The organism is Streptomyces millisiae (assembly GCF_031845425.1).
Lineage (GTDB): Bacteria > Actinomycetota > Actinomycetes > Streptomycetales > Streptomycetaceae > Streptomyces > Streptomyces millisiae.
Genome location: NZ_JAVREM010000031.1, coordinates 1 through 55,177, shown reverse-complemented (window position 1 = coordinate 55,177; position 55,177 = coordinate 1). Strand labels below are relative to the sequence as shown.

At 72.1% G+C, this 55,177-nt stretch carries 57 protein-coding genes and 1 tRNA gene (1 of these 58 cut by a window edge); 37 read left to right on the top strand and 21 right to left on the bottom strand.

The genetic code is table 11. From position 1 onward, the window contains the following. From RNC47_RS21660 to RNC47_RS21650, 3 genes are all read left to right on the top strand, one after another. Nucleotides 1-168, top strand: partial view of a hypothetical protein gene (locus RNC47_RS21660; protein WP_311601127.1) — the 3' portion only. The gene continues 51 nt to the left of window position 1, outside the view; the window shows 168 of its 219 coding nt (coding positions 52-219); its start codon lies off the left edge, out of view; the stop codon is at nt 166-168. After that, nucleotides 155-307, top strand: coding sequence for a hypothetical protein (locus RNC47_RS21655; protein WP_311601126.1), 153 nt, complete (start codon nt 155-157; stop codon nt 305-307). The genes RNC47_RS21660 and RNC47_RS21655 overlap by 14 nt, the downstream gene beginning before the upstream one ends. Before the next feature lie 226 nt (nt 308-533). Beyond that, on the top strand, nt 534-1,277 hold the full coding sequence (locus RNC47_RS21650) for an NAD(P)/FAD-dependent oxidoreductase (protein WP_311601150.1): 744 nt from the start codon (nt 534-536) through the stop codon (nt 1,275-1,277). A 2-nt stretch (nt 1,278-1,279) separates the two neighbouring features. On the opposite strand, the gene RNC47_RS21645 is transcribed toward RNC47_RS21650, so the two are convergent. Beyond that, nucleotides 1,280-2,017, bottom strand: a complete 738-nt coding sequence (locus tag RNC47_RS21645; RefSeq protein WP_311601125.1) for a class I SAM-dependent methyltransferase — start codon at nt 2,015-2,017, stop codon at nt 1,280-1,282. A 92-nt stretch (nt 2,018-2,109) separates the two neighbouring features. On the opposite strand from RNC47_RS21645, the gene RNC47_RS21640 reads away from it, so the two are divergent. Next, entirely contained in the window at nt 2,110-2,505 is a 396-nt protein-coding gene (locus RNC47_RS21640) for a nuclear transport factor 2 family protein (protein WP_311601124.1), read from the top strand. A 47-nt stretch (nt 2,506-2,552) separates the two neighbouring features. Here the strand turns inward: RNC47_RS21640 and RNC47_RS21635 are convergent, their stop codons facing one another. From RNC47_RS21635 to RNC47_RS21625, 3 genes are all read right to left on the bottom strand, one after another. Next, nucleotides 2,553-3,095: a hypothetical protein gene (locus RNC47_RS21635; protein WP_311601123.1), complete on the bottom strand. Its 543-nt coding sequence runs from the start codon at nt 3,093-3,095 to the stop codon at nt 2,553-2,555. A 121-nt stretch (nt 3,096-3,216) separates the two neighbouring features. Then, nucleotides 3,217-3,801: a hypothetical protein gene (locus RNC47_RS21630; RefSeq protein WP_311601122.1), complete on the bottom strand. Its 585-nt coding sequence runs from the start codon at nt 3,799-3,801 to the stop codon at nt 3,217-3,219. Further along, complete coding sequence (locus tag RNC47_RS21625; RefSeq protein WP_311601121.1) at nt 3,794-4,348, bottom strand: SigE family RNA polymerase sigma factor; 555 nt, start codon at nt 4,346-4,348, stop codon at nt 3,794-3,796. Before RNC47_RS21625 ends, RNC47_RS21630 begins: the two co-directional genes overlap by 8 nt. 417 nt (nt 4,349-4,765) lie before the next feature. Here RNC47_RS21625 and RNC47_RS21620 point away from each other — a divergent pair, with 417 nt between their 5' ends. Both RNC47_RS21620 and RNC47_RS21615 read left to right on the top strand, forming a co-directional pair. Continuing rightward, complete coding sequence (locus tag RNC47_RS21620; protein WP_311601120.1) at nt 4,766-5,443, top strand: hypothetical protein; 678 nt, start codon at nt 4,766-4,768, stop codon at nt 5,441-5,443. Between the two features lie 8 nt (nt 5,444-5,451). Beyond that, the gene (locus RNC47_RS21615; RefSeq protein WP_311601119.1) at nt 5,452-5,742 is read left to right on the top strand and encodes a hypothetical protein; all 291 of its coding nucleotides are present in this window, start codon (nt 5,452-5,454) and stop codon (nt 5,740-5,742) included. Nucleotides 5,743-5,801: 59 nt separating this feature from the next. On the opposite strand, the gene RNC47_RS21610 is transcribed toward RNC47_RS21615, so the two are convergent. Together RNC47_RS21610 and RNC47_RS21605 are read right to left on the bottom strand one after the other, a co-directional pair. After that, nucleotides 5,802-6,626, bottom strand: coding sequence for a C40 family peptidase (locus RNC47_RS21610; protein WP_311601118.1), 825 nt, complete (start codon nt 6,624-6,626; stop codon nt 5,802-5,804). Nucleotides 6,627-6,925: 299 nt separating this feature from the next. After that, nucleotides 6,926-7,711, bottom strand: a complete 786-nt coding sequence (locus RNC47_RS21605; protein ID WP_311601117.1) for a sulfite exporter TauE/SafE family protein — start codon at nt 7,709-7,711, stop codon at nt 6,926-6,928. Nucleotides 7,712-8,035: 324 nt separating this feature from the next. Between RNC47_RS21605 and RNC47_RS21600 the strand changes: the two genes are divergently transcribed. From RNC47_RS21600 to nuoN, 14 genes are all read left to right on the top strand, one after another. Further along, nucleotides 8,036-8,395 (top strand): NADH-quinone oxidoreductase subunit A, encoded by a 360-nt coding sequence (locus tag RNC47_RS21600; protein WP_311601115.1) that lies wholly within the window; start codon nt 8,036-8,038, stop codon nt 8,393-8,395. Nucleotides 8,396-8,413: 18 nt separating this feature from the next. After that, nucleotides 8,414-8,968, top strand: coding sequence for a NuoB/complex I 20 kDa subunit family protein (locus RNC47_RS21595; RefSeq protein ID WP_132817368.1), 555 nt, complete (start codon nt 8,414-8,416; stop codon nt 8,966-8,968). Between the two features lie 163 nt (nt 8,969-9,131). After that, nucleotides 9,132-9,860, top strand: coding sequence for an NADH-quinone oxidoreductase subunit C (locus RNC47_RS21590; RefSeq protein WP_394814838.1), 729 nt, complete (start codon nt 9,132-9,134; stop codon nt 9,858-9,860). Beyond that, nucleotides 9,860-11,206 carry an NADH-quinone oxidoreductase subunit D gene (locus RNC47_RS21585; protein ID WP_311601114.1) on the top strand — a complete coding sequence of 449 codons (1,347 nt, stop codon included), beginning with the start codon at nt 9,860-9,862 and terminating at the stop codon, nt 11,204-11,206. Before RNC47_RS21590 ends, RNC47_RS21585 begins: the two co-directional genes overlap by 1 nt. After that, nucleotides 11,203-12,060, top strand: a complete 858-nt coding sequence (gene nuoE / locus RNC47_RS21580; protein ID WP_311601113.1) for an NADH-quinone oxidoreductase subunit NuoE — start codon at nt 11,203-11,205, stop codon at nt 12,058-12,060. Before RNC47_RS21585 ends, nuoE begins: the two co-directional genes overlap by 4 nt. Beyond that, nucleotides 12,060-13,424 carry an NADH-quinone oxidoreductase subunit NuoF gene (gene nuoF / locus RNC47_RS21575; RefSeq protein ID WP_311601112.1) on the top strand — a complete coding sequence of 455 codons (1,365 nt, stop codon included), beginning with the start codon at nt 12,060-12,062 and terminating at the stop codon, nt 13,422-13,424. The genes nuoE and nuoF overlap by 1 nt, the downstream gene beginning before the upstream one ends. Further along, nucleotides 13,421-15,934: an NADH-quinone oxidoreductase subunit G gene (locus RNC47_RS21570; RefSeq protein ID WP_311601110.1), complete on the top strand. Its 2,514-nt coding sequence runs from the start codon at nt 13,421-13,423 to the stop codon at nt 15,932-15,934. The genes nuoF and RNC47_RS21570 overlap by 4 nt, the downstream gene beginning before the upstream one ends. Before the next feature lie 29 nt (nt 15,935-15,963). After that, nucleotides 15,964-17,322 (top strand): NADH-quinone oxidoreductase subunit NuoH, encoded by a 1,359-nt coding sequence (nuoH, locus tag RNC47_RS21565; RefSeq protein WP_311601147.1) that lies wholly within the window; start codon nt 15,964-15,966, stop codon nt 17,320-17,322. Then, nucleotides 17,315-17,938, top strand: coding sequence for an NADH-quinone oxidoreductase subunit NuoI (gene nuoI, locus RNC47_RS21560; RefSeq protein WP_311601109.1), 624 nt, complete (start codon nt 17,315-17,317; stop codon nt 17,936-17,938). Before nuoH ends, nuoI begins: the two co-directional genes overlap by 8 nt. Further along, nucleotides 17,935-18,834: an NADH-quinone oxidoreductase subunit J gene (locus RNC47_RS21555; protein ID WP_311601108.1), complete on the top strand. Its 900-nt coding sequence runs from the start codon at nt 17,935-17,937 to the stop codon at nt 18,832-18,834. Before nuoI ends, RNC47_RS21555 begins: the two co-directional genes overlap by 4 nt. Next, the gene (nuoK, locus tag RNC47_RS21550) at nt 18,831-19,130 is read left to right on the top strand and encodes an NADH-quinone oxidoreductase subunit NuoK (protein ID WP_311601107.1); all 300 of its coding nucleotides are present in this window, start codon (nt 18,831-18,833) and stop codon (nt 19,128-19,130) included. Before RNC47_RS21555 ends, nuoK (RNC47_RS21550) begins: the two co-directional genes overlap by 4 nt. 13 nt (nt 19,131-19,143) lie before the next feature. Continuing rightward, on the top strand, nt 19,144-21,039 hold the full coding sequence (gene nuoL, locus RNC47_RS21545) for an NADH-quinone oxidoreductase subunit L (RefSeq protein WP_311601106.1): 1,896 nt from the start codon (nt 19,144-19,146) through the stop codon (nt 21,037-21,039). Nucleotides 21,040-21,042: 3 nt separating this feature from the next. Beyond that, the gene (locus RNC47_RS21540) at nt 21,043-22,662 is read left to right on the top strand and encodes an NADH-quinone oxidoreductase subunit M (RefSeq protein WP_311601105.1); all 1,620 of its coding nucleotides are present in this window, start codon (nt 21,043-21,045) and stop codon (nt 22,660-22,662) included. 24 nt (nt 22,663-22,686) lie between these two features. Beyond that, nucleotides 22,687-24,294 (top strand): NADH-quinone oxidoreductase subunit NuoN, encoded by a 1,608-nt coding sequence (gene nuoN, locus RNC47_RS21535; RefSeq protein ID WP_311601103.1) that lies wholly within the window; start codon nt 22,687-22,689, stop codon nt 24,292-24,294. Nucleotides 24,295-24,373: 79 nt separating this feature from the next. Here the strand turns inward: nuoN and RNC47_RS21530 are convergent, their stop codons facing one another. Together RNC47_RS21530 and RNC47_RS21525 are read right to left on the bottom strand one after the other, a co-directional pair. Beyond that, nucleotides 24,374-24,979, bottom strand: a complete 606-nt coding sequence (locus RNC47_RS21530; protein ID WP_311601102.1) for a hypothetical protein — start codon at nt 24,977-24,979, stop codon at nt 24,374-24,376. A gap of 209 nt (nt 24,980-25,188) precedes the next feature. Next, nucleotides 25,189-25,761 carry a hypothetical protein gene (locus RNC47_RS21525; RefSeq protein ID WP_311601101.1) on the bottom strand — a complete coding sequence of 191 codons (573 nt, stop codon included), beginning with the start codon at nt 25,759-25,761 and terminating at the stop codon, nt 25,189-25,191. 252 nt (nt 25,762-26,013) lie between these two features. On the opposite strand from RNC47_RS21525, the gene RNC47_RS21520 reads away from it, so the two are divergent. From RNC47_RS21520 to RNC47_RS21510, 3 genes are all read left to right on the top strand, one after another. Continuing rightward, nucleotides 26,014-27,024: a polyprenyl synthetase family protein gene (locus RNC47_RS21520; protein WP_311601100.1), complete on the top strand. Its 1,011-nt coding sequence runs from the start codon at nt 26,014-26,016 to the stop codon at nt 27,022-27,024. Nucleotides 27,025-27,215: 191 nt separating this feature from the next. Then, nucleotides 27,216-28,136: a LolA family protein gene (locus RNC47_RS21515; protein WP_311601099.1), complete on the top strand. Its 921-nt coding sequence runs from the start codon at nt 27,216-27,218 to the stop codon at nt 28,134-28,136. 58 nt (nt 28,137-28,194) lie between these two features. Next, nucleotides 28,195-28,806: a Uma2 family endonuclease gene (locus tag RNC47_RS21510; RefSeq protein WP_311601098.1), complete on the top strand. Its 612-nt coding sequence runs from the start codon at nt 28,195-28,197 to the stop codon at nt 28,804-28,806. A gap of 55 nt (nt 28,807-28,861) precedes the next feature. On the opposite strand, the gene RNC47_RS21505 is transcribed toward RNC47_RS21510, so the two are convergent. The 8 genes from RNC47_RS21505 to RNC47_RS21470 form a co-directional block, all read right to left on the bottom strand. Beyond that, entirely contained in the window at nt 28,862-30,316 is a 1,455-nt protein-coding gene (locus RNC47_RS21505) for an ATP-binding protein (RefSeq protein ID WP_311601097.1), read from the bottom strand. 65 nt (nt 30,317-30,381) lie between these two features. Continuing rightward, nucleotides 30,382-31,278: a phosphotransferase family protein gene (locus RNC47_RS21500; protein ID WP_311601096.1), complete on the bottom strand. Its 897-nt coding sequence runs from the start codon at nt 31,276-31,278 to the stop codon at nt 30,382-30,384. After that, nucleotides 31,271-32,227, bottom strand: coding sequence for an EamA family transporter RarD (gene rarD / locus RNC47_RS21495; RefSeq protein ID WP_311601095.1), 957 nt, complete (start codon nt 32,225-32,227; stop codon nt 31,271-31,273). Before rarD ends, RNC47_RS21500 begins: the two co-directional genes overlap by 8 nt. A 108-nt stretch (nt 32,228-32,335) precedes the next feature. Next, complete coding sequence (locus RNC47_RS21490; protein ID WP_311601094.1) at nt 32,336-33,433, bottom strand: 2-oxoacid:ferredoxin oxidoreductase subunit beta; 1,098 nt, start codon at nt 33,431-33,433, stop codon at nt 32,336-32,338. Continuing rightward, nucleotides 33,423-35,318 (bottom strand): 2-oxoacid:acceptor oxidoreductase subunit alpha, encoded by a 1,896-nt coding sequence (locus RNC47_RS21485; RefSeq protein ID WP_311601093.1) that lies wholly within the window; start codon nt 35,316-35,318, stop codon nt 33,423-33,425. Before RNC47_RS21485 ends, RNC47_RS21490 begins: the two co-directional genes overlap by 11 nt. A 199-nt stretch (nt 35,319-35,517) precedes the next feature. Then, nucleotides 35,518-36,177, bottom strand: a complete 660-nt coding sequence (locus RNC47_RS21480) for a response regulator transcription factor (RefSeq protein WP_311601092.1) — start codon at nt 36,175-36,177, stop codon at nt 35,518-35,520. A gap of 113 nt (nt 36,178-36,290) precedes the next feature. Beyond that, nucleotides 36,291-37,598, bottom strand: a complete 1,308-nt coding sequence (locus tag RNC47_RS21475) for a sensor histidine kinase (RefSeq protein ID WP_311601091.1) — start codon at nt 37,596-37,598, stop codon at nt 36,291-36,293. Further along, the gene (locus tag RNC47_RS21470) at nt 37,595-38,842 is read right to left on the bottom strand and encodes a sensor histidine kinase (protein ID WP_311601090.1); all 1,248 of its coding nucleotides are present in this window, start codon (nt 38,840-38,842) and stop codon (nt 37,595-37,597) included. The genes RNC47_RS21475 and RNC47_RS21470 overlap by 4 nt, the downstream gene beginning before the upstream one ends. A 184-nt stretch (nt 38,843-39,026) precedes the next feature. On the opposite strand from RNC47_RS21470, the gene RNC47_RS21465 reads away from it, so the two are divergent. From RNC47_RS21465 to RNC47_RS21405, 13 genes are all read left to right on the top strand, one after another. Further along, nucleotides 39,027-39,398: an NADH-quinone oxidoreductase subunit A gene (locus RNC47_RS21465; protein ID WP_311601089.1), complete on the top strand. Its 372-nt coding sequence runs from the start codon at nt 39,027-39,029 to the stop codon at nt 39,396-39,398. Nucleotides 39,399-39,442: 44 nt separating this feature from the next. Then, the gene (locus RNC47_RS21460) at nt 39,443-39,955 is read left to right on the top strand and encodes an NADH-quinone oxidoreductase subunit B (RefSeq protein ID WP_449657351.1); all 513 of its coding nucleotides are present in this window, start codon (nt 39,443-39,445) and stop codon (nt 39,953-39,955) included. After that, a complete protein-coding gene (locus tag RNC47_RS21455; protein ID WP_311601086.1) occupies nt 39,952-41,247 on the top strand; it encodes an NADH-quinone oxidoreductase subunit C in 1,296 nt (431 codons plus the stop codon). Before RNC47_RS21460 ends, RNC47_RS21455 begins: the two co-directional genes overlap by 4 nt. After that, entirely contained in the window at nt 41,247-42,209 is a 963-nt protein-coding gene (locus RNC47_RS21450) for a complex I subunit 1/NuoH family protein (RefSeq protein WP_311601085.1), read from the top strand. Before RNC47_RS21455 ends, RNC47_RS21450 begins: the two co-directional genes overlap by 1 nt. After that, nucleotides 42,206-42,721, top strand: coding sequence for a NuoI/complex I 23 kDa subunit family protein (locus RNC47_RS21445; protein WP_311601084.1), 516 nt, complete (start codon nt 42,206-42,208; stop codon nt 42,719-42,721). Before RNC47_RS21450 ends, RNC47_RS21445 begins: the two co-directional genes overlap by 4 nt. Beyond that, complete coding sequence (locus RNC47_RS21440) at nt 42,718-43,242, top strand: NADH-quinone oxidoreductase subunit J family protein (protein ID WP_311601083.1); 525 nt, start codon at nt 42,718-42,720, stop codon at nt 43,240-43,242. Before RNC47_RS21445 ends, RNC47_RS21440 begins: the two co-directional genes overlap by 4 nt. Then, nucleotides 43,242-43,598 carry an NADH-quinone oxidoreductase subunit NuoK gene (gene nuoK, locus RNC47_RS21435; protein ID WP_311601082.1) on the top strand — a complete coding sequence of 119 codons (357 nt, stop codon included), beginning with the start codon at nt 43,242-43,244 and terminating at the stop codon, nt 43,596-43,598. The genes RNC47_RS21440 and nuoK (RNC47_RS21435) overlap by 1 nt, the downstream gene beginning before the upstream one ends. Further along, the gene (locus RNC47_RS21430) at nt 43,595-45,505 is read left to right on the top strand and encodes an NADH-quinone oxidoreductase subunit 5 family protein (protein WP_311601081.1); all 1,911 of its coding nucleotides are present in this window, start codon (nt 43,595-43,597) and stop codon (nt 45,503-45,505) included. The genes nuoK (RNC47_RS21435) and RNC47_RS21430 overlap by 4 nt, the downstream gene beginning before the upstream one ends. A 26-nt stretch (nt 45,506-45,531) precedes the next feature. Next, entirely contained in the window at nt 45,532-47,079 is a 1,548-nt protein-coding gene (locus RNC47_RS21425) for a complex I subunit 4 family protein (RefSeq protein ID WP_311601146.1), read from the top strand. Then, on the top strand, nt 47,076-48,593 hold the full coding sequence (locus RNC47_RS21420; RefSeq protein ID WP_311601080.1) for an NADH-quinone oxidoreductase subunit N: 1,518 nt from the start codon (nt 47,076-47,078) through the stop codon (nt 48,591-48,593). Before RNC47_RS21425 ends, RNC47_RS21420 begins: the two co-directional genes overlap by 4 nt. A gap of 172 nt (nt 48,594-48,765) precedes the next feature. Then, nucleotides 48,766-49,629, top strand: a complete 864-nt coding sequence (gene htpX / locus RNC47_RS21415) for a zinc metalloprotease HtpX (protein ID WP_311601079.1) — start codon at nt 48,766-48,768, stop codon at nt 49,627-49,629. A 15-nt stretch (nt 49,630-49,644) separates the two neighbouring features. After that, nucleotides 49,645-50,064, top strand: coding sequence for a YccF domain-containing protein (locus RNC47_RS21410; RefSeq protein WP_311601078.1), 420 nt, complete (start codon nt 49,645-49,647; stop codon nt 50,062-50,064). Nucleotides 50,065-50,204: 140 nt separating this feature from the next. Beyond that, a complete protein-coding gene (locus RNC47_RS21405; protein WP_311601077.1) occupies nt 50,205-51,374 on the top strand; it encodes an alpha/beta hydrolase family protein in 1,170 nt (389 codons plus the stop codon). 13 nt (nt 51,375-51,387) lie between these two features. Here RNC47_RS21405 and RNC47_RS21400 read toward each other — a convergent pair whose 3' ends face one another. From RNC47_RS21400 to RNC47_RS21390, 3 genes are all read right to left on the bottom strand, one after another. Next, nucleotides 51,388-52,002: a DedA family protein gene (locus tag RNC47_RS21400; RefSeq protein WP_311601076.1), complete on the bottom strand. Its 615-nt coding sequence runs from the start codon at nt 52,000-52,002 to the stop codon at nt 51,388-51,390. Nucleotides 52,003-52,099: 97 nt separating this feature from the next. Further along, a complete protein-coding gene (gene corA, locus RNC47_RS21395) occupies nt 52,100-53,200 on the bottom strand; it encodes a magnesium/cobalt transporter CorA (protein ID WP_311601075.1) in 1,101 nt (366 codons plus the stop codon). Next, nucleotides 53,200-53,688: a YajQ family cyclic di-GMP-binding protein gene (locus tag RNC47_RS21390; protein ID WP_311601074.1), complete on the bottom strand. Its 489-nt coding sequence runs from the start codon at nt 53,686-53,688 to the stop codon at nt 53,200-53,202. The genes corA and RNC47_RS21390 overlap by 1 nt, the downstream gene beginning before the upstream one ends. 135 nt (nt 53,689-53,823) lie before the next feature. Here RNC47_RS21390 and RNC47_RS21385 point away from each other — a divergent pair. Next, nucleotides 53,824-53,905: transfer RNA gene (locus tag RNC47_RS21385), tRNA-Tyr, on the top strand. A gap of 180 nt (nt 53,906-54,085) precedes the next feature. Here the strand turns inward: RNC47_RS21385 and RNC47_RS21380 are convergent. Both RNC47_RS21380 and RNC47_RS21375 read right to left on the bottom strand, forming a co-directional pair. Further along, nucleotides 54,086-54,217, bottom strand: a complete 132-nt coding sequence (locus tag RNC47_RS21380) for a hypothetical protein (protein WP_311601073.1) — start codon at nt 54,215-54,217, stop codon at nt 54,086-54,088. Between the two features lie 553 nt (nt 54,218-54,770). After that, nucleotides 54,771-55,177 (bottom strand): integrase core domain-containing protein (locus RNC47_RS21375; RefSeq protein ID WP_311601072.1); only part of this gene is annotated, 407 nt, incomplete at its 5' end.

Below are 55,177 nucleotides of genomic sequence, written 5' to 3'. Positions count from 1 at the left end.
GAGCCCGAGCAGGCGGAGGAACTGCGCCGTCATGCCCTGCGTCTGGTGAAGCCCGCGCCGAGCAGGTTCCGGATACTGCGGAGCTTCGACGGTCCGGCGACCGATCTCGGAGCCCGGGCGAAGGAGATCGCGCGGGCGGAGATTGGCGAGGACGATGCTGATCGTTGACTCCGGCCCGCTCGTTGCCTTCCTTAACCGCAATGACCCCGATCACGAACGCTGCGCCGAACTCCTGGAGTCGTACGACGGTGACCACTTCCGGGCACTGGTGCCCGACCACGCGTCTGCGTTCACGCTGCTTCCCTGAAACCGTTAGGGAAGCACCGGCCGCGCCTCCACCGCCTGCCGACCATGATGCGAAGTGGATGTCGGCGCCTGGCTCCGCCTCACGCCGTGGTCGGCGCCTCCGGCTCCGGGCAGATGGCCCGCAGGACGCCGACGCGTCCGGTGGGCTCGTCCAACACCCGCTGCCCCAGTAGGGGGGTGGGACAGGTGGCCGAGGCCGAGGTCCCGGCCCTGGCACCTGCGCTGGGCTGAGGTCGGACACCGACGCCCACCACAGCGGCTCCCGCCGGTCGACGGGCCGCAGCAGCGCCCGGTTCGGGCGGCAGGCCGTCCACATCCCCAGCGACGCCGGGGTCGACGCGACGGCGCTCACCACCGCGCTCGTGGCCGCGGCCGAGGCCCACGGAGCCACCGTGCGCTACGGAACCGCCGTCACCTCCCTGCACCTGTCCGGTGAGCGCGTCGCGGGAGTGCTGACCGCGACCGGGCCCCACCCCGCCGCGACCGTCGTGCTCACGGCCGGAACCGACGTCCCCGCGCTCTGCGGGCCGCTGCCGGTCGATCTGCCCGTCGCGTCCTCCCCGGCCGCCCTCGCGCGGATCACAGCGCCGCCCGGCCTGGTCAGGACCATCGTGGCCAACCCCGAGTTCGAGGTCCGGGAAGTGCGCGACGGCGACCTCGTGCTGACCCTGCCGCACGTCGACGGCCCACCGGCGCTCCGTGAGCGGGCCGCGCACGACGCACTCGGGCGCCTGCGGACGGCCTTCCGTGGCGGCGACCAGTGTCGCCTGGTGGGCCACGGCACCGGCTGGCGCCCGGTGCCCGCGCACGGGCCTCTCATCGGGTACGCGACCCACGACCGGTCCGTCTACGTGGCGGTGATGCACTCCGGCGTCACCCTGGCACCCACCGTCGGACGGCTCGTCGCGGACGAACTCGTGACCGGCAGGCCGGCTCGCGAGCTACTGCGATGCCGGCCACGCGTCCGCTGACCTCACCGGGGGAGTCGGTAGACGGAGACATGGGAGCGCGACTCGGCCGTGAACTCGGCTCCCTGCCAGTCCGCGTGCCGGGACTCCAGCTCGAACCCGGCCAACTGGGCCATGAGGTCGAGTTCGGCCGGCCAGACGTAGCGGTGCGGGCTGCGGAACAGCCGGGCCTCCCTGCCCTCGTCGAACCGGAAGTGGTGGGAGACGACGTGCTGCCGCAGGACGTCGTAGGTGTCGAGGAGGATGTAGCCGGCCTCGGACTGGCAGACGATCGCCCGCTGTCCTGGCGGGAGCTTCCGCAGCTCCGGCACCCACAGTTCGATGACGAACCGCCCGCCCGGCGCGAGGTGGCGGGCGGCGTTGCGGAAGCACGCCACCTGCTCGGCCTGGGTGAGCAGGTTGGAGATGGTGTTGAAGACGAGGTAGACGAGTTGGAACGGGCCGGGGACGGTGGCGGTCGCCATGTCGCCCACGACCACCGGGATCGTCGCCTCGTCCACCTTCTCCCGCAGTCGGTCGAGCATCGGCCGTGACAACTCGATGCCGCTGACCGGCACTCCGCGCCGCGCGAGCGGAACGGCCACCCGGCCGGTGCCGACGGCGAACTCCAGGGCCCGCCCGCCGGCGGCCAGTTCGGCCAGCCGGTCGACCGTCGGCTCCAGCACCTCGGGCGCGAACATGCCGGCACCGGGAGTGTCGTAGTTCCGGGCGGCCTCGGCGTCCCAGATCTCGTCCTGTCGCATGCCGCCAACGATTCCCAGCGCGGGGAGCGATGTCGACGGATTTTGGGCCCGTGGCCTACTGGAGGCCGCGAGGCGGCTGGTACTACTGGGGCATGCAGGAAGAGATCGCGCGATCCGCCGTCGACACGTTCATTTCCGCTTTCAACGCTTCGGACGACACCTATGTGACGTCGCTGCTGTCGCAGGCCCTGACCTCGGACGTGGTCTTCTGGGGGCCGTTGGGCCGCAGCGAGGGGATCGAGGCGGTCGAGCGGTTCGTGCTCGACCTGCGGCGCCACCCGGCGGGGGCCGGCACGATGGTGCGCTGCTCGGCGGTGGACATGCCGGGCGAGTGGGCCCGGTACCAGTGGGTCTTCACCACGCCCGACGGCGGCCCCCGCCTGGCGGGAACGGATGTCGTCCACCTGCGGCGCAGCCTCATCGACCAGGTCATCGTCTTCGCGGGCGAGATCGAGCCGTCCGGCCGCCCCGCAGAGGACGGCCGGTAGCGGCAGCGAACGGCCGGGTCGCCGTGGGCGACCCGGCGGCCGCGCGTTCAGGACGTGTACAGCGACTCCACCCTGGTCACCTGCCCCTCTCCGTCGAAACTCAGGTCGTACCCGACGAGCGAGCGGTCCGAGGACGACTGGGCCGTCAGTCGGCTGACGAACTCGGCCTGGGTGTACGACGCGGCCTGCGATTCGTCGCCGAGCGGGGCCGACAGCAGCACCTGGGCGTCATCGGCCAGCGGCACCTCGGTGTAGGGCCCCTCGCCCGGGACGACCACCCACGCCTCGGAGTGGTCGGTGACGTGGGCCTCCTTCTGGGCGGGGCGGACCGACAGGTACGTCCGTCCGCCGCTGCTCCAGGCGTCCTCGATCTGCACGAACTGTCTGGACCCCGCCCAGGCGGCCGCGTCGCCGTCCGGCTCGGTGGTCGGCACCGTCTCGTCAGCCGAGGCGGAAGGCGTCGCCGATGACTCGGGTGCGGCATCGGCCGCCTGCCCGTCGCCCGCGCCGCCGCACCCCGTCAGGGCGACGAGGCCGAGGGCGAGAGCGGTGAGGCAGCGCGCGGCGGCCCGGTGACGTGAGAGAAGCATGGTCGAAGTCCCCCAGGGATCAGGTGCGTTACGGATACGTGGGCTCTACGCGCCAGCCCACCCCTCGGGTTGCACCCGGATCCCGATTCCTCGCCGACCGCCGCGGAGTTCCCACGGGGACTCACTCGGAGAGCCAGTACGCCTCCCGCAACGACTGCACCCGCCCCTCGCTGTCGTAGTCGATGACGAACACCCACTCCGGCCCGCCGGCCAACCGGCTCACCACCTGGTCGAGCCGCACGTCCGCGGGGTCTCCGTCGGTCAGCTGTCGGGCCTCGACGAGCGTTCCCCGCCGCAGGGCCAGCGTGTGCACCACACCGGCGGATGTCGCAGTCCCGCCCTCGGCCTGGAGTTGTTCGACGGTGACCTCCACCGTGTCCCCCCTCAGCACCGCGTCGTACACATAGCCCAGCTCGCTGGCGTACTCCTCGCCCGGCGCGGGCGTCGGCGGCACGAACAGCGAGGCGGTCGGCGTCGGGACGACGGCGGGCGGCTCGGGCCCCTGGGCGGCCCGGGTCAGCGACACGCCCCCCAGGACCAGCGTCGCGGCCAACAGCGCGCCGCCGGACGCCAGCGCGGCCCGCCTGCGGCGCCGGCGCCGCTCACCCCGTGCCCGGATCCGCTCCGCGGCCAGCGGTTCCGCGTGCCGCCGACCCGCCTCGGCGAGGTCGGCGAGGTAACCCTCCAGCTCCGTCTCGTCAGCCATGACGCACCTCCGACACGCGGGCAGTCCCTGGATCCAGCTCAGTATCGGCCAGCAGTCGCGCCAGCGCTGCCCGCCCACGGCTCAGCTGCGCCTTGACCGTGCCGACGGGGGAGCCGACCTCGGCAGCCACCTGTTCGACCGTCAGGTCACACAGGTGGTGCAGCACCACGGCCCGTCGTTGGGGCTCGGGGATCTGTCGTAACGCCTGGACCAGCAGCACGTGGTGCGGTTCCGGTGGCGGCACCGCCGCCGGTGGGCCCTGCCGTCGGGCGAAGGCGAGCGCGGTGCGCACCCGCCGCCAGCGGCTGACCGCCAGCCGCCAGGCCACGGTGCGTACCCACGCCTCGGGCGCGGCGTCCAGGTCCAGCTCGTCCCGGCGCTCCCAGGCCCGGACGAAGGCCTCCTGGACCACGTCCTGCGCCTCGGCGAGGTCGCCTGTCATCGCGTACAGCTGACCGATCAGCCGGCCGACACTCGCGGTGTAGAAGGCGTCGAACGCGTGCTCGTCCACACCCCGGCCGCCGTGTGGTTCCTCTGGTGGTCGCATACCTCTCCCCCGTCACGCCGCACGGTGCCACCCGCACTCCTCACGGCACAAGAAGTCGGCGACTCCGTGGGCGGCACTCACCGGTCTTCCGCGCGTTCGTCGTTCAGCGGTTCCGACGGCAGCCGAAATTCAACCAGTCCGGCCCGCCCGGATGCGCCCGAGCCCCGTTCGCGACCTACGGCACAAGCAGCGGCTACAGTCGGCCCAGCGGGCCTCACGGCCGGCACCGGCTGGTGCCGTGCCGGATCGGCCCGGTGGCGAGGGGGGCCACCACGCGGTCGGCGTTCACGCCGACGGGGGGACTGTGCGTGACAGGGATCGCGAGTCCTTTCGCCCCGCCGAGGGGCGGGCCTTCCGACAGCTGTCGGGTGGGCGTCACGGGCGTCACACCTGACCGAACACGAGGGAGCATGTCGGGTGAGCGACGTACTGACCATGAGCGCCCGCCAGCCAGCGAACCCCGGCGGGGCTCCGTTGCCGATCACGGACCTGGTCCACCTCTCCGACGGGTCCGGACCGGCCCGGGTGGTCGCGCACGTGGAGCGCGAGTTGCCGCCGGGCGGCATACCGGCGTACCTCGCGGCCCGCGGCAGCGGCGCTCGCTCCTTCGTCCTGTGGACCGACGAGCATCACCGGGAGCGGGTGGCCACCCTGGTGACCCTGTCCGCCACCGGCGGTGTCGCGACGTTTCAGGCATTCGGCGCGCAGGGCGAGCTCATCGGCACGTTCGTGCGCGAGAAGGCGCTCCGTGGCAGAGGCCTGCGCACCCGTTGGACCGTGACTCAGCCCGGCGGCCCGGAGGCGGTGGGCTACAAGGGCCGGATCTTCTGGTGGTGCGTTTGGTGGCTGACGTTGCCCATGATGGTGGTGTTCCTCGTGATCTCCATCTTCGACAGCACCCCCGGCGAGGGTGGTCTCGCGCGCGGCCCCCGGCGCATCAGGTGGCGTGCGGGAGGGAAGAAGCCGCTGGAGTTCAGGTCCCGCGGCGACAAGCTGCATGTGCACGCGCCGGCGGTGGACTGGCGGCTCGCGGCCACGCTGGTCGTCCTGCTGCGCACCTTCGGCTTCGACTCGTGGGACGCCAGGAAGAAGTGAGCGGTCGTATGTCCGACCAGCAGCCAGCCCCGGGGGTCAGCGCCGGCTACCGGCGATGGGCCGGCGTTCTCGTCCGGACCGCGAGCGTCATCGCGCTCCTCATGGTGGTCGCCTTCGTGGTGAGCCTCGTCCTCCTCGCACTGGCCGACGCGGAGGAGGGGCACGCCGCCTACGGTTACCTCGCCGTCCTTCTCTGGTTCGGCATCGCCGCCGCGGTTCCGGTCCTGCTGGCGGTCGCCATCCCCGGAGCCGTCATGACGCGGCGGGTGCGGCGGGCGGGGACCACACCGGCTCCGTGACCGGTCGGCCGGCCGGCGCCATCGGCGCCGGCCGCCGACCGGTGAGCGGCGGTCGTGCGTCAGAGGACGCGGACCGCGCCCGACGGCATGTCCCAGTCGAGGTCGCGCTGGACCACGCCGGTGGAGGAGTTCTGGGCGCCGATGAACGTGCCGTCGCCCATGTAGACGGCGACGTGGTAGGCGCTGCCGGCGCCGCCCCAGTAGAGGATGTCGCCGGCCTGGAGGGCGTCGAGCGACACCTGGGTGCCGGCGGTCGACTGGTCCTGGGAGACGCGCGGGAGCGAGACGCCGGCCTGGGAGAAGGCGGCCTGCATCAGGCTGGAGCAGTCCCAGGCGTCGGGCCCCGTGGAGCCGAGCGAGTAGGCGTCGCCGACCTGGGCGCGGACGAAGTCGAGGACGGCGGCGACGCCGCCGCTCGACGGGGCGGGGGCGGACGTCGAGGTGGGCGCGGAGACGGTCTCGGCCTCGGCGGCGGCCTCGCGGGCCGCCTCCTCCTCGGCCGCGGCCCGGGCCGCGGCCTCCGCCTCGGCGGCCTCGCGGGCCTGCCGCTCGGCCTCGGCCTCCTGGGCGGCCCGCAGCTCGGCAGCGGCCTCCTGGGCCTGGGAGATGGCCTGCTGCTGGGCGGTGGCCCGCACCTGCTGGAGCTGGGCTTGGCTGACGTACGCCTGGGTGGCCTCGGCGGCACCCGCGGCGCTGCTGGCGAGCACGCCGTCCAGCAGAGGCAGTTCGCCGGTCCGCTCGCTCGGCTGCTCGGCGGCCATGGCGGGGGTCGCCGCGGCGCCGGCGACCGCGACGGTGCCCATCAGGACGCCGCCGCGTATCAGGCTGCTGGTGCGCGACCGGCTTGGCTTGCGGTGCCGGCCTCGGTAACGAATCGGGGACATGGACATCTTGGCTACCAGGCTCGTCCGGTTGACTCAATTAACGTGGCGTCCACCACAATTGACGGGTACGCGGCGAGTTGGCGGGTTAATTGTCCGAAGTGCCGTTTCGCGCGGAAGTTGATCTTTCGTCGCGATGTGCGGCCCTGTCCTGCACGTTGTCCGGATTGTCCGGCGGGTGAACCCGGCCTAGCACGGCAAGGGTTGCCCGATCAATGATGCACGCTCGTTACCGTTTCGCGACGTGGGATACATCACCCCGACATCACGCTGCGTCCATCGGCCTGTCCGTCACGTGTCCTTCACGCGAACCACTGGTCGTAACCGAGCCGGGCGACGAGCGCGGTGACCACCACGAGCAGCACCACCCGCACGAATCCGCTCCCCTTCTTCACGGCCATCCGCGCGCCGAGCCAGCCGCCCGTCATGTTGAACGCGGCCATGAACGGCACCAGTTGCCACAGCACGTTGCCGCCGAGGCCGAAGACGAGCAGCGCGCCCAGGTTCGTGCCGACGTTCACGACCTTGGCCGTGGCGGAGGCGGTCAGCAGGTTGAGGCGCAGCAGGGCCACCAGCGAGAGGACGAGGAACGTGCCGGTGCCGGGGCCGATGAGGCCGTCGTAGAAGCCGATGCCGACGCCGGTGAGCGCCAGCGCGCCCAGCCTGCGGCGGCGGGACAGCTCCTCGGCCGGGGCCGGCGCCATGCCGAACTGGGGCCTGAGCACCACGAACCCGGCCACCAGGAGCAGCACCACCATGATCAGCGGCTGCAGCACGGCCTTGTCGACCGCGGAGGCGAACGCCGCGCCGCCGGCGGCCGAGGCGAGGGCCAGCAGCCCCAGTCTCACCGCGAACCCGCGGTCCACCGGCGCCTTGCGTACATAGGTGACGGCCGCGATCGAGGTGCCGGTGACGGCGACCGCCTTGTTGGTGCCGAGCGCGTCGGCCGGGGGCTGGTCGGCGGGGAGGCCGATGAGCATCGCGGGCAGCAGCACCAGGCCGCCGCCGCCGACCACGGCGTCCACCCAGCCGGCCGCCGCGGCGGCGACGCAGAGCAGGACGGCGGTGGTGAGGGTTATGTCAGACACGTGCCGAAGGCACTACCACCCAATCCGGTCCAGAGCCAATTTGCGCTGGTCGGCGCGGCGGTGGTAAAGGCCGGTGCCCGGGAAGAGCGGGTGATTCCATGCCGTGTCCGCACATCGTGGTCGATCGACCACCTCGGGTGAATACGTCCGCGCCTGTTGGTCGGTGTTCGGCGACGGTCGGGTGTGGTGGGTGGGAGAGATCACAAAGTTGATGGGTGACCCCGTGTCGAAGGTCACAGGGGGCGGGGCATAGGATGCCTCCAGCTTTGTGAACTGACTCACATGCGACCAGCAGTCGCCGTCGACTGGAAGGAGCGAGGTGCGGTGAACGCGTACGTTCCCATCCTCGTGCTAGGGGCCCTGGCAACCGCCTTTGTCGTCTTCTCCGTGGTCGCCGCCGCGGTCATCGGTCCCAAGCGCTACAACCGGGCGAAGCTCTCGGCCTATGAGTGCGGCGTGGAGCCCACGCCGCAGCCGGTCGGAGGCGGGCGCTTCCCCGTCAAGTACTACCTGACGGCGATGCTCTTCATCATCTTCGACATCGAGATCGTCTTCCTCTATCCCTGGGCCGTCCAGTTCGACGCCCTGGGGATGTTCGGGCTCGTGCAGATGTTGGTTTTCGTCGGCCTGATCGGCGTCGCCTACGCCTACGACTGGCGGCGCGGCGGCCTGGAGTGGGACTGAGGGAAGGGCGGACCTGAGATGGGTCTCGAAGACAAGATCCCCGGCGGCTTCCTGCTGGACACGGTGGAGAACCTGGCGGGCCTGGCCCGGAAGTCCTCGGTCTTCCCCGCCACGTTCGGCCTGGCCTGCTGCGCGATCGAGATGATGACCACCGGCGCCGGCCGCTACGACCTGGCCCGCTTCGGCATGGAGGTCTTCCGCGGCTCCCCGCGCCAGGCCGACCTGATGATCGTCGCCGGCCGGGTCAGCCAGAAGATGGCGCCGGTGCTGCGGCAGGTCTACGACCAGATGCCGAACCCCAAGTGGGTCATCTCCATGGGCGTCTGCGCGTCCTCGGGCGGGATGTTCAACAACTACTCGATCGTCCAGGGCGTCGACCACGTCGTCCCCGTCGACATCTACCTGCCCGGCTGCCCGCCGCGGCCCGAGATGCTGATGGACGCGATCCTCAAGCTGCACGCCAAGATCCGCGAGGAGAAGCTCGGCATCAACCGGGAGCAGGCGGCCCGCGAGGCGGAGGAAGCGGCGCTGAAGGCCCTGCCGACGATCGAGATGAAGGGGCTGCTCCGGTGACAAGCGCTCGGCGCGCGCACCCGCGTCACGACCTGGCGGATGCGGACCTGCGCGCCGCGCCCGCGGCCGGGCCTGCTGGCCCGGAAGGAGTTGGCGGCTCGACGGCGGCCGCGCCGGTCGGCGCCGTAACGGGCGCGAAGCGCGTGATGGTGGGAGAGGGACAGTGAGCGATCCGCACGTGAATGGGAACACGAACACAAGCGGCGGGGTGCCGGCCGCCCGGGGCACGGCCGGCGAGCCCATCGCGCGGCGGCGCGGCATGTTCGGACCGCGGAACGGCGGGGACACCTCCGGCTACGGCGGCCTGGTGCGGACCGTCCGCATGCCGGCGGGGAGTTCGCGCCCCTACGGCGGCTACTTCGACGAGGTGGCCGACGAACTGGAAGGGGCGCTGGAGGAGCAGGGCCTCGACCCGGCCGTCGTGATCGAGCGCACCGTGGTGGACCGCGGTGAGCTCACCTTCCACATCGCCCGCGAGCACCTGAAGGCCGTGGCGCGCACGCTGCGGGACGACCCGGCGCTGCGGTTCGAGCTGTGCACCGGCGTCAGCGGGGTGCACAACCCGGAGGACCACGGGCGCGAGCTGCACGCCGTCTACCACCTGCGGTCGTTGACCCACGGCCGGTTGATCAGGCTGGAGGTCAGCGTGCCCGACGCCGACCCGCACCTCCCGTCGGTCGTCGAGGTGTACCCCACCAACGACTGGCACGAGCGGGAGGCCTACGACTTCTTCGGCCTGATCTTCGACGGCCACCCGGCGCTCACCCGGATCATGATGCCCGACGACTGGCAGGGCTTCCCGCAGCGCAAGGACTACCCGCTCGGCGGCATCCCCGTCGAGTACAAGGGCGCCCAGATCCCGGCACCCGACCAGCGGAGGTCGTACAGCTGATGTCTGCCACACACGCCACCCACGCGACCCGGGCCGCCGAGGCCAGGGAGACCACGGAAGGCACGGTCTACACCGTCACCGGCGGCGACTGGGACGAGATCACCCAGGCCGCGGCCGACCGCGCCGACGACGAGAAGATCATCGTCAACATGGGTCCCCAGCACCCGTCCACCCACGGGGTGCTGCGGCTGATCCTGGAGATCGACGGCGAGACGGTCACCGAGGCGCGCGCCGGCATCGGCTACCTGCACACCGGCATCGAGAAGAACCTCGAGTACCGGACGTGGACCCAGGGCACCACGTTCGTGACGCGGATGGACTACCTGACGCCGTTCTTCAACGAGACGGCGTACTGCCTCGGCGTCGAGAAGCTGCTCGGCATCACCGACGACATCCCGGACCGGGCCAGCGTCATCCGGGTGCTGCTGATGGAGCTCAACCGGCTCTCCTCGCACTTCGTGGCCATCGCCACCGGCGGCATGGAACTCGGCGCCACCACGGTGATGATCTACGGCTTCCGGGACCGCGAGCACTGCCTCGACGTCTTCGAGCTGATCACCGGCCTGCGGATGAACCACGCGTACGTCCGCCCCGGCGGCCTCGCGCAGGACCTGCCGCCCGGTGCCATCGACGCGCTCCGCGAGTTCGTCAAGAAGATGCGGAAGAACCTGCCGGAGTACGACAAGCTCTGCACCCACAACCCGGTCTTCCGCGGCCGCCTCAAGGACGTCGGCTACCTCGACCTCGCCGGCTGCCTCGCGCTCGGCGCCACCGGGCCGATCCTGCGCTCCGCGGGGCTCCCGCACGACCTGCGCAAGACCGACCCCTACTGCGGCTACGAGACCTACGACTTCGAGGTCCCGACCACCGACACCTGCGACTCCTTCGGCCGCTTCCTGCTGCGGCTCGAGGAGATGCGGCAGTCGCTGCGGATCATCGAGCAGTGCATCGAGCGCCTGGAGCCGGGCCCGGTCATGGTCGCCGACAAGAAGATCGCCTGGCCCGCGCAGCTCGCCCTCGGCCCCGACGGCCTCGGCAACTCGCTGGACCACATCAAGAACATCATGGGCACCTCGATGGAGGCCCTGATCCACCACTTCAAGCTGGTCACCGAGGGCTTCCGGGTCCCGGCCGGCCAGGTCTACACCGCCGTCGAGTCCCCCAAGGGCGAGCTCGGCGTGCACATGGTCAGCGACGGCGGCACCCGGCCCTTCCGGGTCCACTTCCGCGACCCCTCGTTCACCAACCTGCAGAGCATGGCCGCGATGTGCGAGGGCGGCATGGTGGCCGACGTGATCGTCGCCGTCGCGTCCATCGACCCCGTGATGGGAGGCGTCGACCGATGACGGACGTGAACCTCGGGATGCCCGAGCTGCCCGCGCCCGCCTACCCGGCGGACGTCCAGGAGCGGCTCGCGGCCGACGCGGCGCAGGTCGTCGCGCGCTACCCCGACAGCCGCTCCGCGCTGCTGCCGCTGCTGCACCTGGTGCAGTCCGAGGAGGGCTACGTCACCCGCACCGGCATGCAGTTCTGCGCCGACCAACTCGGGCTCACCACCGCCGAGGTGACCGCCGTCGCCACCTTCTACTCCATGTACCGGCGCAAGCCGTCCGGCGAGTACCAGGTGGGCGTCTGCACCAACACCCTGTGCGCGGTGCTCGGCGGCGACGCCATCTTCGCCGCCCTCCAGGAGCACCTGGGCGTGGGCAACGGCGAGACCACCGAGGACGGCAAGGTCACCCTCGAACACATCGAGTGCAACGCCGCCTGCGACTTCGCGCCGGTGCTCATGGTCAACTGGGAGTTCTTCGACAACCAGACCATCGAGTCCGCCAAGCGCCTCGTCGACGAGCTGCGCGCCGGCGCCGAGGTCACCCCGACCCGCGGCGCCCCGCTGTGCGACTTCAAGCAGACGGCCCGGGTGCTGGCCGGCTTCCCCGACGAGCGCCCGGGCGCCGTCGCCGCCGGCGGCAGCGCGGGCCCCGCCTCCCTCGCCGGGCTCCGGCTCGCCCGCGGCGAGACGAGCGCCGGCACCGTCGTGCCGCCGCGCGACGGCGGCCAGCCGGCCGCCGCCACCTCGGAGCCGGCCGAGCCAGGACGGCCGCCGGCCACCCACCCCAGCTCACACGACGCTCCCCAGCCGAGTTCGGCCTCCGACCCCAAGCACCCCGCCGGGCCGGTGACCGAGGAGGACGAGTGATGACCGTGACCGCCGAAGAGCTCAACGAGGCAGGGCCCGAGAAGATCCTCGCGCCGGTGCTCTCCGCCACCTGGGACACGCCCGACTCCTGGACCCTGGACGTCTACCGCGCGCACGGCGGCTACCGGGCCCTGGGCAAGGCGCTGGCCATGGCGCCCGACGACGTCATCGCCTACGTCAAGGAGTCCGGGCTGCGCGGCCGCGGCGGCGCCGGCTTCCCCACCGGGATGAAGTGGCAGTTCATCCCGCAGGGCGACGGCAAGCCGCACTACCTGGTGGTCAACGCCGACGAGTCGGAGCCGGGCACCTGCAAGGACATCCCGCTCCTCTTCGCCAACCCGCACGCCCTGATCGAGGGCATCGTCATCGCCTGCCACGCCATCCGCTCCAACCACGCCTTCATCTACCTGCGCGGCGAGGTCGTCCCCGTGCTGCGGCGGCTGCAGTCCGCCGTGGCCGAGGCGTACGCCGCCGGCTACCTCGGCAAGGGCGCGCTGGGCGCGGGCGGCGACCTGGAGATCACCGTGCACGCCGGCGCCGGCGCCTACATCTGCGGCGAGGAGACCGCGCTGCTCGACTCGCTCGAAGGCCGCCGCGGCCAGCCCAGGCTCCGGCCCCCCTTCCCGGCGATCGCCGGCCTCTACGCCTGCCCCACCGTGGTGAACAACGTCGAGTCGATCGCGTCGGTTCCCGCGATCATCGACCGGGGCAAGGAGTGGTTCCGCTCCATGGGCAGCGAGAAGTCGCCCGGCTTCACCCTCTACTCGCTCTCCGGGCACGTCGCCCGCCCCGGGCAGTACGAGGCGCCGCTCGGCGTCACGCTCCGCGAACTCCTCGACCTCAGCGGCGGGATGCGCCCGGGACACCAGCTGAAGTTCTGGACCCCCGGCGGCTCCTCGACCCCGCTCCTCACCGAGGAGCACCTGGACGTGCCGCTGGACTACGAGGGCGTCGGCGCCGCCGGCTCCATGCTCGGCACCAAGGCCCTGCAGTGCTTCGACGAGACCACCTGCGTGGTGCGGGCCGTCACCCGCTGGACCGAGTTCTACGCGCACGAGTCCTGCGGCAAGTGCACCCCCTGCCGCGAGGGCACCTACTGGCTCGTCCAGCTGATGCGCGACATCGAGGCCGGCAAGGGCCTCCTCAGCGACATCGACAAGATCGCGGACATCGCCGACAACATCAACGGCAAGTCCTTCTGCGCGCTCGGCGACGGCGCGGCGAGCCCGATCTTCTCCTCGCTGAAGTACTTCCGCGACGAGTACGAGCAGCACATCACGGGCCGCGGCTGCCCCTTCGACCCGGCGAAGTCCACCGCCTGGGCGGACGACGACACTTCGGCTCACCTGGAGGTGAACGCATGACGGCCACCGCCGACGAGCTGACCGCCAAGGCCAAGGCCGAGGACCTGGTCACCCTCACCATCGACGGCATCGAGATCTCGGTGCCCAAGGGCACCCTCGTGATCAGGGCCGCCGAGCAGCTGGGCATCGAGATCCCCCGGTTCTGCGACCACCCGCTGCTCGACCCCGCCGGCGCCTGCCGGCAGTGCATCGTGGAGGTCGAGGGCCAGCGCAAGCCGATGGCCTCCTGCACCATCACCTGCACCGAGGGCATGGTGGTGCGGACCCAGCTCACCTCGCCGGTCGCCGAGAAGGCGCAGCGCGGGGTGATGGAGCTGCTGCTGATCAACCACCCGCTGGACTGCCCGGTCTGCGACAAGGGCGGCGAGTGCCCGCTGCAGAACCAGGCGATGTCCACGGGCGACCCGGAGACCAGGTTCGACGGCGTCAAGCGCACCTTCGAGAAGCCGGTGCCGATCTCCGCGCAGGTGCTGCTCGACCGGGAGCGCTGCGTGCTGTGCGCCCGCTGCACCCGCTTCTCGCAGCAGGTGGCGGGCGACCCGATGATCGAGCTGCTCGAGCGCGGCGCGCTGCAGCAGGTGGGCACCGGACAGGGCGACCCGTTCGAGTCCTACTTCTCGGGCAACACCATCCAGATCTGCCCGGTGGGCGCGCTGACCTCGGCCGCCTACCGGTTCCGCTCCCGGCCCTTCGACCTGGTGTCCTCGCCCGGCGTCTGCGAGCACTGCTCGGGCGGCTGCGCGATCCGCACCGACCACCGGCGCGGCAAGGTGATGCGCCGCCTCGCCGAGAACGACCCCGAGGTCAACGAGGAGTGGATCTGCGACAAGGGCAGGTTCGCGTTCCGCTACGCGCAGCGGCCCGACCGGCTGACCGGACCGCTGGTCCGGGACCCGGAGACCGGCGAGCTGGCCCCGGCCAGCTGGCCGGAGGCGCTGCGGGCCGCGGCCGAGGGCCTGGCGGCCGCGCGGGAGCGGGGCGCCGGGGTGCTCACCGGCGGCCGTCTCACCGTCGAGGACGCCTACGCCTACGCCAAGTTCGCCCGGGTCGCGCTGGCCACCAACGACATCGACTTCCGGGCCAGGCCGCACAGCCAGGAGGAGGCCGCGTTCCTCGCCTCGCACGTGGCGGGCCACGGCGTCGACCTGGACGGCGGCGGCCCCGGCTACCGGGGTCTCGAGGCCGCGCCGGCCGTGCTGCTGGTCGGCTTCGAGTCCGAGGAGGAGGCGCCCGGCGTCTTCCTGCGGCTGCGCAAGGCGGCCCGCAAGCGCGGCCAGCGGGTGTTCTCCATCGCCACCCACATGACCCGGGGCCTGGCCAAGACCAACGGCACGCTGCTGCCGGCCGCCCCCGGCACCGAGCCCGACTGGCTGGAGGCGCTGGCCGGCAACGACGCCAACCTGGGCGAGGCCGGCGGCTCGGCCGCCGCCGCGCTGCGCGAGCCCGGCGCGCTGATCGTCGTCGGCGAGCGGCTCGCCGCCGTCGCCGGCGGCTACACGGCGGCCGTGGCGGCCGCCGGCGCGACCGGCGCCGGGCTGGTGTGGATCCCGCGCCGGGCGGGCGAGCGGGGCGCGATCGAGGTGGGCGCGCTGCCCGGGCTGCTGCCCGGCGGCCGGCCCGCGACCTCGTCCCGGGCCCGCCAGGAGGTGGCCAGCGTCTGGGGCCTCGACGCGCTGCCCGAGGCGGCCGGCCGCGACACCGCCGGGATCCTGGCGGCCGCGGCGGCCGGCGAGTTGGGCGCGCTGCTGGTCGGCGGCGTCGAGCCGGCCGACCTGCCGGACCCGGCGGGCGCGCGCGCCGCGCTGGACGCGGTGGCCCGCGACGGCTTCCTGGTCAGCCTCGAACTGCGGCCCTCCGAGGTGACCGAGCGCGCCCACGTGGTGCTGCCGGTGGCCGCGGTCGTGGAGAAGGAGGGCTCGTTCCTCAACTGGGAGGGCCGGGTCCGCCCGTTCGCCGCCGCCGTCAAGCCGGACCAGATGACCCGCCGCCTGGTGCAGACCGACGCCCGGGCGCTCACCATGCTCGCCGACGCGATGGGTCTCTCCCTCGGCCTGCCCGACGTGTACGCCGCGCGCCGCGAGTTGGACGCGCTGGCCGACTGGACGGGCGACCTGCCGCTCGGCCCGACCTCGCCGCCCGCCGAGCTGCCGAGCCCCGGCGCCGGCGAGGCCGTGCTCGCCGGCCACCGGCTGCTGCTCGACCAGGGCCGGCTGCAGGACGGCGACCCGGCGCTGGCCGCCACCCGGCACGCGGCCTTCGCCCGGCTCAACGCGGCGACCGCCAGGGAGGCGGGCGTCGCCGACGGCGAGCCGCTGACCGTGACCGGGCCCGCCGGCTCCCTCGAACTGCAGCTGGCCGTCACCGAGGAGATGCCCGACCGGGTGGTGTGGCTGCCGCTGAACTCCGTCGGCGGCGGCGTCGCCGCCGACCTGGGCGCCACCCCGGGCGCCGTGGTCTCACTCGCGGCCGCCCGGCAGGCTCCCGCCGCTGACGAGGAGGTGACCGCGTGATCGAGCTCGCGGAGGAGACCGATCTGACCATGTTCGGGGACGACCCGTTCTGGTTGATCGCGATCAAGGCGGTGTTCTGTTTCGCCTTCCTGCTGGTGCTGGTCCTGATCAGCATCGTCATGGAGCGCAAGGTCCTCGGCTGGATGCAGCTGCGCATCGGCCCCAACCGGCACGGCCCCTGGGGCATGCTCCAGTCGCTCGCCGACGGCGTGAAGCTGATGCTCAAGGAGGACATCGTCGTCAAGGGCGCCGACCGGTTCGTCTACCTGCTGGCGCCGCTGCTGGCCGCGATCCCGGCGTTCATGGCGATCGCGGTGATCCCCTTCGGCCCCAAGGACGACCCGGTCAGCATCTTCGGCACCGAGACCGTCCTGCAGCTCACCGACCTCCCGGTCGCCCTGCTCTACGTGCTGGCCACCGGCGCCATCGCCGTCTACGGCACGGTGCTCGCCGGCTGGTCGTCCAACTCGACCTACCCGCTGCTCGGCGGCGTGCGGGCGACGGCGCAGATCATCTCCTACGAGGTCGCCATGGGCCTCAGCTTCGCCGCCGTCTTCCTCTACTCCGGGTCGATGTCCACCTCGGCCATCGTGGACGCGCAGGAGGACCGCTGGTTCATGGTCCTGCTGCCGGTGTCCTTCCTGATGTACATGGTGGCGATGGTCGGCGAGGCGCACCGCCCGCCGTTCGACATGCCGGAGTCCGAGGGCGACCTGGTCGGCGGCTACCTCACCGAGTACTCGTCCATCAAGTTCGCCTTCTTCATGATGTCCGAGTACATCCACACGGTCGCCGTCTCCACCCTGATGGTCACCCTCTTCCTCGGCGGCTGGCGCGCCCCGGCGCCGCTCAGCTTCTGGGAGGGCGCCAACTCCGGCTGGTGGCCGATGCTCTGGTTCACGATCAAGGTCTGCGCCGTCATCTTCTTCTTCATGTGGATCAGGGCCTCGCTGCCCCGCGTCCGCTACGACCAGTTCATGGTGCTGGGCTGGAAGGTCCTCATCCCGATCGCCCTGGTCTGGCTGATGCTGGTCGCCACCGTCCGCGCGATGCAGAACGAGGACTACGCCTTCCGCGACATCGTGCTCTGGGTCGGCAGCGGGGTGCTGGTCCTGCTGCTGCTCTCCTTCGTCGTCGACGTCTTCCGCGACCGCGCGGACCAGCGGCTCGAAGAGGAGGAGGCCGCGAAGGCGGCCGAGCCGTTCGACCCGATGGCCGGCGGCTACCCGGTGCCGCCGCTGCCCGGGCAGACCCTGCCGCCGGTGCCGCGCCGGCCCTCCCGCGCCGAGCGGGTGCCGGCGGGCGTGAACGGCACGGGCGGCACGGGCGGAGTCACCACAGTCAACGGCAGCCACGACGGAAAGGGAGGCGAGGACGGCGATGCCTGAGTTCCACAATCCGCTGGGCGGCTTCGGACTGACCTTCAGGGCCATGTTCAAGAAGCGGCTCACGGAGCAGTACCCGGAGGAGAAGAAGCCGACCGCGCCCCGTTTCCACGGCCGGCACCAGCTCAACCGGCACCCGGACGGCCTGGAGAAGTGCATCGGCTGCGAGCTGTGCGCCTGGGCCTGTCCCGCCGACGCCATCTACGTGGAGGGCGCCGACAACACCGAGGAGGAGCGGTACTCCCCGGGCGAGCGCTACGGCCGCGTCTACCAGATCAACTACCTGCGCTGCATCCTGTGCGGCCTGTGCGTCGAGGCGTGCCCCACCAGGGCGCTGACCATGACCAACGAGTACGAGCTGGCCGACCGCACCCGCGCCTCCCTGATCTACACCAAGGAGGAGCTGCTCGCCGGCCTGCAGGACGGCATGGTCGAGGCCCCGCACGCCATGTACCCCGGCACCGACGAGCAGTCGTACTACCGGGGCGAGGTGACGCGGGCCGCCCCCGGCACCGTCCGGCAGACGCCGGGCGCCGTCCAGGACGAGGACGCCTTCGACGAGAACGACGACCCGATCACCGCCGCCTCCAAGCTGCACGAGCCGGGAGTGAAGGCATGAGCGCTCTCGTCCCCCTCACCTCGCTCGCCGCCGAGACCTCCACCTCCACCGGCGAGGCCGTCCAGTTCTGGATCCTCGCCCCGCTGGCGGTGGCCGGCGCGCTCGGCACCGTGCTGCTGCGCAGGGCCGTCCACGCGGCGCTCTCGCTGGCCGGCACCATGGTGCTGCTCGCCCTCTTCTACCTGGCCAACGGCGCCTACTTCCTCGGCGTGGTGCAGATCGTCGTCTACACCGGCGCCGTGATGATGCTCTTCCTGTTCGTGCTGATGCTGGTCGGCGTCAGCGCCACGGACTCGCTCAAGGAGACGCTCACCGGGCAGCGCTGGCTGGCGGCCGGCTGCGGGCTCGGGCTCGGCGTCCTGCTGATGGCCGGCATCGGCCAGGCCGTCACCGGCTCGTTCACCGGCCTGACCCAGGCCAACGCCGGCGGCAACGTGCAGGGCCTCGCCTCGCTGCTGTTCACCCGCTACGTGGTGGCCTTCGAGGTGACCGGCATCCTGCTGACCATCGCCGCCGTCGGGGCCACGCTCCTCACCCACCGCGAGCGCATCGAACGCAACAAGACGCAGCGCGAGCAGTCCGAGGACCGGGTGCGCGCCGGCACCCACGTGCCGCCGCTGCCCGCGCCCGGCGTCTACGCCCGGCACAACGGCGTCGACATCCCGGGCCTGCTGCCCGACGGCACCCCGTCCGAGCTGACCGTCAACGCCACGCTGCGCGCCCGCGGCCAGGTCCGCGAGGTGCACCGGGAGGCGGTCGAGGCCGTCGCCGCCATCGAGCGGCGCACCGCCGACTACCACGGCCAGCCGCGCCCGCCGAAGCCGCTGGCGCTGCCCGGGCCCGACGCCGAGCGGAGCGAGGCCGAGGACGGCGAGAAGACGGAGGCCACCAAGTGAACCCGGAGAACTACCTCTTCCTCTCCGCGCTGCTGTTCACGGTGGGCGCCTGCGGAGTGCTGCTGCGGCGGAACGCCATCGTGCTGTTCATGTGCGTCGAGCTGATGCTCAACGCCTCCAACCTGGCGCTGGTCACCTTCTCCCGCATGCACGGCAACCTGGACGGCCAGATCATGGCGTTCTTCGTGATGGTGGTGGCCGCCGCCGAGGTCGTGGTGGGGCTGGCGATCATCATCATGGTGTTCCGCTCCCGCCACTCGGCCTCGGTCGACGACGCCAGCCTGATGAAGCTGTAAGGGGAACGAACCAGTGGAGTCATTGATCGCACTGCTCATCGCGGCGCCGCTGCTGGGCGCCGCCGTGCTCCTGACGGGAGGGCGGCGGCTCGACCGGCTCGGCCACTGGCTGGGCACGGCCCTCGCCGCGGTGTCGTTCGTCCTCGCCGTCGTGCTCTTCTTCGACCTCCTGGGCCGGGAGGCCGAGCACCGCACCCTGCACCAGCACCTGTTCAGCTGGATCCCGGTGGGCGGGTTCCAGGCCGACGTGGCGTTCCAGCTCGACCAGCTGTCGATGACCTTCGTCCTGCTGATCACGGGCGTCGGCACGCTGATCCACCTCTACTCCGTCGGCTACATGGAGCACGACGAGCGGCGGCGCCGCTTCTTCGGCTACCTCAACCTGTTCCTGGCGGCCATGCTGCTGCTGGTCCTGGCCGACAACTACCTGCTGCTGTACGTCGGCTGGGAGGGCGTGGGTCTCGCGTCCTACCTGCTGATCGGCTTCTGGCAGCACAAGCCGAGCGCGGCCACCGCGGCCAAGAAGGCGTTCGTGGTCAACCGGGTCGGCGACGTCGGCCTCTCGATCGCGATCTTCCTGATGTTCACCACCTTCGGCAGCTTCGCCTTCGACACCGTGCTGCCGAACGCGACCACCACCAGCGAGGCGACGCTCACCGGCATCGGCCTGATGCTGCTGCTCGCCGCCTGCGGCAAGTCCGCGCAGGTGCCGCTCCAGTCCTGGCTCGGCGACGCGATGGAGGGCCCGACCCCGGTCTCGGCCCTGATCCACGCGGCCACCATGGTGACCGCCGGCGTCTACCTGGTGACCAGGTCCGCCGACGTCTTCAACGCGGCGCCCGACGCGCAGACCGTCGTCATCACCGTCGGCGCGGTCACGCTGCTCTTCGGTGCCATCGTCGGTTGCGCCAAGGACGACATCAAGAAGGCGCTGGCCGGCTCCACCATGTCGCAGATCGGCTACATGATGCTGGCCGCGGGCCTCGGCCCGCTGGGCTACGCCTTCGCCATCATGCACCTGGTCACCCACGGCTTCTTCAAGGCCGGGCTCTTCCTCGGCGCCGGCTCGGTGATGCACGGCATGAACGACGAGGTCGACATGCGGCGGTACGGCGGGCTGCGGAAGCACATGCCGATCACCTTCGTCACCTTCGGCCTCGCCTACCTGGCGATCATCGGCTTCCCCTACCTCTCCGGCTTCTTCTCCAAGGACGAGATCATCTACGCCGGGTTCGCCAAGGGCGGCGGCCAGGGCTGGCTGCTCGGCGGCGTGATGCTGCTGGGCGCGGCGCTCACCGCGTACTACATGACGCGCATCATGCTGCTGACGTTCTTCGGCGAGAAGCGCTGGCAGCCGGACGCCAACGGCCACGAGCCGCACCCGCACGAGTCCCCGCTGTCCATGACCATCCCGATGATGGTGCTGGCCGTGGGCTCGGTGGCCGCCGGCTTCTTCTTCAACCTGGGCTCCTCGTTCGAGCACTGGCTGGAGCCGGTCACCGGCATCGCGCACGGCGACTCCCCGGTCAGCCACGGCATGGTGTCGGTCGCCGCCACCGGCGTGATGGTGCTCGGCGTGGCCGGCGCCTGGTTCCAGTACGGCCGCCAGCCGGTGCCCGTGGTGGCCCCGACCGGCTCCCTGCTGACCCGGGCGGCCAGGCGCGACCTGCTCCAGGACGACTTCAACCACGCGGTGCTCGTCCAGCCGGGCAACTACCTCACCCGCGGCCTGGTCTACGTCGACCACAAGCTGGTGGACGGCGTGGTCAACGGCACGGCCGCCGCGTTCGGCGGTCTCTCCGGGCGGCTGCGGCGGGTGCAGAACGGGTTCGCCCGCTCCTACGCGGTCTCGATGTTCGGCGGCGCGGTCCTGCTGGTCGCCGCGACCCTGCTGATGAGGGCGGTCTGAGTCATGTCATTTCCCCTGCTGACGGCCACGGCCGTGGCACCGGCCATCGGCGCCGTGGCCACCGCCGCCGTGCCGGCCGCGCGGCGGACCGCCGCCAAGTGGCTGGCGCTCGGCTTCTCGCTCGTCACCCTCGGCCTCGCGCTCGCGGTGCTGCTGCGCTTCGACACGAGCCCGGGGGCCGACCGGTTCCAGCTCACCGAGTCCCACTGGTGGGTCAGGGACTTCGGGATGCGGTACGAACTCGGCGTGGACGGCGTCGGCGTGGCGCTGATCGCGCTGACCGCCGTGCTGATCCCGTTCCTGATCGGCGCCGGCTGGAACGACGCGGACCCGGCCGAACACGAGGCCCCGGCCACCCGCCGCTGGCGGCCCACCCAGGGCTTCTTCGCGCTGATCCTGCTCGTCGAGGCGATGGTCATCATGTCCTTCGCCGCCACCGACGTCTTCCTCTTCTACGTGTTCTTCGAGGCCATGCTCATCCCGATGTACTTCCTCATCGGCGGCTTCGGGGACCGGGCCGGCAGCGGCGACGAGGAGGGCCAGGCGCGGCAGCGCAGCTACGCGGCGGTCAAGTTCCTGCTCTACAACCTGGTCGGCGGCCTGGTGATGCTGGCCGCGGTGATCGGCCTGTTCGTCGCGACGGCCGACCAGCTGCCGGAGGGCACCTTCTCGCTCCAGGCCATCCTGGAGGCGCGCGCCTCGGGCGAGCTCGACTTCGCGACGAACACCGAGCGTTGGCTGTTCCTCGGCTTCTTCCTCGCCTTCGCCATCAAGGCGCCGCTGTGGCCGCTGCACACCTGGCTGCCCAACGCGATGGGCGAGTCGACGGCCCCGGTGGCCGTGCTGATCACCGCGGTGGTCGACAAGGTCGGCACCTTCGCGATGCTCCGCTTCTGCCTGGGCCTCTTCCCGGACGCCAGCCACTGGGCGACCCCGGTGGTGCTCACGCTGGCGCTGGTCAGCATCCTCTACGGCGCGCTGCTCGCCATCGGCCAGCGGGACATGAAGCGGCTGATCGCCTACGCCTCGATCAGCCACTTCGGCTTCATCGTGCTCGGCATCTTCGCGATGACCAGCCAGGGCCAGGGCGGCGCCACGCTCTACATGATCAACCACGGGGTGGCCACGGCCGCGCTGATGCTGGTGGCCGGCTTCCTGATCTCGCGGCGCGGCTCGCGGATCATCGCCGACTACGGCGGGGTGCAGAAGACGGCCCCGGTGCTGGCCGGCACCTTCCTGGTCGGCGGCCTGGCCACGCTCTCGCTGCCCGGCACCGGCCCCTTCGTGAGCGAGTTCCTGGTGCTGGTGGGCACGTTCAGCCGCTACCAGGTGGCCGGCATCGTGGCCAGCACGGGGATAGTGCTGGCGGCGCTGTACGTGCTGATCCTCTACCAGCGCACCATGACGGGCCCGGTGAAGGCGGGGCTCGAGAAGCTGCCCGACCTGCGGGTGCGGGAGCTCGCGGTGGTGGCGCCGCTGATCGCGCTGGTGATCTTCCTCGGCGTCTACCCGCGGCCGCTCACCGACATCGTCAACCCGGCCGTCGAGCACACCCTGTCCGACGTCGACCGGCAGGACCCGGCGCCGCAGGTGCCGGCGGAGGCGGAGGCCGCACATGAGTAACTCTCGTCACGCAGGAGGGGTTGCATGAATCCCGGGGATCTGACCGCTCCCGACATCGAGTGGATCGCGCTCTCGCCGAGCCTGATCGTGTACGGGGCGGCCGTCGTCGGCATCCTGATCGAGGCGTTCGCGCCCCGTAAGGCCCGCTACCCGGCCGAGGTGGTGCTCGCCACGCTCGCGCTCGCGGCGTCGTTCGCCGCGGTGGTCGGCCTGGCGGCCGGCGACCGGGGCACGTCGAGGTCGCAGGTGGCCGGCATGGGTTCGCTGGCCGTCGATGGCCCGGCGCTCTTCCTCCAGGGCGTGATCGTGCTGGTCGGCCTCGTCTCGGTGTTCCTGTTCGCCGAGCGGCGGTTGGAGCCGGCGGCGCACGGGGCGCGCGTCGACTCGTTCGCGGCGCAGCCGGCGGCCGTGCCGGGCGGCGCGGCCGAGCGGGAGGCGGTGCGGGCCGGGCACACCACCACGGAGATCTTCCCGCTGCTGCTGTTCGCGGTGGGCGGCATGCTGCTCTTCACGGCGGCCAACGACCTGCTGGTGCTGTTCATCGCGCTCGAACTGCTGTCGCTGCCGCTGTACCTGCTGTGCGCGCTGGCCCGCCGCCGGCGGCTGCTGTCGCAGGAGTCGGCCGTCAAGTACTTCCTGTTGGGCGCGTTCGCCTCCGCCTTCCTGCTGTTCGGCATCGCGCTGCTCTACGGCTACGCGGGCACGGTCTCCTACGCGGGCATCAGGGACGTCATCGCGGGCAACCCGGCCGCCATCGACCCGGGTCTCGCCTCCACCATGGGCAACGACGCGCTGCTGCTGATCGGCGGCGCGATGGTGCTGATGGGCCTGCTGTTCAAGGTGGGCGCGGTGCCGTTCCACATGTGGACCCCGGACGTCTACCAGGGCGCCCCGACCCCGGTCACCGGCTTCATGGCGGCGGCCACCAAGGTGGCGGCCTTCGGCGCGATGCTGCGGCTGCTGTACGTGGTGCTGCCCGGCATGCGCTGGGACTGGCAGCCGGTGCTGTGGGGCGTGGCCATCGCCTCGATGGTGGCGGGCGCGGTGATCGCGATCACCCAGACCGACGTGAAGCGGCTGCTGGCGTACTCGTCGATCGCGCACGCCGGGTTCATCCTGGCGGGCGTGGTGGCGGTCTCCGAGGACGGCGTCTCGTCGGTGCTGTTCTACCTGGGCGCCTACTCCTTCGTCACGCTCGGCGCGTTCGCCGTGGTGACGCTGGTGCGGGACGCCGACGGCGAGGCCACCCACCTGTCCAAGTGGGCCGGCCTCGGGCGGCGTTCGCCGCTGCTGGCGGCGGTCTTCGCGCTCTTCCTGCTGGCCTTCGCCGGCATCCCGCTGACCTCCGGCTTCGCGGGCAAGTTCGCGGTCTTCCGGGCGGCGGCCGACGCGGGCGCGATGGGCCTGGTGATCGTCGGTGTGATCGCCTCGGCGATCGCGGCGTTCTTCTACGTCCGGGTGATCGTGCTGATGTTCTTCAGCGAGCCGAAGGCCGAGGGCCCCTCGGTGGTGATCCCGAGCCCGCTGACGATGTCGGTGGTGGCGCTGGCCGCCGTGGTGACGCTGGTGCTTGGCGTGGCGCCGCAGTACTTCCTCGACCTGGCGGGACAGGCGGGCACGTTCGTGCGGTGAGCGTTGCATGACATCGCGAAGGCCCGATCCCCCACGGGGGACCGGGCCTTCGCGATGTCGGGCGGGCGCCGGGAGGGCGTCAGCCGGCGTTGTACTCCTCGATGATGCGGCCGATCTCCGCCTGCTCCGCCTCGCTGAAGCCGCCGGTGGCCAGGTTCCGCATGGTGGCGGTCTGACCGCCGGACCAGGTCACGGTGAGGTTCTCACCGTCGAACTCGGTCACCGTGGCGGACATGTCGCTCCAGGAGCCGCCGTAGGACTGGCAGTCGTTCAGGGTGAACGTGCCGTCGGCGTAGGAGCCGGTGCAGTAGTCGGTGGCGTTGGGGTCGAAGCTGGAGTAGAAGAGGACCTCGCCGGTGGCGGCGTCGATCTCGAAGTTGGTGGTGTCGACGGTGGCGCTCTCGTACCAGTCGCCGTCCAGCTCCTCGATGGTCGGGCCCGTGGTGACCTCGCCGCCGGAGCCGCCGTCGGTGGTGGAGCCGGTGTCCCCGCCGGTGGTGCCGGCGTCGCCGGTCTCCTCGCCGCCGGTGGTGCTGCCCGGGTCCTCCGTGCTGCTCTCCTCCGAGCCGCCCGAGCTGCCGCCGACGCTGCCGAAGGCGCCTTCCTCGTCGTCGTTGCAGCCCGTGAGCGCGAGCGCCGTGGCCGCGGCGACGACGGGCAGAGCGAGCCGTATTGCCTTACGCATGGATTCCCCTAGTACGGTTGAACTCGATGCAGGCAGGTTATATGCCCGCCGGGGTGGGTAGGTCGTTGTGTTACACGCCTGAGGCAATCCACGCTGGACTGATACCTGTGTGGCGATTGGCGGGTGAATGTGCCCTCGCATGCCGGTGGCCCGGGTCCCCCCGTGGGACCCGGGCCACCGTTGCCTCCTGCGATGGCTTGCGCCTGGGGTCAGCCCCCGAGCTCCGCCTCCAGGTCCTCCAGCTCCGCCAGGCTGTCCTCGAGCTCGCTCAGGTCACCGCCGAGGTCGCCCAGGTCGCCGAGGTCGCCCATCATGTTGGTGTACTCCTGGGTGGTGCCGGAGGCCCAGGTGACGGTCAGGGTTTCGCCGTTCAGCGCCACTGTGGCCTCACGGTCGGCCCACTCCTCGGAGCCGAACACGGTGCACTCGTCGAGCGTGATGGCGCCGGGGGCGTAGCTTCCGGTGCAGATGTCGCCCTCCTCGAGAGTGTCCTCGGTGAAGTTGACCGCGCCGGCCGTGAAGGTCAGGACGGCGTCCGTGTCCTCCACCCCGGTGAGCCAGGCACCCTCGAGCTCCTCGGCCGTCGGCCCCTCGCCGCCGGCCTCGCCGCCCGCCGCGTCGTCCGCGGCCTCTTCGCCCTCGCCGCCGCCGGTGGTCTCGGAGGCGCCGTTGTCGCTGCCGCCGTCGTTCCCGTTCGACTCGTCGTCCCCACCGCAGGCGGTGAGCGCCAGGGCCAGGGACGCGGCGACGGCGGGCAGGGCGAGCCGTATTGACTTACGCATGAATTCCCCTCGTGCGTACAAACGTTGTACTCGGTGCCGGAAGATTATCTGCTCGGCGAGGCGGGTAGATCACTGTGTTACGCGCTCATGGCAATCGGTGCCGTACTGATACGTATGTGAAAGCAGTGTCGCCCTGGTGCCCACGAGGGGGAGGGGGCGGGGCGCCGTGGACGGCGGTACGTCCTGGTGGTGATCCACTTCCGACCGGCTACGCTGCGGGGGGTATCGGACCGGAAGACAGGGGAGTCACTCGTGACCGTCGTGGGACCCTTCGGGGACAGCGTGCGGGACCCGGCCCTGGAAGCCGAACTCCAGGCAGGGTTGACGGCTGTCGAGGCGGGGCTGATCGAGGCCACCAAGAGCGACGTCCCCTTTATAACGGAGACGGCGCAACACCTGGTGCGGGCGGGCGGGAAGCGGTTCCGTCCGCTGCTGCTGCTGTTGGCGGCCCGGTTCGGTGATCCCGAGGCGCCGGGCGTGGTGCCGGCGGCCGTGGTGGTGGAGCTGACCCACCTGGCCACCCTCTACCACGACGACATCATGGACGAGGCCGAGGTGCGGCGCGGGGTGCCGAGCGCCAACGCCCGCTGGAGCAACTCGGTGGCGGTGCTCACCGGCGACTTCCTCTTCTCCCGCGCGTCGTCGATAGTGGCCGACCTGGGCCCCGACGCCGTGCGCATCCAGGCCGAGGCGTTCGAGCGCCTGGTGACGGGACAGATCCAGGAGACCGCGGGGCCGCTGCCCGGCGAGGACCCGGTCGCCCACCACCTGGAGGTGATCGCGGGCAAGACCGGCTCGCTGATCGCCGTCGCGGGCCGGATGGGCGCGATGATGTCGGGCGCCCCCGAGTCGGTGGTCGACACCCTGGCCCTGTACGGCGAGCGGATCGGCGTGGCCTTCCAACTCGCCGACGACGTGCTGGACATCGCCAGCGACGGGCGCGAGTCGGGGAAGACGCCGGGCACCGACCTGCGGGAGGGCGTCCCCACGCTGCCGGTGCTGCGGCTGCGGGAGATGGCAGGGGAGGGCGGCTCGCCGGCCGACAAGGAGCTGTGCGAGCTCCTGGACGGCGATCTGACGGACGACGCCAGGCACGCCGAGGCCCTGGAGCGGCTGCGGGCCCATCCGGCGCTCGAACGGGCCAGGCGCGACGCGCTGTCCTTCGCCGAGCAGGCCCGCAGGACGCTCGACCCGCTGCCCGACATACCGGCCAGGCGGGCGCTCGCCGACCTCTGCGACGTGGTCGCCGACCGTACGGCGTAGCCGCCCACCGCTCCGTCGTTCCCCTCGGCCCGACCCCGGGTAGAACCCCTACGGGACGGGCCGTGTTCCTCCCCCTCCGGTCATCCTCTGGTAGTACCGCGATTGACTCCCGACGGTGGATGCCGGAAAGGCCCCAGCCTGTTGCAATTGGTGGTGCCGGGCGCGAAGCGTCGTGAGTGGAGGGGCAACTGATGGCAGTGCACAGGAATGTTCGCCGGGCCGCCGTGCCGGTCGCGGTGGTGGCCGGGGTGGCCGCGGTGGGTGCGGGGGTCTGGCCCGCGATCGCGAGCGACGGCGGCCCCGACCTGCCGGACGTGACGGCCGAGGAACTGGTCGTGCGGGTCGTGCAGTCGGAGACGGAGCAGCTGTCCGGCACGGTGCGGGTCGAGGCCGACCTCGGGCTGCCGGACCTCGGGCCCATGCTGGACGGCGTGTTGGACGGGGCGGGGCCCGCCGGCCGGCTGGCCGGGCTCGCCACCGGGGACAGCACGCTGCGGGTCGCCATGGACGGCCCTGAGCGGCAGCGGGTGGCGCTGGCGGACGGCTCGGACGAGTTCGCCGTGATCCGCAACGGGGACGACCTGTGGGCCTACGACAGCGCCGGCGACACCGTGCTGCACGCGACGGCCCCGGCCGAGGCCCGCGAGGCGGCGCCGTTCGCCGGCCTCACGCCGCAGGAGGCCGCCGAGCGGCTGCTGGCGGCCGCCGGTGAGCACGCGGACATCTCGGTGGACGGCACCTCCCGAGTGGCGGGACGCACCGCCTACCAGCTGACGGTCGAGCCGACCGACGCGTCCAGCGGCGTCTCCCTGGCCCGGCTCGCGGTCGACAGCGAGACGGGCGTGCCGCTCGCCGTGTCGGTCACGAGCGAGCGCGGCTCGCTCGACATCGCCTTCTCACAGATCGACTACACCCAGCCGGCCGGCTCCGTCTTCGACTTCACCCCGCCGAGCGGCGCCGAGGTCGTCGAGATCGACCCCGAGACCGGCCTCGAAGGACTGCTGTCCGGCCTCGGCCCGGACGTCACCGGCGACCTGCCGTTCCACGACGGCCAGTTCGAGGGCGGCTTCGACCCCGAGGAGCTCGACCTCTCGGAGCTCCTCCGCGGATAGCGCGCCTGCCCCCTGGCCGGGGCCTATGCTGAGCACGTCGCTCGGGAAGGACTGCATCATGGCGCTGCCCATCGACCCCGACATCCAGGACGGCCCGGTCTCCGAGGAAAAGGATCCGGAGGAGGCGGTCCTGGAGGTCGCCGCGAACCTCGACGTGCCCGAGGGCTACCGGGTCCAGGTCATCGACGGAAGGATCATCGTGACCCCACCGGCCGACGGCGACCACGCCGTGGCTCTGACCGCACTGATGGCCGCGCTCCTCGCCGCCGGGGCGGAGGAAAAGGGCCTGCACGTGGTCCAGGGGTTGGGGATATACCTGAGGCCAGGGAAGAAGGGCTTCGCCATCCCGGACCTGGCCCTGGTGGACGAGGACTTCCGAGAACACCAATTGCCGTACAACTGCTACGCGCCCTCCGTCTTCCGTCTGGTGGCCGAGGTCACCTCCTCCAACTGGCGGGACGACACGGACAGCAAGGTCACCGCATACGCCACGGTCGGCGTGCCCGTCTACCTGATCGCGGACCGGGAACACGGCAAGGTCCTGGTGCTCACTCGTCCGCACGAGGGCGCGTACCAGAGCACGGCGGAGTACCTTCCGGGCGACAAGGTGGAGATCCCGGGTGACCTTCCCTGCCAGGTCGCCGTGGAGAAGCTGCTTCAGATCCGCTGATCAGCCCGCCCGGCCGGCTGGCCCACCATCGGTCGGCCGTGCCGAGAGGCCCGGCTCAGGAGTAGCTGGCCACGACCTCGTCCGGGCCCCAGCACAGCTCTACGCGATCGGCGTCCACGCCACGGGCGAGGCCCGCGCGTGAGACGATCGCGAGCCCCGTGTGGCCAGGGAGGAATCCCGGCACCTGGGCCGTGTCGCGGTGGAGTTGGGCGAGGTCGTGGTCGTCGAACGGGGTGCCGAGCCACTTGATGGAGCCGGCGAAGCACAGGCGTTCGGCGACCGGCCCGCGGTCGGCGCCGACCAGATCGACCTCCGGGGCGAACTGCCGGTTCCACCAGCCGCCGACCGCTTCGGTGTCCGGCCAGGGCAGTGCGCCGGCCGTGGCAGCCAGCTCAAGCGACTCGCGAATCAGCGGTTCGACCGCCCGCCCGCGCCAGCTGCTCCACCGGCGGTCGAACAGGCGGAACGCGGCCTCGCCCCGCCCGCGCCTCGACAGCTCCTGGCCGGCGCGGAGCACCGCCAGGTAGAGCCGCAAGTTGCTGTCCGCGACGCGGTAGAGCATTGGCTTGCCGGGCTTGACGGAGAGTGGGCTGTCCGTGGCGAGCACCCTTTTCTCGGCCACGAGCCGGTGGAGCAAGGGGGAGAGCGATCCCGACGGGAGCGTTCCCTGCCGACTGCCGGCGGTGGCGGCGATGTTGGCGTGGGTTCGATCTCCGCCGCCAACCGCTTCGAGGACCCTGCGCGTCAGGTCGGGGGACGGAAACTCGGCGAGCAGCGACGACTCCGGGATGCTGAACAGCGGTGACGCGGGGTCCCCGCACTCACCCCTGACGAAGTCGACGGTCGGTGTGCCGTTCGGCCAGATGCGCACGATGCCGGGCAGACCACCGGAGACCAGGTGGGCGTCGATCGCCTCGGCAGGTCCGAGCCCCAGGGCTCGCCCGGTCTCGGCGGGGTTGAGCGGACCGAGCACCAGATGGTCGGCCCGGCCGTAGAACGGCTGATCGTAGGCCGTGAACCGCTCCATCATGTGCAGGTCACTGCCGAGCAGGAGCAGCAGGACGGGGCGTTGTGCGAGCAGCCGGTCCCAGGCGGTCTGGAGCGCGCCGTCGAACACGGGGTCCTGCTCGGCCAGCCAGGGCAGCTCGTCGATGACCACGACACAGGGCCGGTCTGGCAGGGCTGTGGTCAGCGTTCGGAAGGCGTCCAGCCAGCCGGCGCTGGTGGGGGCGTCACCGGCGACGAGGTCGGGATCGACCGGTAGGGCGGAATCCCTCAGCTCGGCGAGGAAGGTCGAGACGGACTCGATCGAAGAGGCTCCCTTCGTCGCCGTGAAGAACAGATACGGCACCTGCGCGCGGTCGCAGAACTCCTGCACCAGCCGGGATTTGCCCACCTGGCGCCGGCCGCGCACCGCCACGGCGACTCCGCGCCGGGACGCGGAGACCCGCTCCAGCCGCTTCCGCAGCATGCCGAGCTCGGCCTCGCGTCCGACGAAGTCCCGCGCCATGGGGCGACCTCCAGGTAGCTTTGTTCTACGTAGATTCATTCTACGTAGATGACGGCTACCAAGACCTACTGGTATCGCTCCAAGATCGCCGCGAGGTAGTCCTCGAGACGGGTCCGCAGCAGGGCCGGCGTGAGGTCGGTGCGGCCGAGGTCCCGCCAGGGCAGGGCGAGCTTCTCGGCGTCGGGGGCGAAGGCGAGGGCGTCGAGCAGCCGCCAGTAGAGGTGGTCGCGTGGGTCGGCGGACAGTTCGCCGCCGGCGGTCGTGTAGTGGTCGGCGAGGCGGAGGCCGGCGGCCGGGCCGTGCAGCAGGGCGAGGGCGGTCGCGCAGTGGGCCACGTCGAGGTCGGCCGGGCCCCAGGACGTCTCGACCCAGTCGACGACGCCGGTGATGTCGCCCCCGGCGAAGAGGACGTTGCCGGGGTGGAAGTCGCGGTGCAGGAAGCGGCCGGTGAAGGGTGGGGGCTCGCGGCGGATGGCGGCCACCGCGCGGCGCCAGAGCGCGGGCCGGGCGGTGTCCCGCGGGACGGCGACGCGGTCCGGGGCCGTCCAGGCCTGGTAGGGGCGGGGGCGCTCGGCCGGCGCGATGGCGTGGACGCGGACCAGCAGCGCGGCCAGGGCCGCCCCGGTGTCCTCGGTCAGCCGGACGGCGCCGGGGAGCCGCGTCATCAGCAGGGACGGCGCGGCGCAGTGCTCGCCCGTCGGGTCGACCGCGAGCGGCTCGGCCGCCGGGACGTCCGTGGTGCGCAGCAGGGCCAGGACCTCGGCCTCCCTGGTGAGCAGTCCTGGCGCATGGCGGCGGAAGAAGGGGGTGAGGAAGGAGCGGAGGACCAGTTCGCGGTCGTCCGTGGTCCGCAGCGCGCAGATCCTGGAGGTCCAGCCGCCGCGCAGCGGGCGGGCGTCGGCGACCGCCTCGCCCGGCGCGAGGTGGCGTTCGAGCCAGGCCAGGGTGGCCGGCTCAAGCATCGCGCGCCGCGGCCGGCTCGGCGGCGGCGGTGTCGGGGAGGTGGCGGGCCACGGTGCGGCGGGTCCTGCGGACGTTCCGCAGGGCGTCCCAGGTGAGGATCGACAGCGCGGTCCAGACGAGCAGGAAGCCGGCCCAGCGCTCCGGCGGCATCTCCTCGTGGAAGGCCAGCACCCCGAGCAGGAACATCGAGGTGGGGGCGAGGTACTGCATCAGGCCGAGCGTGGAGAGCGGGAGGCGCACGGCGGCCGCGCCGAAGAAGATCAGCGGCAGCGCGGTGGCCAGGCCGCTGCCGACCAGCAGCGCGGTGTGCGCGGTGCCGTCCGTGGTGAACGTCGACTCGCCGCGCCCGGCCAGCACCAGCACGAAGCCGAGCGCCGGCAGGAACTGGAGCGCCGAGTCGGCCGTGAAGCCCTCCAGGCCGTCCAGCCCGGTCTTCTTCTTGACCAGGCCGTAGACCGCGAAGCTGACGCTCAGGGCGAGGGAGATCCACGGGACCTGGCCGTAGGCGACGCTCATCACCACGACCGCCGTGGCGCCGACCCCGACCGCCGCCCACTGGGCCGGCCGCATCCGCTCGCGCAGCACCAGCACGCCGATGGCGATGGTCAGCAGCGGGTTGATGAAGTACCCGAGGGACGCCTCGAGCACCCGGCCCTCGCCCACCGCCCAGATGAAGATGTACCAGTTGACGGAGATCAGCGTGGCCGAGACCAGCAGCAGCCCGAGTCGGCGCGGGTCACGCACCAGCGGCCGGATCCAGGACCAGTTGCGGACGGCGGCCAGCAGCGCCAGGGCGGTCGGCAGCGACCACAGCATCCGGTGCGCCAGCACCTCGGAGGCGCCGGCGGACTCCAACTCCCGCCAGTAGATCGGCAGCAGGCCCCAGAGCCCGAAGGCGCCGAGGCCGAAGACCAGTCCGGACCTGCTTCCCGCGCTGCCCGCTGCCACCCTTGCCTCCCACGACCACGGCCCGACGCCCCCTCGAAGGTAGCGCCGGGCCGGGCGGCTGTCATTCCCGTTTTCGCGTGACGGTCCTGACAGGGGGGTCCAACGGGGTCAGCCGGCGACCGTCCAGGTGTCGTTGCCCGCGAGCAGCGCCGCCAGGTCACCCTTGCCGCGCGACTCGACGGCCCGCTCCAGCTGCTCGGCCATCAGGTCCTCGTAGGCCGGCCGCTCGACGCTGCGGAACACGCCGATCGGGGTGCGGTGCAGGGTGTGCGGGTCGGCGAGCCGGGAGAGCGCGAAGGCGGTGACGGGGGTGGCCGCGTGCGCGTCGTGCACGACCAGCGCGTCGGTGCCGGCCTCGGCCACGGGCACCACGCGGAGCTCGCCGGTGGCCGGGTCGCGGACTACGCCCTGCTCGCCGAGGCCGTCCTCGGCGGGCAGGCCGAAGCGGATCGGCTGGCCGTGCTCCAGGCGGATCACGGCCTCCTGGGCGCGCTGCTTGTCCTTGAGGGCCTCGAAGGCGCCGTCGTTGAAGATGTTGCAGTTCTGGTAGATCTCGACCAGCGCCGAGCCGTGGTGCTCGGCGGCGGCCCGCAGCACGCCCGTGAGGTGCTTGCGGTCCGAGTCGATGGTCCTGGCGACGAAGGACGCCTCGGCGCCGAGCGCCAGCGACACCGGGTTGAACGGGGTGTCGAGGGAGCCCATCGGCGTGGACTTGGTGATCTTGCCGGGCTCGGAGGTCGGCGAGTACTGGCCCTTGGTGAGCCCGTAGATCCGGTTGTTGAACAGCAGGATCTTCAGGTTCACGTTGCGGCGCAGCGCGTGGATCAGGTGGTTGCCGCCGATGGACAGCGCGTCGCCGTCGCCGGTGACCACCCAGACCGACAGGTCGCGACGGGCGGCCGCCAGGCCGGTGGCGATCGCCGGGGCGCGGCCGTGGATGGAGTGCATCCCGTAGGTGTTCATGTAGTACGGGAAGCGGGAGGAGCAGCCGATGCCGGAGACGAAGACGATGTTCTCCCTGGCCAGGCCGAGCTCGGGGAGGAAGCCCTGCACGGCGGCCAGCACCGCGTAGTCGCCGCAGCCGGGGCACCAGCGGACCTCCTGGTCCGACTTGAAGTCCTTGGCGCTCTGCCGCGACTCGGTGCGCGGCACGAGCGACAGGGCGGTGCGGGCCCCGGCCGAGGTGGTGGGAGCGTCAGCGGGCATCGTCGGCGGCCTCCTTGAAAGCGGATGCGAGCTGCTCGGCCTTGAACGGGAGGCCGGTGACCTGCGTGATGGACCGGACGTCCACCAGATACCTGGCGCGCAGCAGGGTGGCGAGCTGGCCGAGGTTCATCTCCGGGCACAGCACCCGGTCGTAGGAGCGCAGCACGTCCCCGAGGTTGGCGGGGAGCGGGTTGAGGTGGCGCAGGTGCGTCTGGGCGATCCGGCCCCCGGCGCGGCGGATCCGCCGGACGGCGGCGGTGATCGGGCCGTAGGTGGAGCCCCAGCCGAGCACCAGCGTGGTCGCCTCGCCGCTCGGGTCGTCGACCACGAGGTCCGGCACGTCGATGCCGTCGATCTTGGCCTGCCGGGTCCGCACCATGTGCTCGTGGTTGGCCGGGTCGTAGGAGATGTTGCCCGTGCCGTCCTGCTTCTCGATGCCGCCGATGCGGTGTTCGAGGCCGGGGGTGCCGGGCACGGCCCACGGCCTGGCCAGGGTCTGGGGGTCCCGCTTGTAGGGCCAGAAGACCTCGGTGCCGTCGGCCAGCGTGTGGTTGGGCGCGGTGGTGAACTGGACACGCAGGTCCGGCAGTTCGTCGACCTCGGGGACCCGCCAGGGCTCGGAGCCGTTGGCCAGGTAGCCGTCCGAGAGCAGGAAGACGGGGGTGCGGTAGGTCAGCGCGATGCGCGCCGCGTCCAGCGCGGCGGTGAAGCAGTCGGCGGGGGTGGCCGGCGCGACGATCGGCACCGGGGCCTCGCCGTTGCGCCCGTACATCGCCTGGAGCAGGTCGGCCTGCTCGGTCTTGGTCGGCAGCCCGGTGGAGGGGCCGCCGCGCTGGATGTCGACGATCAGCAGCGGCAGTTCGAGCGAGACGGCGAGCCCGATGGTCTCCGACTTCAGCGCCACGCCGGGGCCCGAGGTGGTGGTCACGCCGAGCGCGCCGCCGAAGGCCGCGCCGAGCGCGGCGCCGATGCCGGCGATCTCGTCCTCGGCCTGGAAGGTGCGCACGTCGAAGTTCTTGTGCCTGGACAGCTCGTGCAGCACGTCCGAGGCCGGGGTGATCGGGTAGGAGCCGAGGAACAGCGGCAGGTCGGCGCGCTGGCCGGCGGCGATCAGGCCGTACGCCAGGGCCAGGTTGCCGGAGATGTTCCGGTAGACGCCGGCGGGGAAGGCGCTGGCGGCCGGGGCCACCTCGTAGGAGACGGCGAAGTCCTCGGTGGTCTCGCCGAAGTTCCACCCGGCGCGGAAGGCCGTCAGGTTGGCCTCGGCGATCTCCGGGCGCTTGGCGAACTTGGCGCGCAGGAAGGCCTCGGTGCCCTCGGTCGGCCGGTGGTACATCCAGGAGAGCAGGCCGAGCGCGAACATGTTCTTCGAGCGGCCGGCCTCCTTGCGGGTGAGGTCGAAGCCCTTCAGCGCCTCGACGGTCAGCGCGGTCAGCGGCACCGGGTGGACGCTGTACCCGTCAAGCGAGCCGTCCTCCAGCGGATTGCTGTCGTAACCCACCTTGGCCAGGGCGCGCGAGGTGAACTCGTCGGTGTTGACGATGATCTCGCCGCCGCGCGGCACGTCGGGCAGGTTCGCCTTGAGGGCCGCCGGATTCATCGCCACCAGCACGTTGGGGGCGTCGCCCGGCGTGAGGATGTCGTGGTCGGCGAAGTGCACCTGGAAGGAGGAGACGCCGGGGAGCGTGCCGGCGGGGGCCCGGATTTCGGCGGGAAAGTTCGGCAGGGTGGACAGGTCGTTGCCCAGTGACGCGGTCTCCGAGGTGAATCGGTCCCCCGTGAGTTGCATTCCGTCGCCGGAATCCCCCGCGAAGCGGATGATTACCCGGTCAACACGCCTGACGTCCTTCGTGTCCCGGCTCGCCTGGTCGACCTCAGTGGTCACTGCTGTAGCCCTCCTTCGAGGCGACTCTTGTCCGCCATGGTACGCGGGTGAGGGTTACCTTACTGATGAAGATCGGATCAAAGGGCAGGTGACGAGGTTCGAAACGGCCTGCCGTCATCGCGACCCGCCCCCCTGCGAGACATGGCGGTGCGCACCGCTGACGCACCACTGGAACCCTGGTTCCAGCGTCGCAGGCGCGCTAGGAATTCAGATAGGTCAGAACCGCCAGAACCCGCCGGTGATCTGTGTCACTCTGTGCCAAGCCGAGCTTCATAAAGATGTTGCTCACGTGCTTTTCGACCGCGCCGTGACTCACCACGAGCTGCGCGGCGATCGCCGAGTTGGTGCGACCCTCGGCCATTAGTCCTAGGACTTCCCTTTCCCTGGGCGTGAGCCCACCGAGAACATCCTGTTTGCGGCTGCGGCCGAGCAACTGCGCCACCACCTCCGGGTCGAGCGCCGTGCCGCCCGAGGCCACCCGCGTCACCGCCTCCACGAACTCGCTGACGTCCGCCACCCGGTCCTTCAACAGGTAGCCCACGCCCCGGCTCGAACCGGCGATCAGCTCCGTCGCGTACTGCTCCTCCACATACTGCGAAAGGACCAGCACCCCCAGCTCCGGGAAGCTCCCACGCAGCCGCACGGCCGCCCGCACGCCCTCGTCGGTGTGGGTCGGCGGCATCCGCACGTCCGCCACCACCACGTCGGGCGGCGACCCGGCCGCCGCCAGCTCGCGCACCACCTCGACCAGCGCCTCGCCGTCCCCGACCCCGGCGACGACCTCGTGGCCCCGGTCGACGAGCAGCCGCGTCAGGCCCTCCCGCAGCAGCACCGAATCCTCGGCGATCACCACGCGCACGTTCTGTTCTCCCCCGATCTCACCGTTCTCGCCGTTCTCACCGGTCCTGCCGTACTCGGCGCCGTCCGCCGGCGGTCAGCATCTCACCCCGGCCCACGCCGTCCCACCCGGTCTCAGCGGGCGGGCACGCCGGCCGCCGCCCGGTCCCGCCACGGCAGCTCCGCGGTGACGGTGGTGGGGCCGCCGGCGGGGGAGTGGACGGCGAGCAGGCCGTCGACGGCGGCGAGCCGGTCGGCGAGGCCGGCCAGTCCTGAGCCGGCGGTGGGGTCGGCGCCGCCCCGGCCGTCGTCGGTCACCTGGAGCATCAGCCGGCCCTCCGCGCGCCACACGTCCACCGTGGCCTGGCGGGCGCCGCTGTGCTTGCTGACGTTCTGCAGCAGCTCGGAGGCGGTGAAGTAGGCGATGCCCTCGATCGCCTCGGCCGGCCGCAGCGGCAGCTCCACGTCCACCGTCACGGGCACCGTGCAGCGGGAGGCGACGGCCGACAGCGCCGGGCCGAGGCCGCGGTCGGTGAGGATGGCCGGGTGGATGCCGCGGGCCAGGTCGCGCAGCTCGCGCAGGGCCTGCTTGACCTCGCCGTGCGCCTCGTCGACCAGCCTGGCCGCCGCCTCCGGGTCCCGCGTGATGGTCTCCTTCGCCATGCCGAGCCCCATCGCCAGCGCCACGAGCCGGGCCTGCGCGCCGTCGTGCAGGTCACGCTCGATCCGCCGCAGGTCGGCGGCCGAGGCGTCCACCACCACCGAGCGGTCCTCCTCCAGCTGGAGCACCCGGTCGGCCGCCGCCGAGCGGCCAAGCAGCGTGACGACCAGCAGCCGGTCCACCGCCGCCATCCCCCTGATCAGCGGCGCGGCGGCCACCATGACCAGCGCGCCCACCAGGGCCACCAGCGCGTACTCCCAGGGGCTGTCCCAGATCCAGCCGTGGCCCTGGCCGTCCACGTTGACGCCGATGCCCGGCTCGTCGGTGTAGCGGGTGATCGTCCAGCCCCAGGCCGGGAACGTCAGCGCGGACAGGCCGAGGCCCCACAGCACGGTCACCGCGGTGAAGGTGAACAGCGCCCACCACAGGTGCAGCAGCGCGTACGCGGTGCTCCGCCACGACACGTTGCTGCGAAGCACCGCGCCCATCCACGCGACCGGACCGCGCTGACCGCGCCGCGGCCGCAGCGGCTCTGGCTCGGCCACCTCGACCCCGAGGAAGGCCCTGGCCCTGGCCCGCTCCAGGCGCGCGTAGAGGCGGATCAGCAGCAGCACCAGCGTCAGCAGCGGCAGCCCCACCACCAGGAAGAGCAGGGCGCCGCTGACCGCGAGGCCGACCACCGCGACCAGGAAGCCGGCCAGCGCCACCGGGAAGTTCAGCAGGGCGTGCAGCCCCTCCCGCCAGGTGCGGAGTGTCAGCGGCATGCGCAACACGGTGGTCATGACGTGGTCCCTCGGTTCTTCTCTTCGAGTGTGTCCGCGAGCCTGGTCGGCGGCGCCGGGCGGGCGCGCCAGGGGAGTTCCGCGGTGACGGTGGTGGGGCCGCCGGCGGGGGAGCGGACGGCGAGCAGGCCGTCGACGGCGGCGAGCCGGTCGGCGAGGCCGGCGAGCCCTGATCCGGCGGTGGGGTCGGCGCCGCCTTGGCCATCGTCGGTGACCTGCATCATCAGCCGGCCCTCCGCGCGCCACACCTCGACCGTGGCCTGGCGGGCGCCGCTGTGCTTGCTGACGTTCTGCAGCAGCTCGGAGGCGGTGAAGTAGGCGATGCCCTCGATGGCGTCCGCCGGCCGCTCGTCCAGCTCGACGCTCACCGTCACGGGCACCGTGCAGCGGGAGGCGACGGCCGACAGCGCCGGGCCGAGGCCGCGGTCGGTGAGGATGGCCGGGTGGATGCCGCGGGCCAGGTCGCGCAGCTCCCGCAGGGCCTGCTTGACCTCGCCGTGCGCCTCGTCGACCAGCCTGGCCGCCGCCTCCGGATCCCGCAGGACCGTCTCCTTCGCCATGCCCAGCCCCATCGCCAGCGCCACGAGCCGGGCCTGCGCGCCGTCGTGCAGATCACGCTCGATCCGCCGCAGGTCGGCGTTGGCCGTGTCGGTGACCGCCGCCCGGCCCGACTCCAGCTCCGCGATCCGCCGCTCCAGGCTGTCCGACGGCGACAGCAGCCCGCGCACCAGCGCCCGGTCCACGTTGGTGAACCAGCGCACGATCCACGGCAGCGCCGGCCAGGCCACGATGCCCGCGATCACCGTCAGCCAGCACGTCAGCGTGGCCACCGGCAGCCGCACCACGAAGAACAGCGCGGTCCGCCAGCCCACCGGATCCCGCAGCGCGGACCACAGCCGGGTCAGCAGCCCGCCCTCGCGGGCCCTGGGCAGCGCGCTCGGCTCGTCCACGGAAAGACCGAGCAGCGCCCTGGCGCGCGCCCGTTCCCACGCCCCGACGCGCCGGCAGCCGGCGAGCCCCGCGGCCAGCACCGGCAGACCGACGACCGTCACGGACAGCAGCGCACCGGCGTAGATCCAGACCACGACGCACACGAACGTGACCACGGCCAGCGGGAAGCTCAGCAGCAGATAGGCGCACTCGCGCCAGGCGCGTGCATCGAGCGCCGGGCGCGGTGGCGGCGGCTTCTCCCGCCCCTCCGGGACGCCGCCACCGGCCGGCGTGGTGCTGGTCGAGCTGGTCATGTCCCCAAGCCTGCCGGGCCCTCCCGGCGGTCGCCATGGGGTGGGTCGGTCAACGACGGTGGGGCTACCCCCACCACGTCCCCACCCCGCGCTCGCGAGAGCGGTGGTCACAAGCGGCCCGGCAACCCCTAGACTCACCGGCAGTCCCCAACCCGTCCCCGGTCTGGTCGTCGGAGGCCCGAACGTGCCCGACTACTTCCACGGCTACACGGTCGTCGGTCTGGTCGCGGTGGCCGGCGTGCTGTTCGTCACCGTGGCCTTCGCCGCCGGCCGGCTGCTGCGGCCCGCGGTGCCGACCCCTGAGAAGTTGCTGCCGTACGAGTGCGGCGTGGACCCGGTCGGCGAGGGCTGGGCACACACCCAGATCCGCTACTACGTCTACGCCTTCCTCTACGTGATCTTCGCCGTCGACTCGGTCTTCCTCTTCCCGTGGGCGACGGTCTTCGCGGCGGACGGCTACGGCGGGGTCACGCTGGTCGAGATGTTCGTCTTCCTCGGCTTCCTCTCCGTGGGCCTGCTCTACGCCTGGAAGAAGGGCGTCCTGACGTGGACGTGACTCCCCGCTCCCTGGGCCCGGTGGCGCGGCTCGCCCCCCGGCCCATGAAGGTGATCCTCAACTGGGGGCGCCGCTACAGCCTGTGGGTGTTCAACTTCGGGCTCGCCTGCTGCGCGATCGAGTTCATCGCGGCGTCCATGTCCCGGCACGACTTCATCAGGCTCGGCGTGATCCCCTTCGCGCCAGGGCCGCGGCAGGCCGACCTGATGGTCGTCTCGGGCACCGTGACCGACAAGATGGCGCCGGCGGTCAAGCGGCTCTACGAGCAGATGCCCGAGCCGAAGTACGTGATCTCCTTCGGCGCCTGCTCCAACTGCGGCGGCCCCTACTGGGACTCCTACTCGGTCACCAAGGGCGTCGACCAGCTGATCCCGGTCGACGTCTACGTGCCGGGCTGCCCGCCGCGGCCCGAGGCGCTGCTGCACGGCATCCTCAAGCTCCAGGAGAAGATCGCCGCCGAGTCGCTGCCGAACCGCTACGCGCCGCGGCCGTCCGCGGCCGCCCTCACCAGCGGCCTGGTGGCCCCGCCGCCGGCCCCCGAGGAGGAGCGCCGGTGACCGCCGCCTGGCTGCCGGCCGAGCCGGCCGCGCTCTTCGGCGCCGACGCCACGGCCTCCCTCGCCTACGAGGTGCTGACCGTCGACGTGCCGGCCGCCGCCTGGACCGACGCCCTCACCGTGGCCCGCGACGAGCTCGGCTGCACCTTCTTCGACTGGCTCAGCGCCGTCGACGAGCCCGGCACCGGCTTCCTCGTCTGTGCCCACGTGGTGGCGCTCGGCACCCCGCCCCGCCGCCTCCTGCTGCGGACCACGGTGCCGCACGAGGACGCGGCGCTGGCCACCGCCACCGGCGTCTACCCGGGCGCGGCCTGGCACGAGCGGGAGACCCACGAGATGTTCGGCGTCGACTTCCCCGGCCACCCGGGCCTCGCGCCGCTGCTGCTCCCGGAGAGCTTCGAGGGACACCCGCTGCGGAAGGACTTCGTCCTGGCCGCACGGGTCGCCAAGGCGTGGCCCGGCGCGAAGGAGCCGGGCGAGTCGGACCACGGCGGCCCCCGCCGCCGCCAGATGCTGCCGCCGGGCGTCCCCGACCCCAACGAATGGGGCCCCCTGGCCGGCACGCTCCCCCCGGCCCCACGCCGCGAGGGGGCGCGTAGCGCCCCGAGCGACCGCCCACGCCGCGAGGGGGCGCGTAGCGCCCCGAGCGACCGCCCACGCCGCAGCCGGTCCGCGGCGGATGGCTCGGCGAGCCAGCGTGCCGCCTCGCCGGCGGAGGCCGGCGAAGCCGGGCCGCCTCGGCGTAGCCGGTCCGCGGCGGACGGCTCGGCGAGCCAACGCCGTGCCGGCGAGGCTGCGCCGCCGGCGGAGCCGGGCGAGGCGGGTCCAGCGCGTCGCGGCCGCTCCGCGGCCGATGGCTCGGCCGGTCAGCAGGCGGCCCGTGAGGGCCGTGCGAACGCGCCGGACGCCGATGGTGGGGAGCCGGCCGACTCCGCCGCCGAGGCCGGGACGCCGCGTCGTAGTCGCTCCGCGGCCGACGGCTCGGCGAGCCAGCGTGCCACCGAGGGCGGGACGCCCCCGCCCGGCGCGGGCGAACGCGCCGCGTCCCCATCCGCTCCGTGGCGCGCGCCGGAGGCGACCTCGGACGCCTCCGCGCCGGACGCCGCCGAGACGTCGGCGCCTGGGCGCGACGACTCCGCGTCCGACGGTTCGGCCCGCCAGCGCGCCGCCTCCCCGGCGGAGCCGGGGCAGTCCGAGCCGCCGCCGGGCGAAGTCCGGCCGGCTCAGCGCCGCGAGGCGCCCGACGCCGCCGGGCCCGCGCCGGATGGCGACTCGTCGGGGGAGGGCGCGTAGTGGACGTGTTGGACGTGGCCGTGCGGGTCGCCGCGGTGTTGGTCGCGTTTCTCGTGTTGCCGCTGCTCGTCGGGCAGACCGAGCACAAGGTGATGGCGCACATGCAGGGCCGGCTCGGCCCCATGCACGCCGGTGGGTTCCACGGGTGGGCGCAACTCGTCGCCGACGGCGTCAAGTTCGCGCAGAAGGAGGACACCGTGCCGGCCGGCGCAGACCGCCGGGTGTTCCAACTCGCACCGGCCGTCGCGCTGATCCCGTATCTGGTCGTGCTCGTCGCCATCCCGCTCGGACCCGACGGCATGGTCGGGCAGGTCGTCGACGCCGGCATCTTCTTCGTGCTCGCCGTCCTCGGCGTCGGCGTGCTCGGCTCGTTGATGGCCGGCTGGGCGTCGGCCAACAAGTACTCGCTGCTCGGCGGGCTCCGCACCGCCGCCCAACTCATGGCGTACGAGCTGCCGTTGCTGCTGTCCGCCGCGTCCGTCGCGATGGCCGCCGGGACCCTCTCGCTCACGGGGATCCTCGGCGAGTTCGAGTGGTGGTGGGTGCCGTGGCAACTCGTCGGCGGCTTCGTGTTCTTCACCGCCGGGCTCGCCGAGCTGCAACGCCCGCCGTTCGACGCGCCCATCGCCCCGGAGGAGATCATCTTCGGCGCGTACACCGAGTACTCGGGGCTCCGCTTCGCGTTCTTCCTGCTCGCCGAGTACGCCGGCATCGTCGTCGTCTCGGCGCTCACCGCCGTGCTGTTCCTCGGCGGCTGGCACGGGCCGTGGGCCGACCAGCTCGGCTGGCTGTGGATGCTGCTGAAGACCGGCGCGCTCAGCTTCCTCGTCATCTGGGCCCGCGTCGCCTGGCCCAGGCTCCGCGTCGACCAGATCCAGAAGTTCGCCTGGACCGCGCTGGTGCCCCTCGCCCTGGCCCAGATCGCGTTGACGGGCGTGATCAAGGTGGTGGTGTCGGGATGAGCCTCGGGTCAGGACTCGCCCGCGGGTTGGCGATCACGCTGCGCGCCATGAGGCGCCGCGCGGTCACCCAGCAGTACCCGGAGCGGAGCCCCGAACTGCCGCCCCGCAGCCGGGGCGTCATCGCGCTCTTCGAGGAGAACTGCACCGTCTGCATGCTCTGCGCCCGCGAGTGCCCGGACTGGTGCATCTACATCGACTCGCACAAGGAGACCCTGCCGCCCGCCGCCCCCGGCGGCCGCGAACGCAGCCGCAACGTGCTCGACCGGTTCGCCATCGACTTCTCGCTCTGCATGTACTGCGGGATCTGCGTCGAGGTCTGCCCGTTCGACGCCCTCTTCTGGTCGCCCGAGTTCGAGTACGCCAGCACCGACATCCGCGAACTCACCCACGAGCGTGAGGCGTTGCGCGAGTGGATGTGGACCGTGCCCGAGCCGCCCACGCTCGACGCGGCGGGCGAGGAGCCCAAGGAGATAGCCGCCGCCCGCAAGGCCGTCGAACGGGAGGGCACGTGACCGGGCAGGAGGTCGTCTTCCTCGTCGTCGGGGTCGTCGTCCTCGGCGCCGCCGTCCGCTGCGTCACCACCAGGGAGCTGGTGCACGCCGCGCTCTGGCTGGTGGTCGCGCTCGGCGGTCTGGCCGTCCAGTACCTGCTGCTCACCGCCGAGTTCGTGGCCTGGGTGCAGGTGTTGATCTACCTCGGCTCGGTCGTGGTGCTGCTGCTCTTCGGCCTGATGCTCACCCGGGCGCCCATCGGCCCGTCGCCCGACGCCGACTCGGGCAACCGGCCGGTGGCGCTCGCCGTGTCGCTCGGCTCGGCCGCCGCCCTGGTGGTCCTCGTCGTCGACGCCTTCCGCGGCGCGTGGATCGAACTCGACCGCCCGCACGGCGAGTCGGGGCAGATCGGCGCGAGCCTGTTCCGCGACTGGGTGCTGCCGTTCGAGGCGCTGTCCGTGCTGCTGCTCGCCGCCCTCGTCGGGGCCATCGTCGTCTCCCGCACCCGGGACGCCGCCGGGCGGAACGGCGGTGAGGGCTGATGCACCTGCTCTACCCGGCCGTGCTGGCCGTGCTGCTCTTCTGCACCGGGCTGTACGGCGTGTTGGCCAGACGGAACGCCATCCTGGTGCTGATGTCGGTGGAGTTGATGCTCGCCGCCGTCAGCCTCAACCTGGTGGCGTTCGACGTGTGGCTGCGCGACGCCATGCACTCGGGCCAGGTCCTCACGCTCTTCCTCATCGCCCTCGCCGCGGCCGAGATCGGCATCGGCCTCGCCATCGTGCTGCTCGTGTACCGCGCCCGCGGCACCTCCGCCATCGACCAACTCCGCGAGCTCGGCGAGCCACGAGGGCTCGGGGAGCCCGAGGAGCGGACCTCGGAGACCCGTCACTCGTGAACACCACGACCGCCGCCGTCCTCGTGCCGCTGCTGCCGTTCGTCGCCGCCGCGGTGATCCTGCTGAGCGGCCGGCGCGCGCCAGGATTCGTCCGCCCGCTCGCCGTGCTGCCGACGCTCACCTCCGCCGGCCTCGCGAGCTACGTCGCCGTGCGGCAGGGCGGCGACGAGCCGATCACCGCCGCGACTCGTCTCACGGTCACCGGCAACGACGCCCTCGACGTCCAACTCGCGCTGAACCTCGACGGGTTCGCCGTGCTGGTGGCGGTTCTGGTGGCGGTCGTCGCCGGCTGCGTGCAGCTGTACTCGACCGGCTATCTGGGCGGCGACCCCCGCTACCCCTCCTACGCCGCGCTGGTCTCGCTGTTCACCGCCGCGATGCTGCTGGTCGTCTACGCCGACGACCTGATCGTGCTGCTCGTCGGCTGGGAGGTGATGGGCGTCTGCTCGTACTTCCTGGTCGGCCACTACTGGGAGACCTCGGCCGCCCGCGCCGCCTCGCTCAAGGCGTTCCTGGTCACCAAGCTCGGCGACGTGCCGTTCCTGATCGGCATCCTGGCCCTGGCCGACGCGGCCGGCACCTTCCGCATCAGCGAGATCGCCGGCGGGCTCGTCGACGGCCGGCTCGAACTCGCCCACCCCACCCTGATCGCCCTGCTGCTGCTCGCCGGGGTGGCCGGCAAGTCGGGGCAGGTGCCGCTGCACGCCTGGCTGCCGGACGCGATGGCCGGCCCGACGCCGGTGTCCGCGCTGATCCACGCCGCGACCATGGTCGCCGCCGGCGTCTACTTCGTGGCCCGGCTGCTGCCCGTCTTCGCCGCCTCCACGGCCGCCCTGCTGACGCTCGCGGTCGTTGCGGCCGCCACCATGATCGGCTCGGCGCTCGCCGCCCTCGCCCAGGACGACGTCAAGCGGGTGCTTGCCTACTCCACCATCGGTCAACTCGCCTACATGACGGGTGCGCTGGCCGTCGCCGACCGGGAGGCCGCGGTCTTCCACCTGCTGACCCACGGCGCGTTCAAGGCCCTGCTCTTCCTCTCCGCAGGCGTCCTCATCCACACCGCCGGCACCGGCTCGCTGACCGCCATGTCCCGGATGCGCGGCCTCAAGCGCCGCGCCCCCGACGCCTACTGGACGATGACCATCGGGCTGCTCGCGCTCGCCGCCATCCCGCCGTTCTCCGGCTTCTTCTCCAAGGAGGCGGTGATAGCGGCCGCCGAGCACGCGGCGCTCGACCCTGAACACGGCGTGCCGGCCGCCGCCGGCTGGATCGTGCTGGTCGCCGGGCTGCTCACCGCGCTGCTCACCGCCGGCTACGCCGCCCGCCTCTGGCTGGTCGCCTTCCACGACCCGGTCGACGCCCGCACCGAGCCGGTGCCCGTCTCCGAGGGCGCCAGCCCCGTGATGGCCGCCGTGCTGTGGCTGCTGACGCTCCCCACCCTGCTGCTCGGCCTGGCCTACCCGGTCCTGCCCGACTGGTTCGACGGCGGCGACCTGGCGCCCACCCTCACCACCGCCCTGGTCGCCACCGGCGCCGCGCTGCTCGGCGGCCTCGCCGCCTACGCCGCCTGGCGCCGCGCCTACGAGGGGGCCGCCGAGGACGGATCCGTCGACCCGGCCCCCGCGCTGCTGCGCGGCCTCCACCCGCACGCCGCCGCCGGCTTCCACGCCGACGCCGCCTACGCGGCCGCCGTCGTCCGCCCCACCGAGGCCGCCGCCCGCCTGGTCCGCTTCCTCGACCGGGCCGTCGTCGACAGCTATGTGCGCGCCGCCGGCGCGGCACCCGGGCTGCTCGGCGCCGCCGCCCGCCGCGCCCAGACCGGCAACGTGCAGACCTACCTCAGCGCCATCGTCGCCGGCACCCTCGTCCTGGCCGTCGCCGCCGTCCTCGTCGTCGCGGGGGAGTGAGCGTGATCAGCCTCAACGACACCACCATGCGGCTGCTGCTCGCCGCCGCCGTCGTCCTCCCGCTGCTCGGCGCGGGCGCCGCCCTGCTGCCCGCCCCGCCCGGGCTTCGTGGAAAGGGCGGCCCCGAGCGTGACGTGCTGCGGCACGGCGTCACCGTCACCGGCGCCGTACTCGTCCTGACGCTGCTGCTCGCCGCCGGCTTCGACCACGACCGGCCGGCCGACGTCCAGGCCGAGACCGACCTGAGCTGGATCCCGGCGCTCGACGTCCGACTGCACCTCGGCGTCGACGGCATCTCCCTGCCGCTGCTCGTCCTCACCGCGCTGCTGACCTTCCTCTGCGCCCTCCACACCTACTTCCGGCCGCCCCAGGGCGAGGACACCCCGGGCCCGGTGCCGTTCGTCGCGCTGCTGCTCCTGCTGGAGGCCGGCACGCTCGCCACCTTCGCCGTCCTCGACCTGGTGCTGTTCTTCCTGGCCTTCGAGACGGTCCTGATCCCGATGTACTTCCTGATCGCCCGCTGGGGCGGCGCCGAACGTGCCGCCGCCGCCTGGAAGTTCATCCTCTACACGGTCGTCGGCTCGGTGGTGATGCTGCTCGGCCTGCTGCTGATCGGCCTGCGCGGCGGCACCTTCGACATGGTCGCCCTCGCCGAGGCCAACGGCGCAGGGCTGAGCCACACCACCCAGCTGCTCGCCGTGCTGGCCATCGGCCTCGGCCTCGCCGTCAAGACCCCCATGTGGCCGCTGCACAGCTGGCTGCCCGACGCGCACACGGCCGCCCCCACCGCCGGCTCGGTGCTGCTGGCCGGCGTGCTGCTGAAGATGGGCACCTACGGCCTGGTCAGGATCGCGCTGCCGATCGCCCCCGAGGGCATGCACACCTTCGCGCCCTACCTCGGCGCCTTCGCCGCCGCCGGCATCGTCTACGGCTCCCTCGCCTGCCTCGCCCTGGTGCGCCAGGGCGCGGGCGGCGACCTGAAGCGGCTCATCGCCTACTCCTCCGTCGGCCACATGGGCTTCGTGCTCCTCGGCATCGCCACCCTCACCCGCGGCGGCGTCAACGGCGCGCTGTTCGCCAACGTCGCCCACGGCCTGATCACCGGCCTGCTGTTCTTCCTCGTCGGCGCCCTCAAGGAACGCGTCGGCACCACCGACCTCGACCGGCTGACCGACGTGACGCTCTACGGGCGCGCCCCGCGCTTCGGCGGACTGCTCGCGTTCGCCGCCGTCGCCTCGCTCGGGCTGCCGGGCCTCGCCGGCTTCTGGGGCGAATTGCTCGCCATGCTCGGCGCCTACCACCCGGCCGACGGGCTCAGCCGGCCCGCGTTCCTCGTCTACCTGGTGTGCGCCGGGCTCGGCACCCTGCTGACCGCCGCCTACCTGCTGCTCGTGGTCCGCCGCGTCTGCATGGGGGACCGGGCCGACGAGCCGCTCACCGACCTGCGCGGCCCCGAGTACGCGGCGTTCGCCCCGCTCGCCGCCCTGACCCTGCTCGCCGGCCTGTGGCCGGCCGTCCTGCTCGACCTCACCAACCCCGCCGTCGCGGCCCTCCTGCCCGGAGTCGCCAGATGAACCTCACCCAGAACGTCGACTGGGCAGTCGTCGCGCCCCCGCTCATCGCCGCGGTGGCCGCCGTGGTGGTGCTGGTCGCCGACCTGTTCCTGCCGGCCGCCAGGCGCCCGCTACTCGGCTGGCTGGCCGCCGGCGGCCTCGCGCTCGCCGCCCTCGCCCTGCTGCCGCTGCGCGACGGCGACCGGACCACGTTCTGCCTCGCCGACGAGCCCGCGCTCTGCGCCTACACCGCCGACCGCTTCGCCGTCATCGTCCAGCTGCTGGTGCTCGGCGGCGCGTTCCTCGTGGCCCTGCTCTCCGTCCCGGAGACCGCGGACGACGACGTGCCGGCCGGCGAGTTCTGGTTCCTGCTGCTCTCCTCCGCCGCCGGCGCCGCGCTGCTGCCGGCCGCCCGCGACCTGGCCACCCTGATCATCGCGCTCGAGGTCACCACGCTGCCCGCCTACGCCCTGGTCGGGCTGCGCCGCGGCAGCCGCACCGGGCCCGAGGCCGCGCTCAAGTTCTTCCTCACCTCGGTCACCGCCACCGCCGTCACGCTGCTCGGCGTCAGCTTCGTCTACGCCGCCGGCGGCAGCCTCTTCTTCGCCGACCTCGCCACCGCCCTGCCCGGCGGCGACCCGCGGCTCGCCACCCTGGCCGAGGCCGGCGTGGCGCTGACGCTGGTCGGCTTCGCCTTCAAGGTCGCCGCCGTGCCGTTCCACTTCTGGGTCCCCGAGACCTACGTCGGCGCGCCGCTGCCGGTCGCCGGCTACCTGTCCGTGGTCGGCAAGGCCGCCGGGCTCGCCGGCCTCGCCCTGGTGACCACCCTCGCCTTCCCCGGCTACGGCGACCTGTGGGGCCCGGCGCTCGGGCTGCTCGCCGGGCTCACCATGACCGTGGGCAACGTCGCCGCGCTGCGCACCGACCCCGCCGCGCCGCACAGCGCGATCCGGCTGCTCGCCTGGTCCTCGGTCGGCCAGGCCGGCTACCTGCTGGTGCCGCTCGCGGCCGCCGCCTACACCGACCGCGGCGAGGCGGTGGGCGCGACCGTCGCCTACGCGCTGATGTACGCCGCGGTCAACCTGGGCGCGTTCGCGGTGGCCGCCCAGGTGGCGCGCCGGCTCGACGACTACCGCGGCCTCTACGCCCGTCGGCCGCTGACCGCGCTCGCCCTCGCCTTCTTCCTGCTGTGCCTGGCCGGGCTGCCGCCGGGGGTGGTCGGCCTGTTCGCCAAGGTCGCGGTCTTCGAGGCCGCGGTGGACGCCGGCCTCGGGGTCCTCGCGGTGGTCATGGCGGTCAACGTGGCGATCGCGCTCTTCTACTACCTGCGCTGGACGGCGCTGCTGTTCCGCCCCGCCGAGGAGCCGGCGGCCGCCCCGGCCACCGGGGCGGCCGCCCCGGCCACCGGGCCGACTGCCCCGGCCTCCCGCACCGTGCCGCTGGCCGGCGCCGTGGGGCTCGCCGCCACCGCCGCCCTCGCCTTCTCCGGCGCCCCCCAGCTGATCCTCACCTTCGTCTCGACCGGCCTGATCTAGCGCCCGCCGGCCCCCCGGAACGTTCGCGCTCGGTAACAGCGGACCCGGCGAGGGAACGCACATCCCGCGGATCGCGTTGTGCACTTCGGGAGTGTCCACTGTTAGTGGAGAAACTCCGGCATCCGGTACATCCGGAACCCCCACACCCGCGCGCGCAACAGGAGGGCACACCGTGCACCGCCGGCACAACGGTCTGAAAACCGCCGCCCTGCTCGGCGGCATGTCCGCGTTGATCCTGGTCGTCGGGAGCTTCTTCGGCCGTGGCGGCCTGCTGATCGCGCTGGTGGTGGCCCTCGCCACCAACGGCTACGCCTACTGGAACAGCGACAAGCTCGCGCTGCGCGCCATGCGGGCCAGGCCCGTGAGCGAGTTCGAGGCGCCCCGGCTCTACCTCATGGTCCGCGAGCTGGCCGGGCAGGCCAGGCAGCCGATGCCCCGGCTCTACATCTCCCCGACCGAGGCGCCCAACGCCTTCGCCACCGGCCGCAACCCGCGCAACGCCGCCGTCTGCTGCACCGAGGGCATCCTGCGCCTGCTCGACGAGCGCGAGCTGCGCGGCGTCATCGGCCACGAGCTCAGCCACGTCTACAACCGGGACATCCTGATCTCCTCGGTCGCCGGGGCCATGGCCTCGGTGATCATGTTCCTGGTGAACATCGCCTGGTTCATCCCCGTCGGGCGGGACGACGACGAGGGCGGCCCCGGCCTCTTCGGGATGCTGCTGGTGATGCTCCTCGGCCCGATCGCGGCCTCCCTCATCCAACTGGCGGTCAGCAGGTCACGCGAGTTCGAGGCGGACGCCTCGGGCGCCAGGCTCACCGGGGACCCGCTGGCGCTGGCCAGCGCGCTGCGCAAGCTGGAGGCGGGCACCCAGGCCCGACCGCTGCGCCCCGAGCCCCAGTTGGAGACGGCGAGCCATCTGATGATCGCCAACCCGTTCCGCCGCGGCGAGGGCCTGGCCCGGATGTTCGCCACCCACCCGCCGATGGCCGACCGCATCGAGCGTCTGGAACGCATGGCGGGCGGGCGCCGCTGAGGTCATCCTGAGGGTGTGCGAACCATACTCAACATCATCTGGTTGATCTTCTCCGGACTGTGGATGGCGCTCGGCTACGCGCTCGCCGGCATCATCTGCTTCATCCTCATCGTCACGATCCCCTTCGGCATAGCCTGCTTCCGGATAGCCGGCTACGCGCTGTGGCCCTTCGGCTACCGCGTCACCGAGCGGCACGACGCGGGTCTGGCCTCCGGCGTGGGCAACGTGATCTGGCTGGTGGTCGCCGGCATCTGGCTCGCCATCGGCCACATCCTGGCGGGCATCTCGTTCTGCGTGACGATCATCGGCATCCCGTTCGGCATCGCCCACTTCAAGATGGTGCCGGTGTCGCTGATGCCGCTGGGCCGGGAGATCGTGCCGACCGCCCAGACGTACCCCGGCTACCGCTGGAGCCAGCCCGGCTACAACACCTGACCAGGCACTCCGGCCCCGTACTCGTGCTGGCACCACCCCCTCGGTAGTGCGGGCGCGTAGGGGAGGACGGCGGATTTCTCAGGGGCGGGTCAACCCCGGGACGGACGCGGCGCCACCCACCCCCTGGTTACGCTCCGTGCATGTTGATCACGATCTCCCGAACCGCCGCCGCCCTGGCGACCGGCCTCGCCCTGGCGCTCGCCGCCCCCCTGCTGCCGACCGCCGCGGCCGCCCCCGCCGCGTCGGCCGCCGACCAGGACCCGGCGCCCGTCCTCCGGCTGCCGAGCCCCACCGGTCCCTTCGCCGTCGGCCGGGACACGCTGCACCTGGTGGACCGGGACCGCACCGACCCGTGGGTCCCGGAGGCCGGCGCCCGCGAACTGCTGGTGTCGATGTACTACCCGGCCAGGTCGGGCACCGGCAGGACCGCGCCCTATCTGACCGCCGACGAGGCCCGGTTGCTGCTGGAGAGCCAGCACCTGGAGGGCGTCATAGCGCCCGAGGACGTCGCCGCCACCGGCATCACCGCCCGGCTGGGCGCGCTGCCCGAGCGCGGCCGCCACCCCCTGGTGGTGCTCTCGCCCGGCTTCTCGCTGCCCCGCACCACCCTCACCCTGCTGGCCGAGGAGTTGGCCAGCCGCGGCTATGTGGTGGCCGCCGTCGACCACGCCTACGAGTCCGTCGGCACCCTCTTCCCCGGCGACCGGATGCTCACGTGCGTGGCCTGCGAGGCCGCCGACGACATGGCGACCGTCGCCGAGGGCCGGGCGGCCGACCTCTCCTTCGTGCTGGACCGGCTGACCGGCCCCCGACCGGCCTGGCGGTACGCCGGACTGATCGACGCCACCCGGATCGGCATGGCAGGGCACTCCATCGGCGGCAACGCCACCGCCGTCACCATGGCGCGGGACCCGCGGGTGCGCGCCGGGGTCACCATGGACGGCACCTTCTTCGCCCCGGTGCCGGCCGAGGGCCTGGGCGGGCGGCCGTTCATAATGCTCGGCACCGAGTCCCTGCACCACCCGGGCGGCGAGGACGAGTCCTGGGACGAGGGCTGGGCCCGGCTCGACGGCTGGCGCCGCTGGCTGACCGTGACCGGCTCCGGCCACTTCACCTTCATCGACCTGCCGGTGCTCGGCGGCCAACTCGGCATGACCGACCCCGAGGCGCCGCTCTCCGGGGAGCGCTCCGGGGAGATCACCAGGGACTACGTGGCCGCCTTCTTCGACGCCCACCTGCGGGGCCTGCCCGCGCCGCTGCTCGACGGGCCGACGGCGGCCAACCCCGAGGTGGTCTTCCAGGGCCGCTGAGCGGCCCGCGCCGCTACTCGGCGGCGGACGCGCGGCGGTTGCGCAGGTAACGCACCCCCTCGTGCACCACGGTGATCGCCAGCGCGAGGCCGAGGCCCAGCGCCACCCCACGCAGCGGGTTGTGCTCGAAGGCGGCGCCGCCTATGTAGCCGATGCAGGCCGAGTAGATGGCCCAGCTCACGGCCGCGATCGCGTCGAAGCGGGAGAACCGGCCCAACGGATAGCGGGTGGCGCCGGTGGTGAGCGTGGCGGCGGTGCGACCGCCCGGAATGTAGCGGGCGATGACCAGCACCAGGCCGCCGCGCTTCTCCAACATGTCGCCGACGTGCTCGTAGGCCCGGTGCGTCCTGCTGCCGGGCTTGAGTTTGGAGAAGACCCGATCGCCCGACTTCCGGCCTATGAAGTAGGAGATGTGATCCCCGGTGAAGGCGCCCAGGGCCGCGACCAGGATGACGAGAAGCAGGTTGGGGTTGCCGTCGGCCGCCGCGAAGACCCCCAGGGTCACCACCAGGGTCTCGCTGGGCACCACGGGAAAGAAGCCGTCGAGTTTCGCGACGGCGAAGAGCGCCACGTACACCCAGGGGGTGGCGACAAACCCTTCGATGGCGTCGAGGATCGCATTATCCACGGGCCCAGCCTAGGCAATCGAACTGCCGACCAGGATCTGCCCTTCGTCAAGAGTGGACCTGACGATCGTCAGGTCCACCGCTCCTCGTCCGCCCCGCTCACAACCACCCGTTCCGCCGGAACCCCCGGTGGATCGCGTAGCAGGCGACCAGGATCACACCGATCACCAGCGGATAGCCGAAACGCCAGTGCAGCTCCGGCATGTGGTCGAAGTTCATCCCGTACACGCCGCAGACCATCGTCGGCACCGCCAGGATCGCCGCCCACGCGGTGATCTTCCGCATGTCCTCGTTCTGCGCCACCGTGACCTGCGCCAGGTTGGCCTGGAGGATCGAGTCGATCAGCATGTCGTAGCTGTTGACCTGCTCCGTCACCCGCGACAGGTGGTCGGCCACGTCACGGAAGTAGCGCCTGATCTCCGCGTCCACCGTCGGCAGCTCCTTCTCGGCCAGCGTCCGCAGCGGCCCGTCGAGCGGCGCCACCGCCCGCCTCAGCTCCAACAGCTCCCGCTTCAGCTGGTAGATCTGCCCCGGGTTCGCGCCCCGCCCCCGGGAGTCCGAGAACACGGCCGACTCGATCTCGTCCACGTCGTCCCGCACCGCGGCCACGACGTCGAGATAGTGGTCCACCACCTGGTCCGCGATGGCGTGCAGCACGGCCGAAGGCCCCTTCGCCAACTGCTCGGGCGTCGCCTCCAGGCCCTCCCGCAGCGGCCCCAGCGAGCCGTGCCCGCCGTGCCGGACCGTGATCACGAAGTCCGGTCCGGTGAAGACCATGATCTCGCCGGTCTCCACCACCTCGCTGCTGTCGGTGAGTTCGGCGTGCTCGACGTACCGCACGGTCTTCAGCACCGCGAAGAGCATGTCGTCGTACCGCTCGATCTTGGGCCGCTGGTGCGCGTGCACGGCGTCCTCGACGGCCAGCGGGTGCAGCCCGAACAGGTCGGCGATCTCCGCGAACTCCGCCTCCGACGGCTCGTGCAGGCCGATCCACACGAACCCGCCCCGCCACCCACGCGCCCGCGCTATCGCCTCCCGCGCGCTGAACCGCCCGGCCCTGCGCACCCCGTCCCGGTACACCGCGCAGTTCACCACCGCGCTCCCGAGCGGCGCCCTGGCCCGGTGGCTCAGGTCCACCTTCGCGCCGTCCCCCACGGCCCCCCGCCGAGCCCGCCGCAGGACCCCACCGATGCCACGCATCACCGGTAGTTGACGAACTGCACCGCGAAGTCGAAGTCCTTCTCCCGCACGAGCCGCTGCACCTCCTGCAGCGCGTCCCTGCTCTTGGAGCTGACCCGCAGCTCGTCGCCCTGGACCTGGGCCTTGACCCCCTTGGGCCCCTCGTCCCTGATCAGCTTGGCCACCTTCTTGGCGTCATCCGTCGAGATGCCCTCCTTGATCGTGGAGTACAGCCGGTACTCCTTCCCCGAGGCCTGCGGCTCACCCGAGTCCAGGGCCTTCAGCGAGATCCCGCGCTTGACCAGCTTGGTCTGGAAGATGTCCAACACCGCCTTCGCCCGCTCCTCGGCGTTGGCCTTGATCTCGATCCGCTCCCCCGACCAGGCGATCGAGGCCCCGACCCCGCGGAAGTCATACCGCTGCGAGATCTCCTTGGCCGCCTGGTTGAGTGCGTTGTCGACCTCCTGCCGGTCGACCTTCGAGACGATGTCGAAACTGGAGTCGGCCATGGTGGTAAGGCTCCTCGGATCTGTCACATCAGGCGTGGTCGCCGCACAGCCTAGCCACCCGGCTACCCGGATCCACCGGCCCCAACCGGGTGGCGGACCACCCCGGGGCATCGGGTATCGTTTACCCCGTCGCAAGGCGGTGTGCCCGAGTGGCCAAAGGGAGCAGACTGTAAATCTGCCGGCTCAGCCTACCCAGGTTCGAACCCTGGCGCCGCCACAGCGCAGAGGCAGCCCTCTGACCAGCTTAAACGCCGGGTCGGGGGGCTGTTTTGCTGCCCCGGATCACCGCTCTCGAACGGGAATCGAAACGCGGTGTTTGTTGCCCTCTGTCTCGCGCCTTTCCCACCCCTGCTCAGTGCTCGACCCCCCATACGTGCCCCAGGGGGCGGCCTTCTGGCTAGCCGTTGGCGTCGTCCCAGTCCTGCAACGCGGCCTGGATCCGCTCATTGGCGCGCTGCTCGTTCTGCGCGAGGACTTTGGCGTAGACGCGGAACAACGCCGCGAGGCTGTGCCCGGCCGACGCGCGCACTCCGCAGGATCGACGCCCGAGCTCAGCCAGAAGGAGACCCCGGCGTGGCGCAGGTCATCCGGACATACTCCGGCGGGATCGGAACGGGCCGTGAGTCCTCCTGGGCTCGGGTCGTGAGGCTGCGCTCCGCGTGGGCTCGTCCGTCGTCCGTCCAGCCTCGTCTTGGGGAGGTGGCACTGGTTCTTCTTCAGGCGGATGGCCTCGGCGGGGCGAGTGGCCGCGTTGTACGAGCACCCGAAGCAGGCTCCAGGTACTCACCTCGATCGCCCTGGTTCCGTACACCCGCGAGGAGTTGGCGGACCTGTCGGGGGTTGGCGACGCCCTCGGGGGCGACCTGCTCGGTGGCGCGAGGAGCGGTCCACCGGATCTTCGTCAACGGGTTGATGCCGTTCGTCAGCAGCTTCTTTCTCCACGGCCAGGCTCAACGCGTCGCTCATGCAGGCTCTCTTGCGCTTCACGGTTCGACCCGCGGCCGGCTTCCCGTCCAGCTTCCTGGCCAGTGCGTAGCCTTGCGCGACACCTCGGCGTCTCCGAGGTCGGCCACGGACAGGGCCTAGCTGTATTGACCCGCAGGGTTGTTGACGCGGCTTGTGGGTGGTTGGCCTGCGAGTGCGGTGTGGCAGCGGTGGTGGTTGTAGGTGTGGAGGAAGTCTGTCAGGGCTGCGGTGCGTTCGGCGTTGCTGGTGTAGGGCCGTGCGTAGGCCCATTCGTCGAGCAGGGTGCGGTTGAAGCGTTCGACCTTGCCGTTGGTCTGCGGTCGGTAGGCGCGAGTCAGCTTGCCGACCGCGTCCAGGTCGGCCAGGGCCTGTTTCCAGGCGAAGCTCTTGCGGTAGGGCCAGGCGTTGTCGGTCAGGACCCGCTCGATGCGGTCGATGCCGTTGGCCGCGAAGAACGCAGCGGCTCTGCGGAGGAAGCTGGCGCAGGTGGTGGCCTTCTCGTCGGTGTGGATCTCGCTGTAGG

Bases quoted from the DNA above. Each gene is read 5' to 3' on its own strand.
- RNC47_RS21635 (WP_311601123.1), bottom strand. From the start codon at position 3,095: ATGCTTCTCTCACGTCACCGGGCCGCCGCGCGCTGCCTCACCGCTCTC.
- RNC47_RS21515 (WP_311601099.1), top strand. From the start codon at position 27,216: ATGGCAGTGCACAGGAATGTTCGCCGGGCCGCCGTGCCGGTCGCGGTG.
- RNC47_RS21655 (WP_311601126.1), top strand. From the start codon at position 155: ATGCTGATCGTTGACTCCGGCCCGCTCGTTGCCTTCCTTAACCGCAAT.
- RNC47_RS21460 (WP_449657351.1), top strand. From the start codon at position 39,443: ATGAAGGTGATCCTCAACTGGGGGCGCCGCTACAGCCTGTGGGTGTTC.
- RNC47_RS21630 (WP_311601122.1), bottom strand. From the start codon at position 3,801: ATGGCTGACGAGACGGAGCTGGAGGGTTACCTCGCCGACCTCGCCGAG.
- RNC47_RS21570 (WP_311601110.1), top strand. From the start codon at position 13,421: ATGACGGCCACCGCCGACGAGCTGACCGCCAAGGCCAAGGCCGAGGAC.
- RNC47_RS21405 (WP_311601077.1), top strand. From the start codon at position 50,205: ATGTTGATCACGATCTCCCGAACCGCCGCCGCCCTGGCGACCGGCCTC.
- RNC47_RS21510 (WP_311601098.1), top strand. From the start codon at position 28,195: ATGGCGCTGCCCATCGACCCCGACATCCAGGACGGCCCGGTCTCCGAG.
- RNC47_RS21625 (WP_311601121.1), bottom strand. From the start codon at position 4,348: ATGCGACCACCAGAGGAACCACACGGCGGCCGGGGTGTGGACGAGCAC.
- nuoH (WP_311601147.1), top strand. From the start codon at position 15,964: ATGTTCGGGGACGACCCGTTCTGGTTGATCGCGATCAAGGCGGTGTTC.
- nuoI (WP_311601109.1), top strand. From the start codon at position 17,315: ATGCCTGAGTTCCACAATCCGCTGGGCGGCTTCGGACTGACCTTCAGG.
- RNC47_RS21585 (WP_311601114.1), top strand. From the start codon at position 9,860: ATGTCTGCCACACACGCCACCCACGCGACCCGGGCCGCCGAGGCCAGG.
- RNC47_RS21610 (WP_311601118.1), bottom strand. From the start codon at position 6,626: ATGTCCCCGATTCGTTACCGAGGCCGGCACCGCAAGCCAAGCCGGTCG.
- RNC47_RS21555 (WP_311601108.1), top strand. From the start codon at position 17,935: ATGAGCGCTCTCGTCCCCCTCACCTCGCTCGCCGCCGAGACCTCCACC.
- RNC47_RS21505 (WP_311601097.1), bottom strand. From the start codon at position 30,316: ATGGCGCGGGACTTCGTCGGACGCGAGGCCGAGCTCGGCATGCTGCGG.
- RNC47_RS21645 (WP_311601125.1), bottom strand. From the start codon at position 2,017: ATGCGACAGGACGAGATCTGGGACGCCGAGGCCGCCCGGAACTACGAC.
- RNC47_RS21470 (WP_311601090.1), bottom strand. From the start codon at position 38,842: ATGACCAGCTCGACCAGCACCACGCCGGCCGGTGGCGGCGTCCCGGAG.
- nuoE (WP_311601113.1), top strand. From the start codon at position 11,203: ATGACGGACGTGAACCTCGGGATGCCCGAGCTGCCCGCGCCCGCCTAC.
- RNC47_RS21615 (WP_311601119.1), top strand. From the start codon at position 5,452: ATGTCCGACCAGCAGCCAGCCCCGGGGGTCAGCGCCGGCTACCGGCGA.
- RNC47_RS21490 (WP_311601094.1), bottom strand. From the start codon at position 33,433: ATGCCCGCTGACGCTCCCACCACCTCGGCCGGGGCCCGCACCGCCCTG.
- nuoK (WP_311601082.1), top strand. From the start codon at position 43,242: ATGCACCTGCTCTACCCGGCCGTGCTGGCCGTGCTGCTCTTCTGCACC.
- RNC47_RS21445 (WP_311601084.1), top strand. From the start codon at position 42,206: ATGAGCCTCGGGTCAGGACTCGCCCGCGGGTTGGCGATCACGCTGCGC.
- RNC47_RS21475 (WP_311601091.1), bottom strand. From the start codon at position 37,598: ATGACCACCGTGTTGCGCATGCCGCTGACACTCCGCACCTGGCGGGAG.
- RNC47_RS21540 (WP_311601105.1), top strand. From the start codon at position 21,043: ATGTCATTTCCCCTGCTGACGGCCACGGCCGTGGCACCGGCCATCGGC.
- RNC47_RS21425 (WP_311601146.1), top strand. From the start codon at position 45,532: ATGCGGCTGCTGCTCGCCGCCGCCGTCGTCCTCCCGCTGCTCGGCGCG.
- nuoN (WP_311601103.1), top strand. From the start codon at position 22,687: ATGAATCCCGGGGATCTGACCGCTCCCGACATCGAGTGGATCGCGCTC.
- corA (WP_311601075.1), bottom strand. From the start codon at position 53,200: ATGCGTGGCATCGGTGGGGTCCTGCGGCGGGCTCGGCGGGGGGCCGTG.
- RNC47_RS21390 (WP_311601074.1), bottom strand. From the start codon at position 53,688: ATGGCCGACTCCAGTTTCGACATCGTCTCGAAGGTCGACCGGCAGGAG.
- nuoF (WP_311601112.1), top strand. From the start codon at position 12,060: ATGACCGTGACCGCCGAAGAGCTCAACGAGGCAGGGCCCGAGAAGATC.
- RNC47_RS21500 (WP_311601096.1), bottom strand. From the start codon at position 31,278: ATGCTTGAGCCGGCCACCCTGGCCTGGCTCGAACGCCACCTCGCGCCG.
- RNC47_RS21525 (WP_311601101.1), bottom strand. From the start codon at position 25,761: ATGCGTAAGTCAATACGGCTCGCCCTGCCCGCCGTCGCCGCGTCCCTG.
- RNC47_RS21595 (WP_132817368.1), top strand. From the start codon at position 8,414: ATGGGTCTCGAAGACAAGATCCCCGGCGGCTTCCTGCTGGACACGGTG.
- RNC47_RS21640 (WP_311601124.1), top strand. From the start codon at position 2,110: ATGCAGGAAGAGATCGCGCGATCCGCCGTCGACACGTTCATTTCCGCT.
- RNC47_RS21420 (WP_311601080.1), top strand. From the start codon at position 47,076: ATGAACCTCACCCAGAACGTCGACTGGGCAGTCGTCGCGCCCCCGCTC.
- RNC47_RS21530 (WP_311601102.1), bottom strand. From the start codon at position 24,979: ATGCGTAAGGCAATACGGCTCGCTCTGCCCGTCGTCGCCGCGGCCACG.